This window comes from Paenibacillus sp. 01T431, from assembly GCF_056398625.1.
The window spans coordinates 230687-284876 of the sequence record NZ_JBFTPT010000014.1; the positions used below are offsets into that span (position 1 = coordinate 230687).

General features: G+C 44.4%; 44 protein-coding genes and 1 pseudogene (1 of these 45 only partly in view). 13 read left to right on the top strand and 32 right to left on the bottom strand.

The annotated features are described in order from the left end of the window. The 3 genes from AC1DM9_RS24760 to AC1DM9_RS24770 all read left to right on the top strand — a co-directional run. On the top strand, window positions 1-150 hold the final stretch of the coding sequence (locus tag AC1DM9_RS24760; protein ID WP_477582783.1) for an RNA polymerase sigma factor. It extends 426 nt beyond the left edge of the window; the window shows 150 of its 576 coding nt (coding positions 427-576); its start codon lies off the left edge, out of view; the stop codon is at window positions 148-150. Further along, window positions 111-1085, top strand: coding sequence for a hypothetical protein (locus AC1DM9_RS24765; protein WP_477582731.1), 975 nt, complete (start codon window positions 111-113; stop codon window positions 1083-1085). Before AC1DM9_RS24760 ends, AC1DM9_RS24765 begins: the two co-directional genes overlap by 40 nt. Before the next feature lie 353 nt (window positions 1086-1438). Then, window positions 1439-2551, top strand: a complete 1113-nt coding sequence (locus tag AC1DM9_RS24770) for a LysM peptidoglycan-binding domain-containing protein (RefSeq protein ID WP_441878801.1) — start codon at window positions 1439-1441, stop codon at window positions 2549-2551. Between the two features lie 52 nt (window positions 2552-2603). Here AC1DM9_RS24770 and AC1DM9_RS24775 read toward each other — a convergent pair whose 3' ends face one another. Beyond that, a complete protein-coding gene (locus AC1DM9_RS24775; protein WP_477582734.1) occupies window positions 2604-3359 on the bottom strand; it encodes a YheC/YheD family protein in 756 nt (251 codons plus the stop codon). Window positions 3360-3712: 353 nt separating this feature from the next. Here AC1DM9_RS24775 and AC1DM9_RS24780 point away from each other — a divergent pair, with 353 nt between their 5' ends. After that, complete coding sequence (locus AC1DM9_RS24780) at window positions 3713-3916, top strand: DUF378 domain-containing protein (protein WP_339206614.1); 204 nt, start codon at window positions 3713-3715, stop codon at window positions 3914-3916. A gap of 120 nt (window positions 3917-4036) precedes the next feature. Here AC1DM9_RS24780 and AC1DM9_RS24785 read toward each other — a convergent pair whose 3' ends face one another. The 3 genes from AC1DM9_RS24785 to AC1DM9_RS24795 all read right to left on the bottom strand — a co-directional run bounded on the left by AC1DM9_RS24785 (window position 4037) and on the right by AC1DM9_RS24795 (window position 6818). After that, window positions 4037-5644 carry a hypothetical protein gene (locus AC1DM9_RS24785; RefSeq protein ID WP_477582736.1) on the bottom strand — a complete coding sequence of 536 codons (1608 nt, stop codon included), beginning with the start codon at window positions 5642-5644 and terminating at the stop codon, window positions 4037-4039. Continuing rightward, the gene (locus AC1DM9_RS24790) at window positions 5628-6344 is read right to left on the bottom strand and encodes an ABC transporter ATP-binding protein (RefSeq protein ID WP_477582738.1); all 717 of its coding nucleotides are present in this window, start codon (window positions 6342-6344) and stop codon (window positions 5628-5630) included. The genes AC1DM9_RS24785 and AC1DM9_RS24790 overlap by 17 nt, the downstream gene beginning before the upstream one ends. A gap of 285 nt (window positions 6345-6629) precedes the next feature. Then, on the bottom strand, window positions 6630-6818 hold the full coding sequence (locus AC1DM9_RS24795) for a CsbD family protein (protein WP_339209488.1): 189 nt from the start codon (window positions 6816-6818) through the stop codon (window positions 6630-6632). A gap of 751 nt (window positions 6819-7569) precedes the next feature. Here AC1DM9_RS24795 and AC1DM9_RS24800 point away from each other — a divergent pair. Next, window positions 7570-11037, top strand: a complete 3468-nt coding sequence (locus AC1DM9_RS24800; protein ID WP_477582740.1) for a galactose-binding domain-containing protein — start codon at window positions 7570-7572, stop codon at window positions 11035-11037. A gap of 178 nt (window positions 11038-11215) precedes the next feature. Here the strand turns inward: AC1DM9_RS24800 and AC1DM9_RS24805 are convergent, their stop codons facing one another. Beyond that, the gene (locus tag AC1DM9_RS24805) at window positions 11216-11749 is read right to left on the bottom strand and encodes an SRPBCC domain-containing protein (protein WP_339206609.1); all 534 of its coding nucleotides are present in this window, start codon (window positions 11747-11749) and stop codon (window positions 11216-11218) included. A gap of 60 nt (window positions 11750-11809) precedes the next feature. Continuing rightward, on the bottom strand, window positions 11810-12136 hold the full coding sequence (locus tag AC1DM9_RS24810; RefSeq protein ID WP_477582742.1) for an ArsR/SmtB family transcription factor: 327 nt from the start codon (window positions 12134-12136) through the stop codon (window positions 11810-11812). Between the two features lie 410 nt (window positions 12137-12546). Between AC1DM9_RS24810 and AC1DM9_RS24815 the strand changes: the two genes are divergently transcribed. Then, window positions 12547-13752, top strand: coding sequence for an S-layer homology domain-containing protein (locus AC1DM9_RS24815; protein WP_441878815.1), 1206 nt, complete (start codon window positions 12547-12549; stop codon window positions 13750-13752). A 175-nt stretch (window positions 13753-13927) separates the two neighbouring features. On the opposite strand, the gene AC1DM9_RS24820 is transcribed toward AC1DM9_RS24815, so the two are convergent. From AC1DM9_RS24820 to AC1DM9_RS24835, 4 genes are all read right to left on the bottom strand, one after another. Next, the gene (locus tag AC1DM9_RS24820; RefSeq protein WP_441878817.1) at window positions 13928-14383 is read right to left on the bottom strand and encodes a hypothetical protein; all 456 of its coding nucleotides are present in this window, start codon (window positions 14381-14383) and stop codon (window positions 13928-13930) included. Between the two features lie 101 nt (window positions 14384-14484). After that, window positions 14485-16317: an ABC transporter substrate-binding protein gene (locus tag AC1DM9_RS24825; RefSeq protein WP_076268688.1), complete on the bottom strand. Its 1833-nt coding sequence runs from the start codon at window positions 16315-16317 to the stop codon at window positions 14485-14487. A gap of 222 nt (window positions 16318-16539) precedes the next feature. After that, window positions 16540-18048 carry an ABC transporter permease gene (locus AC1DM9_RS24830; RefSeq protein ID WP_441878819.1) on the bottom strand — a complete coding sequence of 503 codons (1509 nt, stop codon included), beginning with the start codon at window positions 18046-18048 and terminating at the stop codon, window positions 16540-16542. A 14-nt stretch (window positions 18049-18062) separates the two neighbouring features. Continuing rightward, on the bottom strand, window positions 18063-19505 hold the full coding sequence (locus tag AC1DM9_RS24835) for an ABC transporter permease (RefSeq protein WP_441878821.1): 1443 nt from the start codon (window positions 19503-19505) through the stop codon (window positions 18063-18065). A gap of 217 nt (window positions 19506-19722) precedes the next feature. Between AC1DM9_RS24835 and AC1DM9_RS24840 the strand changes: the two genes are divergently transcribed. Then, on the top strand, window positions 19723-21459 hold the full coding sequence (locus AC1DM9_RS24840) for an ABC transporter ATP-binding protein (protein ID WP_477582746.1): 1737 nt from the start codon (window positions 19723-19725) through the stop codon (window positions 21457-21459). A gap of 132 nt (window positions 21460-21591) precedes the next feature. Here AC1DM9_RS24840 and AC1DM9_RS24845 read toward each other — a convergent pair whose 3' ends face one another. Genes AC1DM9_RS24845 through AC1DM9_RS24855 form a run of 3 tightly spaced genes read right to left on the bottom strand, consistent with a single transcriptional unit; the run spans window position 21592 to window position 23766 of the window. Next, entirely contained in the window at window positions 21592-22566 is a 975-nt protein-coding gene (locus tag AC1DM9_RS24845) for a formylglycine-generating enzyme family protein (protein WP_441878825.1), read from the bottom strand. Between the two features lie 27 nt (window positions 22567-22593). Further along, a complete protein-coding gene (locus tag AC1DM9_RS24850; RefSeq protein WP_477549056.1) occupies window positions 22594-23124 on the bottom strand; it encodes a chromate transporter in 531 nt (176 codons plus the stop codon). A gap of 24 nt (window positions 23125-23148) precedes the next feature. Beyond that, the gene (locus tag AC1DM9_RS24855; RefSeq protein ID WP_441878829.1) at window positions 23149-23766 is read right to left on the bottom strand and encodes a chromate transporter; all 618 of its coding nucleotides are present in this window, start codon (window positions 23764-23766) and stop codon (window positions 23149-23151) included. 258 nt (window positions 23767-24024) lie between these two features. On the opposite strand from AC1DM9_RS24855, the gene AC1DM9_RS24860 reads away from it, so the two are divergent. Next, window positions 24025-25560, top strand: a complete 1536-nt coding sequence (locus AC1DM9_RS24860; protein ID WP_441878831.1) for a sulfatase family protein — start codon at window positions 24025-24027, stop codon at window positions 25558-25560. 177 nt (window positions 25561-25737) lie between these two features. Further along, a complete protein-coding gene (locus AC1DM9_RS24865) occupies window positions 25738-26583 on the top strand; it encodes an AraC family transcriptional regulator (protein WP_441878833.1) in 846 nt (281 codons plus the stop codon). Between the two features lie 147 nt (window positions 26584-26730). On the opposite strand, the gene AC1DM9_RS24870 is transcribed toward AC1DM9_RS24865, so the two are convergent. From AC1DM9_RS24870 to AC1DM9_RS24905, 8 genes are all read right to left on the bottom strand, one after another. Continuing rightward, window positions 26731-28497, bottom strand: coding sequence for a glycoside hydrolase family 2 protein (locus tag AC1DM9_RS24870; RefSeq protein ID WP_441878835.1), 1767 nt, complete (start codon window positions 28495-28497; stop codon window positions 26731-26733). 10 nt (window positions 28498-28507) lie between these two features. Further along, a complete protein-coding gene (locus AC1DM9_RS24875) occupies window positions 28508-30529 on the bottom strand; it encodes an alpha-L-arabinofuranosidase C-terminal domain-containing protein (protein ID WP_477582750.1) in 2022 nt (673 codons plus the stop codon). A gap of 38 nt (window positions 30530-30567) precedes the next feature. Continuing rightward, the gene (locus AC1DM9_RS24880; RefSeq protein WP_441878839.1) at window positions 30568-31464 is read right to left on the bottom strand and encodes a carbohydrate ABC transporter permease; all 897 of its coding nucleotides are present in this window, start codon (window positions 31462-31464) and stop codon (window positions 30568-30570) included. A gap of 16 nt (window positions 31465-31480) precedes the next feature. Beyond that, a complete protein-coding gene (locus tag AC1DM9_RS24885; RefSeq protein ID WP_441878841.1) occupies window positions 31481-32437 on the bottom strand; it encodes an ABC transporter permease in 957 nt (318 codons plus the stop codon). 33 nt (window positions 32438-32470) lie between these two features. Continuing rightward, window positions 32471-34057, bottom strand: coding sequence for an extracellular solute-binding protein (locus tag AC1DM9_RS24890; protein ID WP_441878843.1), 1587 nt, complete (start codon window positions 34055-34057; stop codon window positions 32471-32473). A gap of 124 nt (window positions 34058-34181) precedes the next feature. Further along, window positions 34182-35822: a response regulator gene (locus AC1DM9_RS24895; RefSeq protein ID WP_441878845.1), complete on the bottom strand. Its 1641-nt coding sequence runs from the start codon at window positions 35820-35822 to the stop codon at window positions 34182-34184. A gap of 3 nt (window positions 35823-35825) precedes the next feature. Beyond that, window positions 35826-37622 (bottom strand): sensor histidine kinase, encoded by a 1797-nt coding sequence (locus AC1DM9_RS24900; RefSeq protein ID WP_477582753.1) that lies wholly within the window; start codon window positions 37620-37622, stop codon window positions 35826-35828. Window positions 37623-37699: 77 nt separating this feature from the next. After that, window positions 37700-38626: an AraC family transcriptional regulator gene (locus tag AC1DM9_RS24905; protein ID WP_441878849.1), complete on the bottom strand. Its 927-nt coding sequence runs from the start codon at window positions 38624-38626 to the stop codon at window positions 37700-37702. A 367-nt stretch (window positions 38627-38993) separates the two neighbouring features. Here AC1DM9_RS24905 and AC1DM9_RS24910 point away from each other — a divergent pair, with 367 nt between their 5' ends. Beyond that, window positions 38994-39317: a 2Fe-2S iron-sulfur cluster-binding protein gene (locus tag AC1DM9_RS24910; RefSeq protein WP_076268675.1), complete on the top strand. Its 324-nt coding sequence runs from the start codon at window positions 38994-38996 to the stop codon at window positions 39315-39317. Between the two features lie 446 nt (window positions 39318-39763). On the opposite strand, the gene AC1DM9_RS24915 is transcribed toward AC1DM9_RS24910, so the two are convergent. Next, window positions 39764-39937: a hypothetical protein gene (locus AC1DM9_RS24915; protein WP_477582756.1), complete on the bottom strand. Its 174-nt coding sequence runs from the start codon at window positions 39935-39937 to the stop codon at window positions 39764-39766. Between the two features lie 306 nt (window positions 39938-40243). On the opposite strand from AC1DM9_RS24915, the pseudogene AC1DM9_RS24920 reads away from it, so the two are divergent. After that, a pseudogene (locus AC1DM9_RS24920) lies at window positions 40244-40453 on the top strand (LbetaH domain-containing protein); the annotation flags it as partial. A 94-nt stretch (window positions 40454-40547) separates the two neighbouring features. Here the strand turns inward: AC1DM9_RS24920 and AC1DM9_RS24925 are convergent. From AC1DM9_RS24925 to AC1DM9_RS24950, 6 genes are all read right to left on the bottom strand, one after another. After that, window positions 40548-41258 carry a lysoplasmalogenase gene (locus tag AC1DM9_RS24925; protein WP_441878853.1) on the bottom strand — a complete coding sequence of 237 codons (711 nt, stop codon included), beginning with the start codon at window positions 41256-41258 and terminating at the stop codon, window positions 40548-40550. A gap of 571 nt (window positions 41259-41829) precedes the next feature. Beyond that, complete coding sequence (locus AC1DM9_RS24930) at window positions 41830-43782, bottom strand: M56 family metallopeptidase (protein ID WP_477582758.1); 1953 nt, start codon at window positions 43780-43782, stop codon at window positions 41830-41832. Window positions 43783-43784: 2 nt separating this feature from the next. Next, window positions 43785-44147: a BlaI/MecI/CopY family transcriptional regulator gene (locus AC1DM9_RS24935; RefSeq protein WP_430055466.1), complete on the bottom strand. Its 363-nt coding sequence runs from the start codon at window positions 44145-44147 to the stop codon at window positions 43785-43787. Window positions 44148-44237: 90 nt separating this feature from the next. After that, window positions 44238-45164, bottom strand: coding sequence for a hypothetical protein (locus AC1DM9_RS24940; protein WP_477582760.1), 927 nt, complete (start codon window positions 45162-45164; stop codon window positions 44238-44240). 238 nt (window positions 45165-45402) lie between these two features. Further along, a complete protein-coding gene (locus AC1DM9_RS24945; protein WP_477582762.1) occupies window positions 45403-46074 on the bottom strand; it encodes a hypothetical protein in 672 nt (223 codons plus the stop codon). A 511-nt stretch (window positions 46075-46585) separates the two neighbouring features. Then, window positions 46586-47230, bottom strand: a complete 645-nt coding sequence (locus tag AC1DM9_RS24950) for a hypothetical protein (RefSeq protein ID WP_477582764.1) — start codon at window positions 47228-47230, stop codon at window positions 46586-46588. 979 nt (window positions 47231-48209) lie between these two features. Between AC1DM9_RS24950 and AC1DM9_RS24955 the strand changes: the two genes are divergently transcribed. After that, window positions 48210-49013, top strand: a complete 804-nt coding sequence (locus tag AC1DM9_RS24955; RefSeq protein ID WP_441878010.1) for an AAC(3) family N-acetyltransferase — start codon at window positions 48210-48212, stop codon at window positions 49011-49013. A gap of 167 nt (window positions 49014-49180) precedes the next feature. On the opposite strand, the gene AC1DM9_RS24960 is transcribed toward AC1DM9_RS24955, so the two are convergent. Both AC1DM9_RS24960 and AC1DM9_RS24965 read right to left on the bottom strand, forming a co-directional pair. After that, window positions 49181-50611 (bottom strand): VanZ family protein, encoded by a 1431-nt coding sequence (locus tag AC1DM9_RS24960; protein WP_477582766.1) that lies wholly within the window; start codon window positions 50609-50611, stop codon window positions 49181-49183. A 271-nt stretch (window positions 50612-50882) separates the two neighbouring features. Then, the gene (locus AC1DM9_RS24965; protein WP_477582768.1) at window positions 50883-51245 is read right to left on the bottom strand and encodes a MerR family transcriptional regulator; all 363 of its coding nucleotides are present in this window, start codon (window positions 51243-51245) and stop codon (window positions 50883-50885) included. A gap of 116 nt (window positions 51246-51361) precedes the next feature. Here AC1DM9_RS24965 and AC1DM9_RS24970 point away from each other — a divergent pair, with 116 nt between their 5' ends. Then, window positions 51362-52000: a nitroreductase family protein gene (locus tag AC1DM9_RS24970; protein WP_441878004.1), complete on the top strand. Its 639-nt coding sequence runs from the start codon at window positions 51362-51364 to the stop codon at window positions 51998-52000. Between the two features lie 301 nt (window positions 52001-52301). On the opposite strand, the gene AC1DM9_RS24975 is transcribed toward AC1DM9_RS24970, so the two are convergent. Both AC1DM9_RS24975 and AC1DM9_RS24980 read right to left on the bottom strand, forming a co-directional pair. After that, window positions 52302-52664 (bottom strand): cupin domain-containing protein, encoded by a 363-nt coding sequence (locus tag AC1DM9_RS24975; RefSeq protein ID WP_441878039.1) that lies wholly within the window; start codon window positions 52662-52664, stop codon window positions 52302-52304. 133 nt (window positions 52665-52797) lie between these two features. Next, on the bottom strand, window positions 52798-53625 hold the full coding sequence (locus AC1DM9_RS24980; protein WP_441878002.1) for a helix-turn-helix transcriptional regulator: 828 nt from the start codon (window positions 53623-53625) through the stop codon (window positions 52798-52800). Between the last annotated feature and the right edge of the window lie 565 nt (window positions 53626-54190).

Sequence of the window (54190 nt, forward strand, 5' to 3'; positions counted from 1 at the left end):
GAGGAGCTGGGTGAGATTATGGGATGCAAACCAGAGGCTGCCAAAAAAAGAGTAAGCAGAATGAAAGAAAAGGTTAGAAAAAAAATGGCGGAATGGCAGGAGGAGCTAAAATGGGACGAGAACAATCAGACGATCAATTTAAAGACTTAAGGCAGCACTCCATACTTGATCATCAGATCAATACTATTAATTTATCAGATGCTGTAATGAACCATATTTCTGCTTCGCAATCAGGCATAAAGGTCCGAAGCTACAACCCAGTAAAGCGATTTCCGATCTACGCCACGATTCTATTCATTGTGCTTCTAACATCTGCATCCGTATATGCTGCAAGTGAGCTGATTCAAATTCGTGATCGTGCGGGAGATGTCAAAATTAAATCCATTGTGCTAGAGTCAGAATCGAAAATCGTACCTTATACGCATCAAAATAATTCTCCGCTTCCAACTTATAGAGATCGCGTACTAGAATTAGTTAAGCCAGGACAAATGCTGGCCTACTTCGTTAGAAATGATCGTTCGTCTCTAGCTATACTGTACCTCCACAACACAAATACGAACACTTCTTACAACGATTTTAAGGAGCTTCTCGATCGCACTTCCGCTCCTGTCATTAAGGAGCCCGTTAACTTGCCAGATGGGTTCACATTCAAATACGGCAGCGTCATGCCGCTCACTCCGAATGAACATGACGCTTCCTTGGCTGAAGAATACGCTAGATTGCTTGCGTTGTTCAAACAAAGGGCTGCGGCGGAGCCGGATCAGGATTTATTCGTCGAAGAGGTAAACTGGACAAAAGCAAATATATCGGAGCTCGAATACATGAAAAACAACATGAGCATTCGAATCCAAGCCATGAAAAACATGATTGGCATGGAGGTTGCTCTTTCCGCGGAATATACACAAGAAACAGTCGCTATAAACGGCATAGAAACCATTTTTGCAAGCGGCAGTATACACGGCTTTCAAAGCTATCAAGCGATATGGTATGACGAAGCGCAAAAAACACATTATCAGGTGACAGCATCAGGCAATGTAGATCTGACAGAAGAGCAATTTAAGCTCGTCGTAAAAGGCTTGATCTAGGGCTAGAGACAGGGTCAAATAAAGCAAGTTTAATAGCTGTTCTCCCTCCAGTATTCACTGGATGGCGAGCGGCTTTTTTTTCTATTCATTCCACTGAATCGTATGTTTAGATCTTGTATAGAAGCATAGTGTAAAATAACCATTGTTGTATGTATATTGCCATTTAAACTGGTCTTTTTGAGCTAAGTTCTATTAAATACTTCATTTTTTGGCGCTATGCACAAATTGGTAGTATATGCGAGCTGCATCCGGAGCATTTTGCATACTGTTGAAATGGCTGTTTAGTCCCATTCCACATGTTGGAACATGTCGGATAAAATAGAATCAAGTTGAGAATAAAGGGGAAAACGTGCTTGAATCAGAAAATTACACGCAGCAATAACCGTCAAAAAGGCAGCTTTGTATCTTTGAAAAAAACGACTCTCATCATCTACTTGGCAATCATCATTATTCTCATTGGAGTCTGCGGAGTTCTGTACGGCAAATATTTGAGTGTGGTTGATTTCAACCTGCAATCCGCTGTTGCTAATAAGCTAGAGCAATCAAATGAGCAAGCGCTCAATAATGAAACCGCTAACTCGAATTCAAGCAAAAATGAAAATGGCGGGCTTGAAACGATTGTAGACGAGCTAATCCCCGCAGGATCTGTAGACGATGAAGAAAAACAAGAACCAACTGAAGAAAAGCAGGATACCAATACGGGTTCCAAACCTGTTGAGACTAATAATCCAAATCCACCGGTCAAAGAGACCGTTAAAACACCTGACACTTCTAAGCCCGCTGTGACAGAAAAGCCTGACAAGGTGGAAAAACCTGTACAAGAACCGAAGGACAGCGACAAGACAACAGGCTCCTCCAATGAGACGATAAAGCTTCCAACTACCTATATCGTTCAAAAAGGCGACACCTTAAGCTCAATATCCGAGAAATTTTATCAATCGAAAGACCACTATGCACTGCTTGCAGAGCATAACCATATTTTGTTTATTAATGATATGAAAGCTGGAGATAAGCTAACTATTCCGGCATTATCCTCTGGCACTGGATCAACAGGCGGCAGCTCGCAAGGGTCAAAGGATTATTCCAAAATCACCCTGCCAGCAACCTATTTGGTACAGGCTGGCGATACCCTCTCCAGCATATCCAAAATGTTTTATAAATCCGCGGAATATGTAAGTTACATTGCGCAGGAAAACAAAATTGACAAAAACGCCGGATTGAAAGCAGGCAGCAATCTCATCATTCCTTCTCTTAAAAATTATAAGAAAGAGGAAGATGATAACTCATGGGGCGTATCTCCAGGTTTTGAGACAGTAGATCATACCGTTAAAAACGGTGAGACGCTTTACAGCATTTCCAAAACCTATTATGGCTCTAACAAATACGCGATGTTTATTGCCGACTTCAATCAAATCGTAGATATTGATAATGTAAAAGCCGGCACGGTATTGAAAATCCCTAAATGATTAGCTAAAAGAAAAACGACGCCCTCTTTTGCGAGAGGCGTCGTTTTTTTGTCTATTTCTTCCTTCCATATTGCTTGGCATAAGATGTAATGCGTCGATACATGCTTTTGTCCTTTAAATGCTTCAGCGGATAAAACTGCGGTCTCGTATTTACCTCTAGAATCCAGGCATTTCCGGTTTTGTCCAAGGCGACATCGAGGCCCAGCTCGCGAAATCTACTTCCATGTCTATCAAATATACGTCCAACTGATCTGCCAAGCCTCTTCAGTTCTGCTTCCTTTCTTTTTACTCTAGCATAACTGAACCCTGCTTGAGAAAGTGTATTCTTGAAATATCCGATCTGGCCGCCTTGGTGATAGTTTGTTGTAACTTTCCCCCGCTTGCCTATTTTCGTGAAGAGCGCACTGCTCTTCCATATGCCGTTGTTTGTCTTTTGTACCATGACCCGTATGTCGAAAGAGTTGCCATTCACAGTGGCAAGATGAATGCCTTTTTGCAGCAAATAAGAACGTTTCCTGGCATGCTTTTTCAATTTTCCATAAAGGGCCTCGAGCGTGGAGCAGTGATTTTTTTCGGAGTTGTGTTGGATCTGATAACCATTTCCCTGCTTCTTTATCCGTATAATATTAAAGCCGCCTGAACCAGTGGTCGGCTTGAAATAGACAGTTGGATATTGAGAAAGGATCATACTAAGATTCCTTCGGTTAAAGCGCAGCGTCTTAGGAACGTACGCTCTTACATCTGCATTTTTAAGCAGCCATTTCGTTTTTGTCCACTTGCTCTTAATCGTGGTACTCTTGTAGTTCATAATGTACATTCCCTCCTTATCCTTAACATATGAGGAGGTATGATTGTCTGATCGTGCTCTTGTCTAGTCGGTGATAGATATCTATGCAGCTCACTTTAATGGGAGCATGATTCCATAATTTAATATGATCGTTCAGCTTCATCGCAGTGCGAAGAAATGCGAAGAAAATCTATCCGTTCTCACTTGGTCAAGCACTGTAAAAAATGCGATACATGTGTTTAAAGGATGAGGCTTGTATGGCATATCATGCGGCTGATACTCATAATCCTATAGTAAACAACTAAGAATCAGCGCACATCCATCAGGCTTTTCAGCAAAAAAGTTAGGAAACCCCATTAAGGAGGTTATTTCTGATGAAGGCACTTAACGTAATTAGTCTTATTCTGATCATCCTAGGCGGCTTAAATTGGTTATCCGTGGGCTTGTTCAATTATGACGTCGTCAGTGAGGTTTTTGGGGGAACAGAAGAGGTTGGATCACGAATTGTATATATCGTCGTCGGTGTCGCTGCGCTTTACGCTCTATCCCTTTTTGGAAAGGTAACAAGCGAGGACTAACAAACAACGGCAGTAACTACAGGCCACGCCTGGCTAAGCCAGGCATGGCCTGTAGTTGTTTACTAGGAGATACTTGCACTTTTTTAAAAATTCGTTCTGCAAGCAAGAACATTATCATTCTTATCTCACTCGAAACGTTCTCGGCCCGTACCTGCGGACAAGCACTGGCGCAGCAGCGAAGTAAATCAACGTCAAAGCAGCTATACTCACCGTAAATGGCACTATCGGAATTCGCAAAAAGATACATGCCCCGCTAGCTGCTGATATCCCCATATTCACTATATAATATAGCGGGTTTTTCACATTCAGCTCTGTAGAATACGGTTGAAAAATATAATACATAAACAAATGATGTATGGTGAAAAACACGGCCAACGAAATAACACAGATCCAAAGCATAAGCAGTTCGCTGTTTAGCCACTCCCCGCCCGCTGCTGCGATAATCGCTGATAGTGACACCCCAAAAGCAGCGGCAATACTCAGGTTCAAACCCATCATTTTTTTTAGCCGAATGAGGAAATGACCAAAAGCTGAGCCGCGATAGAAGCTATAACGCATTAGGCTAAGATCACAGTTGTAGAACATGGCCTTGCAAATGTTCTCTCCAACGGACATGTAATACATAATCAGAACTAAGAACGGAAATACCATTCCCGCATTCCATTTTAGACTCTGCAGCTGCTCTCGGAATAGGAAGGTAAGTAGAACACCCACGACGCCAAAAGCACCAACGATAACTAATCGTTTGTTAACCGGGCTGCTGATCAGGCTGCGATGCCGGAGAAAAAATATAGCGTTCAAATACGCATAACCTTTTTTGCCGTCTAACTTGCCTTGCTCATTTACGTCTATGATATAATCGCTATCCTTTGATTTGACGCTCTTCTTCTGTGACTCTGTCACCATACGACCCAGATCGAGCAGAGGGTCATCCCTTTTAGTTGCCGCATCAACCACTCCACTATAACCGGTATAACGGGCCAACTGAAAGACAGCAATCAAGCCTACAGCTATAATGACAATACAAACCGGCAGACTCAGAAGAAACGTACCTGTAAACGGAACCTTGCCGAGCAGCAATGGCAAATACGCGCCGGCATAACCAATTAAAATAATCATCCATACGAGAGCTGTTTGTTTAATCAGTACAATGCCCGTTTTCTCAAAAAGCTTGAGATGTGCATACTCCGCAAGAACTCGCCACATTGTGACCATAATGGTTAGCAAAACCGCTTGCAATATGGAGACTCCCGCGAGTGATCCGAACAAAAGCATGGCTGGCAGCAGATATAACAAAAAGGTTGTATAACGATAGGCAAGTGACGCCTGCATATATCTTTTTCCAGACAACCTCATCAGCTTCACCGCTACGTACTTCTCTCGCTTTGGTTCGAGCACAGTCGCGCTGCTGATCGCTGCCACAACAAAACTGATGATTGCAAAAATATGTACAAACTGCTGGTGCTTTTCTTCCTCAGATAATCCCACAACGAATTCGGCTATAGGCAAGTAGATTAGTATCCCCAAATACGCGAATCGAAGCATGAATCCCCACAGCTGGGTAATGATGAGCGCTATTATAGAAACGGCCTTCTTGAGCCCCAAATTGGCGTAGAAGCTATTGTGCACCAGCTTGCCGAGCAGCGGCAGCTTCTGAATATAATAAATGAGCATGTTTGCCGTAATGGAGGTTCGAATGGCGAGCAGCGTATTAAGCGTTCTCAGCATGGGCCTCATCCTTCAGTAGGTTAATGACGGATTGCTCAAATTCCGCGCTATGCAGCAGCTCTGACGGTACGGCAGACAACTTCCCTTTGTTCAAAACAACCAGCTCATCGCATAGATCTGAAGCTAATTGCAATATATGCGTAGAGAAAATCAGAATGTGATCATTCTTCATCTCCCTCAGCATGTTCTTCATCTCCAGAGCAACAATAACATCGAAGGAGGTAAGCGGCTCATCGAGCAGTATAATTGGCGGTTTCGTTATGAGAAATAGCAGCATTTGCAGCTTGTTCTTCATGCCGTGTGAGTAACCTTTGATCAGCAGATGGCGATCCTCCATTGTCATGCTCATCATGTCAAAATAATAATCAATGCTCTTATCCATTTGCAGCTTGCCTTTGTTAATATCCATAAAAAACTTCACGAACTCATAGCCCGTAAGAAACTCGGGAAGAATCGGCAGCGAGTACACATATCCGACATCCTGCTCGCTTAGCTTCCTCGTGTGGCCATCCGCTTCCAACAGCACTTGCCCGCCATCCATGTCCTTCTCTCCGCTCAGACAGTCGAATAGCGTCGTCTTGCCTGCACCGTTTCGGCCAAGCAGACCATATATTTTTCCTTTCTCAAAAGTAAATCCGGCTCCTTGGAGCACTTGTTTATCCTCAAATCGCTTGACGATATCATCAATAATCAGACGCAATTACAGCTCCTCCCTTCATCCCACATTTTTCATCTCCTATTTTGTACGATAATGAGAACGAAAGGTCTCGAATTGTAAGGCTTCTGAAGGAAAATGATATGTAAATACATAGAATTACTTGCAGGGAGTAAGCACAAAAAGAGCAGCCAGCCTCCCTTCGACGGGAGAGCCGACTGCTCCTCATTGCAAAATATATAAGCAGCTGATAATGATTGGTACCTGATCACCGCTAGGCAGCCCTTCCGCAAACCTATTGGCTCAGATGCATACATTATCGTCCATTCGCTACTTGCTGATTTTTTCCTTCAGTTCGCCAAGCTTCTCCTGTGCAGTACCTTTCAGCTTATCCAACTTGCCTTCCGCCTGCAGCTTCTTATTATCTGTCGCTTTGCCGTAGCTATCCTTCATTTCGCCTTTGCTTTGGTTCGCAATACCCTTCACTTTATCTTTCAGTCCGTTTGTATTCATCTTCATCATCTCCTCGATAATTGTATGCTTCTTCTTACCTCCAAGGGGTGATTTTGAAACAGGGCTATATTGGAAGTCGGTAGTTTTACGGGTGAATTACCCTTTATTTAGTCTATTAAATACTCAAAATAAAGCTCGTTTACAATGTCATTTTTGATATCGATATAGAGATTAGTGGTGTGCGTGAACCAATAGTAGAGTGTAAATAAGCGCAGAAATGCACCTGTTTTTAACAAACGAGATGAAAATGATTCGAATAGGTGTATAAATGCATCTATTTGAGCAAAATTGAAAATTATTTAGTTAAATAAGTGCATTTATGCTCTTAGATTCAGCTATTGCTGACTGATGTGCACATTTAGCTAACCTGCTTTGCAGTGTTACATTCATTAGACAGTGTCTTGGCAAGCTTTTTCATAAAGCGTAGTTGCTTATTTTCAACTGAAAACCTTTAATATATAGACCCCGTTTATCTAAACAATAATATTACACACGATAATCGTAGGAATGCATATTCAGCAAGCTGTGTAACTGATTTATGCTAGTACTATAAGTTTGTTTGCAATATCGTTTGATCGTGCAACATTATCCGCCTATTTTGTAAACCAATATTAAATAAATATTGGTTTTATTGCATTGCGGTCTAGAATCGCGATGACTTCACACATTTAAGGAGGTGATTAAGAAAGAATGTAATGATGTGCAAAATTGAAAGCGCATTAATTCGAGGTTAAAACATTTGACTAGGAGGTTTTTTATGTTATCAATGAACGAATTGGTAAAAAGAAATCCATTCGTCATCATGTCTTTGGCATTTGTTTTATTGCTGTCGCAGCTTACGCTGTACCCCTCCGTATCTTCAGCCGCCGGAGGCCCTAATCTTGCTCTGGGCAAAGTTGTATCAGCCAGCGGCTATGCCGATGTGTATGTAGCGAGCAACGTTAATGACAACAATCAGGGTACCTATTGGGAGAGTGTAAACAATGCATTTCCACAATGGCTCCAAATCGATCTTGGTGCGAATACGAGCATCGATCAAGTTAAACTAAAGCTGCCTGCGGGCTGGGAAACACGTTCACAAACCTTAGCTGTACAAGGCAGCACAAACGGCACAACGTTCTCTAATATTGTTGGTTCTGCATCCTACACATTCAATCCAGCAGTGAGCAGCAACACCGTGACAATCAACTTTACAGCCACCAGCACCCGTTATGTTCGCTTAAACTTTACGGCTAACACGGGTTGGCAAGCTGGACAAATTTCTGAATTCGAAATTTACGGTTCCACAGTAACGCCAACACCTACTCCTACTCCTACTCCTATACCAACAGCTACTCCAACCCCTACACCTGTGCCTACACAAACGCCAACTCCTACACCGACGATTACACCTACACCTACAATTACACCGACGCCTACAATTACACCAACGCCACCTGCTGGCGGCAACTTAGCTCTAGGTAAATCAATCACTTCCAGTTCTACCGTCCACACATTCGTAGCAACGAACGGCAACGACGGCAATACGGCTACATACTGGGAAGGCGGCAGCAATCCTAGCCAATTAACCGTCGATCTCGGTTCCAATCACAACATCACATCGGTTGTTGTGAAGCTAAACCCGTCTAGCGAATGGGGTACGCGAACCCAAACGATTCAAGTGTTAGGCAACACCCAGAACTCTTCCTCATTCAGCAGCTTGGTTTCCGCGGCATCTTACACGTTTAACCCCGCTAACGGCAACTCGGTAACGATTCCGGTAACCGCTACGGTCAAACATGTCCAATTGAACATAACGAACAACTCCGGCGCTCCTGCTGGCCAAGTAGCCGAATTTGAAATCTATGGCGCTCCAGCTCCAAATCCGGATCTTACGATTACAGGAATAACTTGGACGCCTACAGCTCCGGTAGAGACGATTGCGATTACCCTTAACGCAACCGTTAAAAATATCGGCACTGCAAACGCCCCTGCGACTACAGTCAATTTTTATCTCGGCAACGAGCTAGCAGGATCTGCTCCAGTAGCCGCATTGACGGCTGGCGCTTCAGCTACCGTATCGCTGAATGCCGGAGCAAAAAATGCTGGAACCTACGCCGTTAGCGCCAAGGTCGACGAGAGCAATGCGATTATTGAGCAGAACGAGACTAACAACAGCTATAGCAGCCCGGCTGCATTAACCGTAGCTGCCGTGTCCAGCTCTGATCTAATCGCAACCGCCTCTTGGAATCCAAGCAATCCAAGTGCAGGCAATACAGTAACCTTTACCGTAAATCTTAAAAACCAAGGAAACATTGCTTCCGCCGGTGGTGCTCATGCCATAACACTAGTTCTTAAAAATGCTGCTGGTGCAACCATTCAAACCTTAAATAGTTCCTATAATGGCTCATTAGCTGTAGACCAATCCGTCAATGTCAGCCTGGGGACTTGGACCGCTGTCAATGGCAGCTACACAGTAACTTCCACTGTTGCAGCTGACACAAACGAAGTACTCATTAAGCAAGCAAACAACTCAAATACAACAAGCCTTTATTCCGGCCGCGGCGCTAATATGCCGTTTACCATTATTGAAGCAGAGTCCTCTTCCAATACAACGAACGGAACAAAATTAGCTCCGAACTTCAAGCCAGGCGATTATGCGGGTGAAGCTTCTGGACGCTCCGCCGTGCATCTTGATGCAACAGGCGAATATGTAGAGTTTACGCTGACTTCTTCGGCCAACGCTTTTGTCCTTCGCAACGCAGTTGCAGAAAATACGACCGGAACGATTAGTATTTATGCTAACGGTGTGAGTAAAGGCAAATTCACGGTAACCTCCAAGTTCTCTTATGTCTATGCAACACCAAGTACGCTTGGCCGCCTGGGTTACGACAATGCGCCTGGGGCAGGATTAACTGCTTACTGGCTGTATGAAGATTCCCAGTTGCTGCTTGACCAAGTGTATCCAGCAGGAACGAAGATCAAAATTCAAAAGGATGCTGGTGACGTTTCAGCAATCTATGTTGACATGATTGAAACCGAAAATGTCGCTCCTCCAGCAGCTAACCCCGACACGACTAAATATATTTCGGTTTCCTCTTCCAAATCCATAGAGCAGGCGCTTAATGAATTTAGACAGGATTCCACGAAAAAGGGGATTTACATCCCTGCAGGCGAATGGGTGATCAACAGTAAAATATTCCTTTATGGACGTGCAACCGAAATCATTGGTGCTGGACCATGGCATACCAAATTGGTTGCGCCACAGAACCAATCCAATACGGATGTAGGTTTTAATATTGGTTCTACCGCTAACGGTTCAACGATTAAAGACCTGTCTGCATGGGGCAACTATGTATACAGAACTGACGGTCCTGGTAAATTCATCGATGGCAACGGCATGCAGAATGTAACGGTTCAGAACGTCTGGGTTGAGCACTTCATCTGCTTGTATTGGGGCGTGAATTCCTCCAACAACACGTTCAAAGACAATCGTATCAAAAACACATTCGCGGATGGAATTAATATGACCAACGGCTCATCCTATAACGTGATTGACAACAACTACTCAAGAGGCGCCGGTGACGATGCCTTCGCCTTATTCAGCGCAGTTGATGCAGGCGGTTCCTACAATGTAGGCAACAAATACACGAATCTTACGGCAACCTGTGTAAGACGTGCAGCAGCTTTTGCCGTATACGGCGGCTCGGATAACCTATATCAAAACCTCTATGGTGCAGACACGTTGACTTATCCAGGCATTACCATCAGCAGCTTAAGCTTTGGTTACAACACATTAGGATTTGGCGATAAGGATACTATAATTGATGGCGTAACATTAGACCGTACGGGTGGAGATTTTTGGACCAGCGTCGGCGCTGATGACAAAATCAATGAATATCAAAACTTTGGCGCTATCTGGTTCTTCGGAGGAGACAGAACCTTCAAAAACATTCTCGTAAAAAATGTGGACATTAATAATCCCGTGTACTTTGGTCTAATGTTCCAGACAAAATCGCCAGAGAATCTTGCTATGCAAAACGTTCGCGTAGAGAACGTTAACATCAACAACCCTTCCCGCTACGGCATCAAGCTCGTGGTCAGAGGAGAACAAGGCCAAGGGCCAGCTGTCGGCGGAGCAAGCTTTACGAATGTGAAAGTGAATAATCCAGGTGTCGCAGCCATTTATGGTGAAAGCGGCAGCCCGAACTTTACAGTGACAAGAGTATCCGGAAACAACTGGTAATCTAGCGCAATGCAGAAGAAAACAGCGTACTCGGGTAACTGAGTACGCTGTTTTTTTCTAGCTCGAAACAATTTATAGGTAATAGTATCAGTTTAAAATCCCAAGTTAAGGCGACGTATCATACGGTCTCTTTTCTATTCTTATTAATTCTTCTTGTGAAAGTACACGCCTTTATTCCTTAATTGCTTTGTTGCAGCTTTTCCAGATGAACATCCAAGTTTTCAAACGTTTGCGTTATACCTGGAATCATTCCCATATCGATTACCGTTTGCAAAGCTTCTGGCGATGCATATTTCGCGGTGTTAACTAGCTTCGTCTTGCCATCTTGCTCAATAAAATCGAGTGTAACCATCATTTGCGGCATATTTTCCGCAACATTGCCTTCCGCATCCGAGAAACAATCTCTATAGACGATCTGCTCCGGTGCTGTAATCTCCTGATAGAATGCTTTACCCCACGATTCCATACCGTAGAAATCGCCTTGGTTCTTATCTTCACACTTCATGCAATAATGCCAAGTTCCACCTGGACGGAAGTCGACGTTGCATACAGGTATAGTCCAGCCTTTTGGTCCCCACCAATGTTTTAAATGCTCTGCCTCCGAAAAAGCTTTAAATACAAGCTCGCGCGGTGCTTGAAACACACGCTCCAATATAAGTGTGCTGCCTTCTACTTTCGAAACCAATTGATTAGTTAGGTTAGGGTTAGTCATAATAAACATCCTCCTCAAATTTGTTTATATCATTAATCCGTTTATGTCTTATTGCTAATCTTATTTATCTGTTTCCTTGTTGTGCAGCTCCAGTAAATAATCGTCTAGCCGATCGTAGCGTTCCTCCCACATACGTCGGTATGATTCAAGCCAAGCGTCTAATTCCTTAAACGGATCAGGACGCAGCTTGTAAATACGACGGTTAGCAATCGCCTGCACCTCAACAATACCGGCCTCGCTAAGGACGCGCAAATGCTTGGAAGCTTGGGGCTGGCGTAGGCCAAGCCTTTCAGCAATCTCCCCAACCGTTAGAGGACTCGCTCGCAATAGGTCAACAATCTGCAGGCGGTTAGGCTCAGCCAAGGCACTCATAACGTTAGCATTCATAAGAAAAACATCCATTCACTTGATTTAATTAATTCATCCTTCTTCTAAAGCAAACATTTAAAGCAAACATTGCTTTATCGAATCCTTTAAGCCCTCCCTCCTTGTATTTCCTTTTGTTGAATTAAATATACCACAACGGGAATATTCCTGTAAAGGAATATTCAAAATATTTTTAAAGCTTGCTTATGTTCCATGAAATCAACCGAGCAGCGGATTTAAGAACCATCGATATCATCGATGTTCTTATTCATCCTACATCGCCTCATCTAATTCTGTTTAAAGAAGAATAAATCAATTCGCTGTTTTCACTCGCAGCTATCAGTTAAAATACTATACTTTCCGATATAACATTAGGAAGTTTTTAACAATATAAAAAACGGTATTTAATTGGATTCGGAAGGATGAATTTTATGTTTAAGGTTAAGCGTCTAGTCACATGTCTGATCATTGTATCTTCATTATTTTGGGTAACAACAACAGCAAATTTGCATGCTCAGGATCAAAAAGATGACGGAAAATACGATTATCTCATTATCAAGCCCTATGGAATGAAAGGACACTGGGCTGAGCGTCTGTTTCAATGGGCTATGGCACAAAATATTATAAATGGATACCCTGACAGCAGCTTAAAGCCTGACGAGCCAATAAGTGAAGCAGAGTTTTTAAAAGCTCTTTATAGAGCCTTGGGTATGGCTTTGCCATCCGCAAGTTCCCCTGAGGGTAATAATGATTGGACAGATGGTCCCTATCGCCTGGCAGAGAACTTTAATCATCCTACATCCGGCGCTTCGAACCATAAGCTGAGAATGGAGCCACTCACAAAGTCACGAGCTTCAGAAATCATTTGTGCCGTGCAAGGGGTTCATTATGAAGGCGAAGACGCCGTTGTTTACCTCATTGGAAACGGTATGGCTAACAGTGATGCTATAACGCCAGAGCAATTCAATGGACAGGACTCTTTTACACGAGCAGAAGCCATTCAGTGGATTAGGCAGCTCACCTTTAAAGGAGTAATGGATCTATTAACAAGGCCAACCGCTCCATCGGATCGCACACTTCTACCGTCTTTACCATCTGCAGCCGTCCAGCGTATTCCAGATTTCAGCGCTGAACCTGTCACGGGAAATGACTTCAATTTATTTGGAAATAGTCCTTTTACTGAGGTGAAGATAGGAGATTCAAAAGAAACGATAGAGGATCTATACGAGGTTTCGGATGAAAAGGATGTCTTTAATAATAACATTTACCCTTTATTCTCAGCACACTACAACAAAGATGGGCTGATTGATTCTTGGAAAATAGATGAAGACACTATTGAACCTGCCAATACAAATCCGTCATTACGTACATATAAGGGGATTGTCCTTGGAGAAAGCACCATGTTCGATGTCCTTCGCCTATATGGAACTTTTGGTTTTAATGCAGACCAAACAGCTACCTATTTCTACGAGAAGACCAACGACGGAAATTTCCGTGACATTTCCATTCATGATAAGCTTAACAACCCTGATAATGTGTATTCAATATCGTTCATATTCGATAAGGAGAGCCATGCTGTTGTCTATGTCTCGACTTCTTGGTTCCCCTATTCTTATTTTGGATGGGAAGATGTTTAATGTTATACAAGAAACCCAGTACCGATGCGGTACTGGGTTTCTTGTATAGGTATAACATTCGTTCCAGAACCCTACATGAAAAGCACTTTTAAAAAAAGCATCCTTCTTATAGGTCACAATTTAGTTCACCAAACCATAAATCATAAATTATTCCTTTTTCAATCCCAGCTATCCCTTATGCTCTAACAGGTGCCACCTTATACGCGGCTCTATCCTCTGAATCTTGCTCCCCATCATGAGGGGATACGCCCCAGCCGAATGAAAGGACGGAAGCGAGATGCTGTGCTTCAGCTTCTGACAAGCGGGCGATGACCGCTTCGTTCTCCGGCTCCAGAATAAGCTCTGCTTCTTGCTTCAGTGCGACAAGTATCCAGCTATGAATGCCGCGAATCGTGTTGTACTTGATTTGATAGCCGTTCGTTACAGCTTGTACGAAAGTATCTTGCTCCTCATTCGCCAAAGCGGTTAAAGCGGTGTATTCGAAATGGAACTTGCTTTCATCTGTCGGCAAATTGCCAGCCTGCACTTTGCTAATCAGTTCATCATTTGGCCAGCCGTAAGCCTTCAGTGATTCCAGCATCAAGGCATCCCATTGTGAAAGCTTCGTTTCGGGCTTTAGTGTGTCAGCCATTCGTAATCTCTCCTTTATGCTCGCATTGAGCAGTCCTATGTGAAAGAGACTGCCCCGGTCATCATGGATAACCGGAGGCAGTCTCTTGCCAATATTAAAAGTTACTTGCTTGCTTTGTAGGCGTTTAGGAATTCTTTCGCTTTCGCCGGATCAGCTTTCAGCTCCATGCCTGTATTCACAAGCGGGCTAAGCGTGGAAACGGCTTTGAACTTGTTGCCATTGTAGAATGCCAAGATCTCATCCTGGTTGATGGAGTATAGAACTGCTTTCCGCAGGTCTGCGCTTTCTGCAACTGGACGATTTTTTGTATTGAACAGCAAGTAAGAAACAGCGTTGCTTTGTACAGTTTGAAGCGCCAGCTTGCTGTCGCCCTTCACAACGTCAAATTTCGTCTCGGATACGCCGTAGTAGATATGAATCTCACCACTGCGAAGCGCGGACAAGCTGCTGTCTGCATCTTTGATAAAGCGGATTTTAATATTAGCGATATTCGGCTCATTTTCTGTACCCTTCATATACGCAGGGTTTTTGTAGAAAATCGCTTCATAATCATTTTTGGAGGACAGGATGTAAGGACCGCTTGTAAACAACGTGTTGTTATACGCGCTGCCTTCTGTTACCGTATTTTGGTCGCCGTAAGGAATATCTTTGTTCACATCGAATTTAGCTACATCGTACGTGTTGATGCTCTCTACTTGTTTCTTGGACACGATACCTGCCGATTGGTGAGCCAAGTAGTTCAGTACTTGTGGGAAAGGCTCAGTCGTCGTAAGCTTAACGACTTGGTATTTACCCTCTTTGTTGTTCGCTTGCTTCTTATCAGATACAAGAGCGGAAATTTTTGAACCAAGACCTTTTTCAAGAGCTGCTTTTACTGTGTCGCTGCCACCGGAAACCTTAACAGCATCTAGTGCTGCAGCATCCGTTACAAGCTCCACGTTATTGATATGCTCGTGAAGAGTAAACGTACGGTGGTCAGGTACAGAGTTTTTGTCTTTCGCACGGTTCAACGAGAAGATTACATCGTCAGCACCAACGCGTTCGCCAGTATCTACTGCGAGCTTGTTTTTGATTTGAGCAAAATTGATATCGTCTCTTAGGATAAAGTAGTAATCGGAATTGCCATCAGCAATCGCATGATTCAACGATAGGGAACCTTCGGAAGTGATTTTATCATCATCTGTTAGATTCACTAGACGCACATACATATTCGTATTAATGATGTTGATGGAGCCGTCGTTGCCTTTGATTGGATCAAGCGACGTCAGCGTCGGCATAGTCGATTGAAGCACTAGCGCATCTTTTGCACGCTTTGAAGTGTCTTTAAAATCAACATCTTCCCAAGGTAGGGAACGTGACTTCGAGATGCGTACGGAATCCTTGTTCAGTACGTCTTGATTCAAGGCCTGTGCTTTCAATGAGTTGTATAGCGGCGCGATATAAGCCTTGTCAAAGACAAGCTGCTGCTCGAATTGCTTGTACGTTTCTGTGTACTCTTCTGGCGTTTGAGCACCAGCCGCATCAATCAATTTATCGATTTCTGGATCAGCAAGGATGCTGTAGTCTCCGCCTGTTTTGAAGAGCGAGCGTACTGCATAGTCGGGGTTACCTGTAACGGTAGTCCAGCTGGACAATGCGATGTCATAGTTGCCAGCGTCCTGCTGTGATTTGAAACTGCCGTAATCAGCTTGTAGATTCAATTTCACTTTAAAGCCGTTTTTGGTAAGCTGATCGCGAACAATGTTAAGGTCTGCCTCGTTTGAGCTCATGCCAAGCAATTCTATATCTACTGGGTTACTGTCAACGACTGCCTCTGTTCCTTGCGTTGGTGCTGGTGATTCCTTCACGTCGTTCTTTGTTGTTAATTTGCATCCGCTGAGCATAATCGAAAGACTGATTAGCAACAGTGCGGCGAATTTGCCTTTGTTCTTCATGATAGTAGTCTCCTCCTGTTTTATCTTTATCTTGTATGTTAACTCACATTCAGTTATCGCCCATTCCTGTCTCGTAACGTAGAAGTCGATGGAATATGAATGAGGTTAAGAAGAAACGACTTCGTCGTCCTTGTTTAAGGACAAGAAGTTTCTCGCAAAATATAGGCGGAGTATAAATGTGAAGCTTATACTTTCCTATATTTTAAAAAAGGGATGAAATCTTTAATCCAGCTTCGGATCCAGCGCATCGCGCAAGCCGTCGCCAAGAAAGTTGAATGAGAGTACAAGCGCGATAATCGCAAGTCCCGGATAAACAGCCGTATAGGCATGCGTTTCCAGATAGGCGCTTCCGAGCTTTAATATATTTCCCCACTCCGGAATATGCGGTTCGACGCCAAGCCCCAAATAACTCAAGCTGCTGGTCGAGATGACCGCAGTACCAATCGTCAGCGTAGATTTTACAATCATCGGCGCGATGGAGTTAGGTACGATATGCTTGAACAAAATAGTTCGGTCACTGGAGCCGAAAGCTCTAGCAGCCTGTACATATTCCAGCGTAGATACGAGCATGACATTGGCTCTCATTGTCCGAGCATAAGTTGGAATCGCACCTACACTTAATGCCAAAATTAGATTGACCGTGCTTGCGCCAAATGCCGCAATAATCGCAATGGCAAGCAGAATGCCAGGAATCGCATAGAGGATATCTAATATCCTCATAATAATATTGTCCGTATGCCGCCCATAATAGCCAGAGACTGCACCTAGAACGCCCCCAATCAAGACGGGGATGAGCGTTGACAACAAGCCAACTGCCAAAGAGATTCGTGCGCCGAAGACGATACGCGAGAACAGGTCTCTTCCGAAGTTATCCGTTCCTAGCGGGTAAGCCAGCTCAGGCGATTGAAGAATTAAGCTGTAGTTGTTCTCAACCGCAAGGCCGTAATCAAAGGTCAGGTAACTGGTTATGGCCAGCGTGAGCAGGAACAGGATAAAGAGCAGTCCCAGCATGGAAGTAGAGCTTCTCGACAGACGCTCCACAACTTCTCCAAGCTTAGAGCCGGATGAATACCCCTTGTCCCGCAGCTTCGCAATCAGCAATAACCCAAGAAATAATGCGAACAAGTTGCCGGATACCGAAGTTAAAATAAGGATCCCAGCAACGATTCCCATCCAGCGCGGCATCGCTGCTTGATCTGCATATTTAGCGACCAGCAGCAATGCTGCGAGCTGCAGGAGCGCGGCAACGATCAATAGAAACATACCGATCATAAACCCGTTAGCCACATAAGGCTTAAACAAGTTAAGGGCTGATACTGCGAATACGAGCAGAGTCGTAAGGAGCGAATAAACAGCTAACGTATACGCCGCGCTTTTTTTCTGCTTGATGAGCTGGAACGCCGTGGTTGCCACGAATACATTCGCGGTTAGAAGGCTTAACAGCAGTACATAACCAAGCATCCTTGTGGAACGTCTGATTGCGCCAAAACGGATAAGATCGCTTCGAATGAGCGCCCATACCGCCAGCTCGAGCAGAGCGAAGGCAAAATATGCAATGCTTGCAATGAGTACTGCAGGCTTAAATGACCCGTCACCGGGAACATAACTGTTTAGCAGAAGAACAAGACCAAGCGCCAGGGATACGATGCCAGCGAAGCTTGCCTGACTGTATTCTTGGCTCGATTTCAGCCTGAACTTGACTTCTTGCTTGCTGATAGTAGGATTCGTCAAGAGTAGCACCTGCTTTAGTATTGTTTCATTTTCGAGCGGATTCTAGGATCAAAAAACGCATACATCAAATCGACGATAACATTCACGATCGAGATGGTAATGGCTGTATAGACGACCCCGCCCATCACGCTAGGAATGTCGGGAATGAACTGCTTATCAACGATATAACTGCCGATACCGCTAATATTGAATACCTTCTCTGTAACCGCCGCTCCCCCGAGCATACCGCCGAACTGCAAGCCAATGACAGTAATAATGGGGATAAGCGCGTTGCCAACGGCATGCTTCCAAATAACACTTTTGCGGGCAAGCCCTTTGGCCCTTGCGGTCGTAATGTAATCCTCATGAATAACTTCAAGCGTCGATGAGCGGGTCATTCGGGCTACGGCAGCCGTTAGCCCTGTTCCTAAAACGACAATCGGCATAATCGCAGACAGCCAGTTCTCAGGGTTATACGTTGCAGGCAGCCATGGAAGCTTAATTGAGAAATTCAAAATAAAAATAAGCGCCTGCCAGAAGTTCGGAATCGACAATCCGAGCAAAGCAATGAACATAAAGGTATAATCAAAAAAGGAATTCGGTCTCGTAGCCGAAATAATGCCGATTGGCAAAGCAATCAATACTGCGATCAGCGTCGAGATAACCGTTAACGTGAGCGTCACCGGAAATTTATTCGCGATAGCTGCCGTAACATTCTCGTTGCCTGCAAATGACTTGCCGAGATCGAATGTAAATATACCTCTAATTGTGTCCCATAACTGGACAAGATAAGGTTGATCCAATCCGTACAGATGGTTGAAGGCTGCGATCTGCTCGGCAGTCGCTGTCTCTCCTAATAAGTTAGCCGCTGGATTCATCGGCGATATATACAGGATTGTAAAAACAAGAAAAGCGACGCCCAAAATAACGAATACTGACATCACGATTCGTTCCGCAACGTATTTCAAGTAAGGCATCGAGTAAATGGCCATCAACACATACATTGGAAAACCGATAATGAGTGATAAGATGAAGAAAGCCGGATTTAAGGCTAACGCATGATACGTATCGCCAAATGAAAACTTCAGCCCGTTCTCGCTGGCAAGCCGTTTGTCCAGCTCATGGTTGAACGATTCATTAAATTTGATCTCAGCCAACCGGTTCGCTTCCAGCTCGGTTTGCTCTGCGCTGACGGTTTGCCCGAAGAAACGATGCTTGCGGACAAGCTGTTCCTTAGCCTCGATAAGCAGCTTATCCCGGCGCCCAGTTGCAAGCAGCTTGCTCCTTGTCTCCTCGGCGATTGCTTTGTAGCCGTACTTCGTTTTACGATATTGATGAACGCCATACACGATGGCAGATACAGGAGCTCCTAACAGCAATATAAGCAGACTGTAGGCTGGATGTAATAACATTTTGCGGTAGATGGCGGCGATATGATCAACAAAGCCATTACCCGTAGCAGTTGCGTGCCCTTTCAAGCTAGTCCGCTTCCTTTCCATCTAGTAATTTTAAATTGCATTATTCCGATCAATATAGTAGATTTTATTTTATGGACTGGAATATGTCAATAACTTATAACTTTGTTACTTACTTTTTTTCATTATACATGATATAAGGAATATCAGGTATAAATAAGAATCTCTCTTTAAATTACCCTAATCTCAATTGGAAAACCACAGAATTGCAGGTGCATATATGGATACATTATTACAAGTTAACGATTTATCGGTTTCTTTTTTCGCCCGTAACAAAGAAATAGAAGCGGTACGTCACGTCAGCTTTGAGGTCCGTAAAGGCGAAACGCTCGGCATTGTAGGCGAATCCGGCAGCGGAAAGAGCGTTACCGCGCGTACAATTATGAGGCTGCTGCCCTCTCCCCCTTCCATGGTGAAGAACGGTGAGGTGCTTTTTCAAGGTCAAAATTTAGCCTTTAAAACCGATAAAGAAATGGAAGCCATACGCGGAAGAGATATTGGGATGATCTTCCAAGATCCCATGTCATCGCTCAATCCGACCATGCGGATCGGCAACCAAATTGAAGAAAGCTTGATCAAGCATCAAAAGCTGGACAAGAAGCAAGCCCGTACTGAAGCGATCGAGATGCTGAAGCTCGTAGGCATTCCGAACAGCGAAGCCCGCTATCATCAGTACCCTCATGAATTCTCTGGCGGGATGCGTCAGCGGGTCATGATCGCCATTGCGCTGGCATGCCGTCCTTCGCTGCTAATCGCAGATGAGCCGACAACCTCGCTTGACGTTACCATACAGGCACAGATCCTTAACCAGATGAAGGATATACAGAAGCAGCTGGGAACCTCCATTATTTTAATTACGCATGACCTAGGTGTCGTAGCCGGCATGTGTGATCGCGTCGTCGTCATGAAGGACGGAGAAATCGTCGAGACAGGAACAACGGAGCAAATCTTTGCCAATCCGCAGCATCCTTACACTGTTAAGCTTCTCCATGCATTGCCTCGTTTAGACGAGAAGAAAAAACCGAAGCCCATCCCTGCGATTATTCAGCGGGAAGAAGGCGTGCCTTTGCTGCAGGTCCGTTCATTGAAGCAATATTTTGATATGGGCAAAGGGCAGATTGTTAAGGCCGTTAATGATATCAGCTTCGATATACAGGCAGGTGAAACTCTCGGAGTTGTCGGTGAATCGGGCAGCGGAAAGTCAACGACCGGCCGCACAATTCTTCGCTTAAATGAGGCGACGGGCGGCGAAGTGCTCTTCAAAGGAATACCGCTTCAGCAATTAAATCGCTCGGAGATGAAGACGATGAGACGTCATATGGGCATGATCTTCCAGGACCCGTACGCGTCACTAAATCCAAGGCTTCGCATCATTGATATTATTGGCGAAGCGCTTGACGTACACGAAATAACGACCTCCAAACGGGATCGTCAGAAACGTGTCGAGGAGCTGCTTGAGATGGTTGGGCTAGATCCTTCTCATGCTATGCGCTACCCGCATGAGTTTTCCGGCGGCCAACGGCAGCGGATCGGCATTGCGCGGACGCTCGCTGTAGAGCCTGAATTTATCGTCTGCGACGAGCCATTGTCCGCACTTGACGTTTCCATTCAAGCACAGATTGTGAAGCTGCTCGAGGAGCTTCAGCAAAGGCTTGGTCTGACCTACCTGTTCATCGCCCATGATTTATCGATGGTGAAGCATATTAGCGACCGCGTCGCGGTCATGTATAAAGGGAAGATCGTTGAGCTTGCTGAAAGCGAGGAGCTTTACGCGAATCCGATCCATGCTTATACGAAGTCACTTTTGGCGGCAATCCCAGTACCCGATCCCAAGGTTGAATCGCAGAAGAAGCTGGTAGTGCATGAGGAAGCTGCCAAAGCTGATCCCTACGAGCTAGAACACTCCGAATTCGTTGAAGTGAAAAAAGGCCACTGGGTGGCCGTTGCAACCAGCTAAGCTGGCAATATTAAAGAACCGAAACCCGTTAGATGAGCGGGTTTCGGTTCTTTTTATTTGGACTATTGATACGTTGGACTTCCTTCAAGTGCAACCTAACGACGGATATACATCCCTATCGTTTACCCTTGTTTATCCGTCCATAATGTCCGCCGCCACACGGAAACCACAGTTGCCGGTAGAGCTGTCCGGTGTGTTTCCGCTTCTAGCTGCGACGCGGTAACGGTTGCAGTAGGAACGGTGGCATAGATAAGAGCCGCCGCGCATGGCACGTATTCCGGTCGGTTCCATGAACCTCGGGTTTCTCTCGGATGTCACTTGGTGGTATTCGGGGCTGAACCAGTCAGAGCACCACTCCCATACATTACCGGACAAATTGAACAATCCATACCCATTAGGCTCATAAGCATCAACGGGCGCGGTGCTTACATAACCGTCGCTGGCATTGTTCTTCACGGGGAATTTGCCTTGCCAAATGTTGCACATGTGCTTTCCTTCTGGTTTCAGCAAATCCCCCCAAGGGTAGGTTCTGCCTGTGAGCCCGCCTCTAGCGGCGTATTCCCATTCGGATTCCGTCGGCAAACGAGTCCCAGCCCAGGCGCAATATGCCATCGCATCGTGCCAAGTGATATGAACAACCGGGTGGTCAAGCCTCTCGTCAATAGTTGAATCCGGCCCCTCCGGCTTCGCCCAAAAGGCACCATCCACAGCAAGCCACCATGGCGCTTGCTGCGGGACCTGTCTGACCCGCTCTCGTGTCAGCTCGGAGGCCAGCAAATGGAACACAAATGACCAACCGAACCGTTCGGCTTCTGTAACGTAGCCGCTCTCTTCAACAAAGGAGCGAAATTCACCGTTTGTTACGGCATACGGAGAGATAAGGAAGGAATCGACATGCACATCACGAGCCGGTCCCTCTCCATCCGACGCGACCCCGCCCGCTTCACTCGTCCCCATCCTGAAAGTGCCCCCATCAATTCTTACCAACTGACTGATTCCTCGTGCGTGAGTGGATCTTGTGGGAAGCAATGGATCGTCTATTCGTTTTATTTTGGCGGCTGCTACCTGTTCTCTGCCTGCCGTACAACAAGATTTTCCTGGTATCATATCATTATTTGCCCCTCTCCCAGCCTATTAAGCATAGAATGCTGCCCCGCTAATCCCCGAGAATAAGAGAATCGTAAATGGATGCAATCGTAAACGAAATAACATGTATAAGCATGCAGCTACAATAAGGAAGGCCGGTAGGAGCTCGTTGATAGACAAGCTAGCAGATAAATGGACCACACAGAGTTGATAAGCGGCAAAAAGTATAAGAGCTGTAACAACAGGCTGCACGCCATACATGCAGCGCTTGAGATAATTTTTATGGTCACGGGTAATGAAGTAAATCATTCCTGCAGTCATCAGCATGGAAGGCAGCAGTAAGCCTAGCACACCAGCAATGGCGCCAATCACCCCGTAGGCTTGATAGCCGACAAGCAAACCCAAATTAACGGCGATGGGACCAGGAGACATTCCTGCAACTGCGATAACGTCTACAAGCATATCGCTGCTCATCCAGGCTTGGCGTTCCGTCTCCCTCTCAATTAATGGGATCAAAGCATACCCTCCGCCAAACGACACGAATCCCATTTGCAGAAAAAACCAAAATAACTGCGCCATGACTTCAGCTCCCAGATGAATGACTTAAATAAAATACATATATGAATTGTCGGCACTATCCTTGAATTGGCGTGTCTGCGAGCTTTTTGCACTCCGACCGCCATGTGTTGCAACGACACTGGCAGCAGCACCTCCGGTTATAAGCCAAATCGGATGTGTCTCCAAAAAAAGAAGTACAAGGCTTATAATCGCAATTGCTAACGAAAGTGTATCCTTAATTGATATCCTCCCCAGCCTAAAAACGGTATAGAGGATCATTGCAACAATCCCCCAGCCGATTCCTCTTAACGCTCCAATTACCTTCAAGCTGTCACTGAACTTGTTATAGAGTAGAAAAAGGCCGATAACGATGAGACAGGTCGGTAAGATGGCACCCATTGCTGCTGCGACCGCCCCCTTCACCCCGTCTAGACGATACCCGATCAATAAAGAAGCATTGATTGCCACGCCTCCTGGGGCCGCTGCCGCAAGCGAAAGCGTTTCTTGTAATTCCTCTTCATTCATCCATTTCCTGCTCGCAACAATCTCCCGTTCCAACGCAGGAAAAGTGGCGTATCCACCGCCAAAAGAAATAGGCGCAAGTTTTAGAAAGCTCCAAAATAGGGATGTTAATCGAGGAGAACTCGATTCAGAACGATTCACTTCGCAACACTACCTTCCTAATAATTAACCTTCTATTCGCAGCTTTGTTTATTCCAATCTGAAATAAGCATAGCTAAATCCGAAATGAGGGAGTGATTTCAAAGCATCTCTCACGCTTTAATCTTACACCTTAATCCCAATATGATAAAAACAATCCTTTCGATCCACCTCACAAAATAACAAATAGTAAGGACACATTAGAGCATCCTTCTCATTACCATTATTGTCTATAATGAAAAGCAGAAAGGAGATGAATCTATGAAAAAGACAAATATTCTATTGATTACGAGCGACCAGCAGCATTGGAATACGATAGGCGCATTTAACAATGAAGTCCATACTCCCAATCTGGACCGGCTAGTTCGTGAAGGTACAACCTTCAGCCGAGCTTATTGTCCCAATCCTACTTGTACACCTAGCCGTGCATCCATTATTACCGGCATGTATCCAAGCCAACACGGAGCTTGGACGCTTGGCACGAAGCTGCTCGAAGATCGACATACGATTGGCGAGGACTTCCAACAGGCTGGTTATAAAACTGCGCTGGTTGGTAAGGCACATTTTCAACCTTTGCGTTCAACAGAACAATATCCATCACTCGAATCGTATCCCATACTGCAGGATTTGGATTACTGGAGAACGAACAAGGACTCTTTTTACGGCTTCTCTCATGTTGAGCTAGCACGAAACCATACCAATGAAGCGCATGTTGGGCAGCACTATGCAGCATGGCTGGAGGATAAAGGATGCACCAATTGGCGAGATTATTTTTTGCCGCCGACAGGCACCATGGATCCTAACCAGACTTACACCTGGCCAATTCCTGAGAAGTACCACTATAATACCTGGATCGCCGAACGAACGAATCTGTTATTGGAACAATATAAACAAAATGATGACAGCTTTTTCTTGTGGTCCAGCTTTTTTGACCCGCACCCTGAATACTTGGTTCCTGAGCCATGGGACAGAATGTATGATCCCGATAAGCTAACCATTCCTGCCATGGTACCAGGTGAACACGATAATAATCCGCCGCATTTTCGAATGACTCAAGAAGAGGCGCCAGACTTCTCGTTCTTGCGAGAGAGCGAATTCGACATTCACGGTTATCGCTCCCATCATTACTATGAGTACGGCAGCAAATTCAGGCTGACGGAAAAAGACAAGAAAAAGCTGGTCGCTGTGTATTATGGCATGGTCAGCATGATGGATAAATATATTGGCACTATTCTTGATAAATTAGACCAACTCGGATTAGCTGATAATACGCTAGTCGTATTCACAAGCGACCATGGCCATTTCTTTGGACAGCACGGCTTGCAAGCTAAGGGCGGCTTCCATTATGAGGATTTGATAAAGCTGCCGTTCATCGTGAGGTACCCAGGGCACGTTGCGGCTGGCAAAACCTCTACTGCATTTCAATCACTTGTTGATCTAGCTCCTACCTTCCTTTCGTTCTCAAATCTGCCTATCCCTCATGCAATGACAGGAGTAGACCAGAAGGAAGTGTGGCTTAGCAGGTCTGATCAAGCAAGAGACCATGCCATTTGTGAATTCCGGCACGAGGCAACTACCATCCATCAGAAAACGTTCGTAAATGAACGATATAAAATCACGGTTTATTATAACCAGATATACGGTGAAATTTTTGACCTGCAAGAGGATCCTAACGAACTTCACAACTTGTGGGATAACCCTAATTACTCCAGCTTAAAAACAGAGCTCCTGCTGAAATATGTATGGGCTGAGCTTGGTAAAGAACCTATGCCGATGCCTAGAATTTGTCACGCTTAGCCTGTCCATCACGAAGCCTCAAGTCTGTAACCAAGCAGGTACTATTTGCATCATCGTACTAGGCCGCAGGCAGACTTGAGGCCCTTCTCATGAATGACGGTTACTATTCACCTATGTCGGGCGATGTTAAAATGATAGTGACTTTCATCAACTTTAACTTCGGAAGAGGTCGTCTGCATGATAGAGTTCACCCATGAATATGCGGAACATTTGTACCACACCCCCAATGCCTTGGAGAAGCATAACGGAGTTATACCCATCCGTATTGGCTATAACGAGGCAAAGCCAAATTATCATATAGGACCGCGCTTTATTGCTTACTATAGCTTGCATTTCGTTCTTGCAGGCCAGGTTACACTGTGCATGAATCAGGAAGAGACAACACTTACGCGAGGCGATCTTTTTGTTCTATTCCCTAACAGCATTCATGAATATTACATTACTTCCTGTGAAGAACCCGCTCTAAAGATGTTTTGGGTTGCTGCCGAAGGTAAACAAATGCCGCTGGTCACCCGCCGCCTTGGGCTTACGCTCAAACACCCCTATATTAAAAATTTTTTCAACCAGGATCTTGAGCGATCCTTTTTTCGATTCGCCTCCGAATGGAAGCATCTCGTGAGACAGGATGACTTCTCGTTAACGCAAGGGTTCTACTCTTTATTGAATCAGATCATTCAATTATCCAAACCGATGAAAGCAGCCTCACCCACCGATGACTGGGTAGCAACAAGCATCGACTACATTCATTTGTATTATAAGGAAGGGATAACCGTTGCAGACATTGCTGAACATGTCGGGATCCATCGTTCGCATTTTTCGAATGTCTTTCACCAGAAAGTCGGCACCCGGCCGCATCGGTACCTGACGAATCTAATCATGACGGAAGCTATGAAAATAGTGCAAACGACGGCACTGCCGATTTCTCATATCGCCCTATCCCTCGGGTATTCAGACGTGTACTCCTTTACACATGCTTTTAAAAGATACCATGGACACTCGCCAAGCTCTTACCGGAAATCATAATAACCTAACTTACAGCCTAAAAAGAGAAACCCGATGTCCTCCATAAGACTCGGGTTTCTCGACAATCTAACTGACTGCATCAAATATTCATTGATTTATATATTAATGAAAGAAATATTTGATAATGACTGAGCTTTATAAGTTCATTCAGGCTAAATTAATAGCTTTAATTGTATCCAAAGGTATTTTCGGCTTTCGATCCTCAGTCAGAAGCCCGTTAATCTCCTGCTGAACGTCGGCAAGCTGCGTATAGCAGTAACCACTAATATACTTAACGTCCTTAATAGCTTGGGTAATGCCGCGGAAACGCTTAATGAATTCCTCCTCCGACGCCACTTGATCGCCATAGCCCCAGCCTTTGTCCGACTGGAACGCGATACCTCCGAATTCGCTGATGATAATCGGCTGACCTTGATATTCGTATCCTTCGGCTAACGCATACTTCCATTGATTGCAAGTCGTTTCATTGGCCAAAATCGCATCCTTGTCCGCATAACGCTTCAGGAAACCATCACCTGTAGCTACATAGTCATGCAGCGTTAAAATGTCGGATACCGTATGCTCCCAGCCGTCGTTCGTGATGACTGGACGATAAGGATCAATGGATTTAGTCAAATGATAGATGCCCTCGGTAAACTTCTGCTGCCGTTTATCACGCAGAATAGCGGGGATGCCCCACGATTCATTAAATGGCACCCAAGTAATAATACTTGGATGGTTATATTGCTGCCTCACAATCTCCAGCCATTCCTTTGTAAACGCATCGACCGCGCGGTCATGAAACTCGAAGGTAGCCGCCATCTCCGACCACACAAGCAAACCTTTCACATCGCACCAATAGAGAAAGCGGGCATCCTCGATCTTCATATGCTTGCGCACGCCGTTGTAGCCCATTGCTAGAATGTGATCGATATCTTCAATTAAGGCTTCCTCGCTTGGTGGAGTCAGATGGCTTTCTGTCCAATAGCCCTGATCCAGAATCATTCTCTGGTAGATGGGAACATTGTTTAGCAGCACCTTGCCGTTCTTAATAGAAACTTTTCGCATGCCAAAATAGGAGAACACCTTGTCTACAGCCTGATCCTTCGCATACAGCACAAATTCCACGTCGTATAAGTTCGGATGCTGCGGAGACCAGAAGCTTCTTTTCCAAGGCCCGTTTGCCTCATGCAGCAGATCAACCTCAACGGTTAGGCAAGGGCGATCGATCGCTAGACTAACCCGTTTCACAAGCTTGCCTTTGAAGGTAACGATAGCTTCCAGCCTTAAATCACCGGCTCCCGCTTCCTCCACCCCATGCACCTCAAAATCGAAACGGACGATGGAACGGTCGAAATCCGGCGTGATTTTGACGGCGTCAAGTCTCTGTTCCTCCACGTATTCCATCCATACCGTCTGCCATATCCCGGTCGTCTGGACATAGAAGCATTCGAAATTGTCTTTGGTCCAGCGCTGTTTGCCTCGAGGCTGATAGCAGCTATTGCTGTCTACCACCTTCACCGTAATTAGATTATCAGCTCCGAATGCGAGATAATCAGTAATGTCGAACGAGAAAGCCGCGTAGCCTCCTATATGCTGTCCTGCTAACGTTCCATTCACCCACACCTTAGCTTCGTAATCCACTGCTTGGAAATGAAGGATAACCCGTTTCCCTTCAGCTTCCATCGGGATGTGAACAGCTTTGTTGTACCATACTTGCGGATGGAATTCTTCGACTCCAATCCCGCTCGCTTTGGTTTCGTACGTGAAGGGCACGTTTATTTTGTGGGTCTCTTCGAATTTCTCGTACCACTTTTCTTTCTCTCCCAAACCGCGGTCATCGAAGCGGAAGTTCCATTCGCCATTTAAGCTTAGCCAATTGTCGCGTACAAATTGTGGTCTGGGGTAGTCTTTGATATATGCCTTTGTTGTCATGCCGTACCTCCTAATTCTTGTGCTTCGCCAAAACTTCCAGTACATAAACAGATGTAGGGCGCAGCGGATAGCCTAGCTTCCATTCTTCGGCAGGGACGACTTTTTTCTTACTTATAATGCGTTCCGGCTCAAACACGGAATTGATATCGTCGTAGGAATCTCCCGTAATTTCATATAAAATCGTTTCTTCCGAAGCCTCGAAGTTTTGCAGGTCAAGCGTCGCTTTCACCTCATTTAAGCTGCGGTTTACGATAAACACGGTGATGGAGGTGCGACCGCTGTTCGTGCCTGCCACAACATCGAGATCAGGCAGCGCCTCCAGAGAGATAGGAGTCTCCCTGAGTGACGGAACAGCAAAATTTCCGCAGTCGGCTGTGGCGTGAACAAGATGCCGAACATCACAATTTGCGTACAGCTTCATCACTTCATACGTTGGCGTTCCGAATACGGTAAGGGGTAAGCCGCTCCAACCGGGCTCCTTGCCGCAATATTGATCGGCATAATAATCGCCAACGCGAATACATCCGCCGAGCCAGCCGTTTACCAGATCGGAGAAGCTGCCGATATGAACCATATCGCTGCAGCGTATCATTTCGTTCAGGTTAGCAGCATTGGCTACTGCCGCACCTAAGGTATGCTCATTCGGCAGCCCTTTCCGAATCGTGTTCGGATAATACATCGTGTTGTATTCAGTAATCGCCAGCTTCACATGGCTATGCTTCGCATTCGCAAGAATATGCTCTGTCGTCTTTGTGATGTGGTGACGGGTAAACTCGGGATAAGCAGCAATCGCTTTATATCGATCCTCCGACGGCGTATTCTGGTTCATGCCGAATGGTCCATAGCCGTGGTACAAATGTAAGGTAAGATAATCAAAATGTTCACCAGCTAGATCAAGGACGGTCTTGTTCCACTCCTGCTCGAAGTGTCCGCAAGCCAGCAGGACGATGGAGGGATCTGTCGCCTTCATAGCTTCGGCGAAGGAAACCGTACGCCTTGCAAACTGATCTGCAGAACACGTACCTACCTGCCACTGTCCCCATACCTCGTTGCCAATCTCCCAATAGCGGACATTGTAAGGCTCGGGGTTTCCGTTCGCCGCACGCCTCGCACCCATTGGCGTATCGACGCCGCCATTACAGTATTCAATCCACTGAGCGGCTTCCTCGGGCGTACCCGATCCGTCATTTACGCAGATGAGCGGCTCCACTTGAAGTTCCCGGCAAAACCGAATAAATTCGTCCGTGCCAAAATATTTACTGGTCCAGCCACCCCATGCTTCGTTGTACATGACTGGTCTTTCGAGAACAGGACCTATACCGTGCTCCCAATGGTAGGCACTGATGTAGTTGCCGGCAAGCCTCATCATCCCCGCGTTCAAATCACGCGTCATGTCGATGACTTCACGCTTCACCATGGCGATGCAATCTATCGGCAATACAGATACATGGTCAATCCAAAGCATACCGGTGGACACGTGATCGCACCATCTCTGGTGGTCATCCGGAATGTATACCCTGAGTTCGGCGTCGACGCATTCGCGAGCAATAGACAGCTGCGCTTCGTACTCACGCCAATTGTGACTGTCGAGCTCGATCCGGACTTGTCCAAGGAGCTCTTCCGAGCGCCGATCGACAGCTGCAATGATAATAGTCTTCAACTCGACGGAGGCACGGGCCACAAGCTTGACCGCGTAATCGGCTGGCCCCTTGAGCGCTGTCTTTTGCGCGATTCCCGCATAGGCCTCATCATCGCTCAGAAGGCGAATGCGCTGGGCGCGCCCCGAATGCTTCGGTGCAGGCGCCTCCAACGCGTACTTGGTGTTCCGCCCATTCGTATAGGCGTACCAGCTACCGGAAATCTCTTTCTTCGACACGGCCTCGCTCTCGAAGTCCATATCCTTAAGCGGAAACGCAAGCATCGCTTCCATATGATCCCGAATATCTTCAACGAAATGACCGAACAGGTAAGGGTTAACCGCATGCTCGCTCGCATGGCTGCAATCAATCGTAATCTTTGCGTTAGTTTTCAAAATAAACCTCCAACTGATTTGTCATAATGGTTACGATGTTAACCTTTAAGCGATCCGATCATAACGCCCTTGACGAAATGCCGCTGCACGAATGGATACATGATCAATACCGGCAAAGTAGAGACGATAATGACCGCGAACTTAATGCTCTCGGCAAGCAGAATTTGATCCTCCAGCCCGACACTTCCGCCCTCGATGCCTGCGGATTGGCTGATCATGAGAATTTCACGCAGCACAAGCTGGAGCGGATGCAGCGCCTCGTCGCGGATATAGATCAGCGCGGCGAAGTACGAATTCCAATGACCCACCGCATAGAATAGAACCATAACAGCCAATATCGGTTTGGATAGAGGCAATATAATGCTAAACAGCAATCGCCAGTTGGAGCAGCCGTCCATGTGAGCTGCCTCCTGCAGCTCCCATGGAATGCTTGATTGAAAGTAAGTCCGCATAACGATTAAATTGTACGTGGCGATCGCCCCCGGAACGATCAGCGCCCACATGGTATTCACCATCCCCAGTTCCTTAACCAGCATATAGGTTGGAATCAATCCGCCGCCGAAAAACATAGTGAGCGTGATCAAGACCATAATTTTGCCGCGCCCGGGAAGATCTGGCCTGGACAATGGATACGCCGCCAGTATCGTCATGATGATATTGATGAGCGTGCCGACCACGGTATAAACGATCGTATTGCGGTACCCTGTCCAAATTTTATCGTTGTGCAAAATGCTCTTGTACGCTTCCAAGGTCACGCCCTTCGGAAGCAGCCATACTTCTCCATTCAGTACCTTGGACGGATCGCTGAACGAAGCGCTGACAATAAAGAGCAGCGGATACAGCACAATAATAATGATGATTGCGGCGATCACGTATATAACGAAGTCGAACGCCCGTTCATCCGACGGTTTTCTTATGGCTTGTTGCTTCGACATGACTGGGTTCTCTCCTTTACCATAAGCTCGTCTCTGACGTCTTGCGTGCGAACCGGTTGACCATCAGCAGCAGGATGAGATTGATGACCGAGTTGAACAGTCCGATAGCCGCCGTGTAGCTGTATTCTCCCTTCAATATGCCTGTCGTATAGACAAACGTGGAGATGACGTCGCTTGATTCCAAATTCAAGTTGTTTTGCATGAGCAAAATTTTCTCAAAGCCTACGTTCATGAAATGGCCGATATCCAGAATGAGCAGGATCACGATGACCGGAGCTATGCCTGGAAGCGAGACATGCCATATGCGCCTCAGCCTCGATGCCCCGTCCATCTTGGCCGCTTCGTATAGCTGCGGATTCACTCCGCTGAGCGCCGCAATGTAGATAATCGATTGCCACCCCATGTTTTGCCATATGTTTGAGCTGATGAAGATCGTCTTGAACCAGCCGGCTGCCTCCATGAATCGGACTGAAGTGCCGCCGAATGCCTCGATCATCATATTGATCGGTCCTGTCGGTGATAGGAATACGTTCAATATGCCTACGATAACGACAACCGAAATGAAATGAGGGATATACGTAATATTTTGCAGCCATTTGCTAAAGGTTTTGCTTCGGATTTCGTTAACAATTAGAGCGAGCATAATCGGAACCGGGAATGCGATGAGCAGAGAGAACAAGTTGATGGACACCGTGTTCCATAACAGCCTCCAGAAATAATACGAGTCGAAAAACCGTTCGAAATGCCCAAAGCCTTCCCAAGGGCTTCCGAAAATGCCCTTTGCCGGATTGAAATTTTTGAATGCGATTTGCAGGCCGTACAGTGGACCGTAGTTAAAGATTAAGTACCAGGCTATCGGCAGAAGCAGCATAAGATACAGATCATACCGTTTGGCTATATTCCTGATCAGGCTGGATCCGCGCCTCGGCTGGATATGGGACAGAGCGGCTGCACCTTCTTGCGCGCTCTTCATGAGCATTCACTCCTTATTCATACGGTCTCGGTCTTATTTCTCCATCTTGTCGTAAGCTTCTTGATAGAGCTGTTCCAGCTCGTCGATCTTCATTTTTTTCAAAGTAGCCTGGAATTCCTCCCACTTATCGAAGCTGATCGCGCCAACGATAAACTTCGTGCTTTGCTCGTCGATATATTTGTCGATGTCGTTGCGCAGAATGTTAACTTTCTGAGCGTTCTCTTCATTGAACATCGGAGCAGCATAACGAATCTTCGGCATGTACGGCTCCAGCTTCGCGTATGCCTCTTGAACTTGCGGTGGATTGATGAAAGACGCTACCTTGTCGCTGATCAAGTGAGGCGCGCCGCCGCCTGCGTACGGTGTCATTTTTCCCTGCGCACCTGTTATTGCCAGAAAATCCTCTTTGTAATACGGCATGCCATCCTTCAGCTCGTAATGCTCGCCCTCTCTGCCAAAGCGCAGCAGGGTGGAGCCCTCGTCACTGTAGAAATAGTCGATCCAGCGTATAGTCGCTTCCGGATATTTGTTCACAGATGTAATAGCGAACGCTCCGAAGTCGCGTGGCACCGGCGCTACCGGGCTTTGCATCTGGTCGCCATGCGGACCAACTGGAGGAGCGGTGCCGACATATTGATTCTGGATCGGCAAGAAGTTGTTGTTCGTCTGGTCAAAGAAAAGACCCGTATTGCCTGAGCCTTGCTTAGCAAGATATTGTGCTTCCGTATGCGTGAAGATTTCCTGGTCCAGAAGCTTCTCCTTATACAGCTTGTTCAAGTACATAAGCAGCTCTTTGTGCTTCTCGTCGCTGCTCCAAATATTGATCTTGCCGTCTTTGATGTTGATGTTATAGCCGAGCTGCAAATCCAAGCCAAACGATCCGGCCATCATATTTACGATAGGTATCCCCGCTGCCGCCTTACGCGCAGTCATAGGAATTTCGTCCGATTTGCCGTCGCCGTTCGGATCTCCATCCCGGAAAGCAAGGAGCACTTTATATAGATCATCCGTCGTTTTGGGCTCTTCCAAGTTCAGCTTCTCGAGCCACGCTTTATTGATCCAGCGTTTGTCCGTACGCGCCGAGCCGGTCGTTACGATGCCGGGGATCGAGTAAATGTGTCCTTCCGGAGTCGTAATGCCCGAGCGGATCTCTGGATATTGCTCCATTAGGCTTTTCAAATTTGGTGCATACTGCTCAATTAAATTCTCAAGCGGAATAAGCTGTCCGGCCGTCCCGTAGCGAATAGTCTCAAGCGGATTGAGTTCCGAACGGTACAATACATCGGGAAGCTCGTTGGAAGCGAACAATAGATTTTTTTTCTCCGCGAATCCGTCTGTAGGAGCTTCGGTAAATGCTACCTGAATGTTGCTTAATTTCTCATAGTCTTGGAACACCGGCATATCTTTGAACGGCCCGTTAGCAGGCGCGATTCGCGTGAACATCTTGAGCTTGATCGGTTGCTCCACGATCGGGAATCCTTCCGCTTTAACAGCGCTTTCAGAAGCAGGCGAAGGCTGATTCTCTGTCTTTGAGCCTCCGTTGTTGTTGCTGCAGCCGGTCAGGATCAGACCGGAAACGATCATCGTAGTTAGTGCGTTTCTTCCCCAGTGTCTACGCATAAATCTGTGACCTCCAATGTTCTATTCACCGAATGGTGTAACCGTTTGCCAGCGGTGTCCACTCATTATAATTCACCCGTTTCGCCACAAAGTTATAATAATATGACTATTTACTCCACATATTTTACAACTTCGCTTCAGCTCCCCCGCCACCTAAACCGTTCAAATACGTTTGGGGCGTCACGCCGGTCATTTCCTTAAACACTCTAAAAAAATAGTTGTAGGAAGAAAAGCCCGCTTGACTGCTGATTTGCTTGAGCGAGTATTGACCGTTCTCTAGCAGCTTGCGCGCTGCATCGATTCGGATCCGGTTTAAATATTCTGAGAACGTCGACTTCGTCTCTTCTTTGAATAGTCTGCTTAAATACGATGGATTCAGGCTGATGGCGTCCGCTGCCAGCTCCAGAGTGACGCTGCCTGAATATCTTTCCAGAATGAATCCTATCGCTTGCGATACATGCCGTGAATACGGTCCCACTGCATGTGTCTCCTTGAGCAGGCTCAACAGGCTGGCATAGAAGGCTTGCAGCCATTGCTCCATCTCTCCGACGCTGTCTAATCTGCCCAATTCGCTCCTTGCAGGAAGCTTATCCATCGCAGAGCCATGCTGAGGCAGCCATTTCTTCAACACTTTATCCGCGATATGCAGAAGCTCGCTGATGATCATTTGCACGGAATGAGAGTGAATGGGCTGCCCCTTAATCGAATCGAATACGGATAAAATCAGCCGCTGCATGCCGTCCTTATCGAGCATCTCGATTGAGAGCAGCAGCTGTTTCTGCTCCTCGATGGTTAAAGAGACCCGCTGACCGTATATTCCATTTCCCCCTCCATTCACTTGGCCAGTCAGTTCCTCATTGGGTGAAAAATCAAGCAGTCGCTCTGCGGAACCGTAACTCGTTCTAAGAAGTGACAGGCTGCTGCATAAATGTCCGATGGCATAGACGCACTTTAAATTCAGGAATAGCTCCAGCGCGTGGCGAAGCTTGCTCATCATTCGGTCAGCCTCGCTTGCAGCTGCATGCTCGCTTCGTTCCTTGAACGAAAAAACGACAACCATACGTCCGTTCTCAAGGTAGGCGGCTGTACGTTCTTGTATATCACCTAGACTCTGCTGCATGATCTCAACAGCCTGCTGGACGAGCCGATTGGTCTGTACGTCGCTGCAGGATTGCGTCAGCAGCAGGAAAGGGACAATTTGTAGAGACGCTGCAGCGTAGCTCACCGTTTGAGGATATAGCCCATTCTTCCGTGCAAAGGCTTCAAGCTCCTGGGCGGACTGCGGTTTCCTTCTTACCAAATCGGCAATATAACCACGGATGAGCACCGGATTCATTCGTTCTGCCATCGCTTTCTGATCATTGCGGTTCTCCAACAGCCGATCCTCCTGCTGCAGTGCAAGAACCGCTTTGTTCAACAGGTCAATCAGCGTTGCTCCGTCGAGACGATGCTTCAGCAAATAATCAATGGAGCCATTTTTCAGGCATTCACGCACATAATCGTAGTCGTCAAAGCTGCTAAGCATAATCGTCTTAATGGCAGGATATCTTTCTTTGATCGTTCGATTTAGCTCCACACCATTCATTTCGGGCATATTTACGTCTATAATGGCGATATGCGGCGGAGACTGCTCGATCAATGCCAAGGCCATGACTCCGTTGTGCGCTTCACCACATATTTCAAAGCCGTATTTCCGGAAATTGATTAGCGTCGATAAGTTGTTGCGGACCAGCGGCTCGTCATCAACCAACAGCACTTGAAACATAACCTATATCACCTCATAATCTAATTTTTCCGTGTCCCGTAGAACGGGAAGTGTAATTACGACCTTCGTATATAGTCCCAGCTCGCTGTACAGCTTGACACCATAAGGTTCTCCATTTATGCGAACAATTCGTTCATGCACATTGCGCACTCCCATGCCACTGAAACGTGATGGAGCCTCTCCTTTGCTATGCTCGCCCAGCAGCAAATCCATCTGCTCCAGAGTCATACCTTTGCCGTTGTCCGTCACTTCGATTTTTAGGTTGTGATTCTCTTCGCAAACGCGAATCATGACCGCTCCCCCTTCCTCCAGCGAGCCGATCCCATGAATGATGGCGTTCTCCACGATAGGCTGCAGCATAAGCTTGGGCACCCGGCATTCCAGCAGGGCTTCATCCTCAATCTCCTCATACACCGGAATTGGCTGCATGTATTTATATTTCACGATGGAGATATAACTTCTTACATAGTCCAGTTCCTCTCGAACCGTAAGATATTCATTGGAATTACCTAAAACCCCGCGCATCAGCTCGATTAAAGAGCCGGATACCTCCTCGATATTGGGCACACCGTTCAGCTTGGCCAAGTATTTGATTGTATTTAGGGAATTGTATAGGAAATGTGGACGTATCTGCGCCTGAAGAGCCGTCAACTCCGCTTCGCGCTTCTCCTTCTCACTGATTCGAATTCCTTCCAGCAGCCGTTTCAATTCCTCCACCATACCGATAAAGACGTGGTACAGCTGGCCTACCTCGTCTTTCGTTTTGATTTCCTTCATTGGAAATTCCAAATTCCCGTCCTTCACCCGCATCATCATGGACTTCAGACGCCGAATATTTATGGTGATCCGGGAGGACACCTGCAGTGAGCAGATTAACACGATGGCCAAAACAAATACCGATACTTCAGCCATCAGCTTGCGAAGATTCGCAGATTCACTAAGCAGTGAATCCATCGGTATTAGCGCCAGTGTAGTCCAGCCCGTATATTCCGATGAACGTCTAACAACGGTGTAGGTTCTTCCATCTATGATCATTTCCGCCGCATCGCCAGGGCCTTTGAATTCCTGCTTAATGCTTACAATCTTCTCAATAGGAGGAGCAAAAGACGGCGCTGATTCGGACTGATACACGAATCCGCCTTCTTTATCGAGCACATACAGCATGCTATCGGCGGTCGGCTTCACTCCATACGTTTTTTTGATGAAATCATAGTTTAAATCCACCATGACTACGCCGATTGTTTCGCGGTTATAACGGATTTCTCTGCCTACGGTAATGGCATCCGACACGCCGGTCTGCTTCAAATAGGCATGGCGCGATCCGTTTCCAAGCGTATAATCCATCATCTGTGACCCAAGGACCGTCCGGTCCAGCCATGGACCACCGGAGAAAAAAACCTTTCCGTTCAACCCAACAACGGCAATCCTAGAAATGTAGGGCTTATAATCGATCAGCACCGATAGAAATTCTTCAATCCGCTTCTGTTCTAAAAACCATTCGTAGCTGATCTCTTCCGATGGACTGAGCAGTGTATCGATCACCGTGTTTTTGTTAGTCACTACTACCGTGTTCAGCCGGTCGATCTCTTCCAGCATAATATTAAGGGATTCATCCGCCTGGCGAATACTATCCGATACCGAAGTAACTGCGTTATCCTTTATCGTCTCGCGCATATTCAAATAGACAATGCCAGATACGGATAATATGGAAAGCAGGGCGACTAGACTAAATGCGATGAATATCTTCCCTTGGATGCTTAAACGGGGTGATATCCATCGTTGAAGGGTGGATAACTTCATGTCGCGAAATCTCCTTTTTGAACATAAGGAAGTGTTTGTCGTGTAATCGTTTTCAAATATATTGTACCTACTTGAGATTATCCAATTGTCTTTCTTAGAGTTAAGGGGGATTCCTTAAAATAAGTCTTGAATGCTCTGGTGAACGTATACAAATTCGGATACCCAAGGGACAGAGCGATCTCCGTTATCGTTGCGTCTGTATCCATTAGCAGCTGCCTCGCCTTGTCCATGCGGATCTTCTGCATGTACTTCATTGGCGGCATGCCGGCTTGGCTTGTAAACACTTGGGTAAAGTAGGAACGATGAACACCCGCGAAATCCGCTACCTGTTGGACGGATATTCCCTCTGAGGCGTGCAGCTCTATGTATTTCATGCATTCATGAATCCAACCAGCAAGTTCAGCCTCTTGAGCAGGTACCGACTCCGGAATCAACCCGGCGAATAAGGCACAAATATGACTTTGCAGCTCAAGTGCACCTGCCGGATTCCACCGCTGAGCGCCTTCAAGCGTATGAATGACTTGGTCTGCCGATGCTCTGACTCGTGAGGTCAGCGCCTTCTTGCGAAACGGATGCTCATGCGTTAAACCCGCAAGCTCTAGCAACGCCATTGCCCTATCGCCATCCACCGCCAACCAGCTCATTTGAAGCGGCCGATCAGAGGGAATCATGTCGTAGAAATATTTACGATAAGGAAATAAACAAAACACGTCGCCCTTCTCCAGCTCCACCTGCTTGCCTTCGTACTGCAGCCGAATCATTCCCTCCTGCACGAAGTGAAGACTGTAGCACTCGATCCTCTTGGGTCCCACTTTATAGTTAGGCTTGGCCAAACTGCGACCCGCTCGAACCGGCCATATACGACATTCCTTTTCCAGTTGCCCAGGCGTATAGTAAATGAAATCAGCAAACTCATACTCGTATTCCTGCATCGCAGCCATCACTCCCATCCCATAATCATTTCCACATGCATATAACATAATGACAACTATATCATTTCTCACAATTCAAAATAAATCGTATGATTATAATAATTATAATAATAGTAGTAGATTGCTCTTGTCTAGTTCACCTAACATAATGCTAATTTCATTAGAAGTGAAAAAAAGCCACTGGGTGGCCGCTGCATCCAGCTAAGCTGGCGATATTAAAGAACCGAAACCCGTTGGATGAATGATCTTAATGGTTATGATTCTTTTTATTTCAGCTATTTTACTTTTAAGAAGGATACTCTGAAAATCGCCCCCCTCTTGTGGGTTTTCGTACTATAAAAAGAGTTTGGCTATAGAATTGGACTTATTCTATAAGATAATGGTTTAATATAAGCTGGTTAGGTAATATGAGGATGAACAATTCGAGGAGGAATGGCAAATGCCAACGGTTCAAGTAGAAGGAAGAAACGCCATTCAGGCAGTTGAAGGCACAAAGCTTGTGCTAATGTTAGAGGATAATGGAGTCGACGTCCTGCACCGATGCGGCGGGAACGTTAAGTGTACGACATGCGCTGTAGAAGTGCTCTCTGGAGATGCAGGCGAGATGAGCGAGGCAGAAGCGACAGTTCTTCGCAACAAAGGAATCGAGGATGCAGCTATTCGGCTATCCTGCCAAATTCGGCTGCATAGCGACCTATCGGTCCGGCTTATTAAGACAGCGACTTCTACTGGCCTGGAGCCCGGCACTCGTCCCCAAGATTAATCATTTCCCCCCGTTATAAGATGGTGGCAAAGCAAACTTCGATCATAACAATAAGTGAACTAACTCCATCTGGGTCATATCTACGGCAATAAGGGCTTCTAGCCCTTTTTTTGTTTGTATTGGTAGGAATACTGAAAAAGCCATGACATTCAAACCAGGAAATGAACACGGCCTTCTTGCTAACAGTACGGTTGTTATATCCAGTGAGTACACACATTTAGCTTATGTTTTTCTGCATTTCCACGACTGTTTTCTCTTACACTTTCTATTGACTTTAACACCTAACTCTACAGCCGTTATAGAAGTTATTTTAATATATGCTACGACACCTCTTACATTAAGAATGACGCTGCCATCTGAAATGCCCAAATAAACGCCTACATGCGATGTTCCATCAAAATGAATCCGAACATTGGGTGTTCCTACACCAATTCGCAAAAGAATTTTTAAAGTATTGCTGTTGCTTCCACTGCTTTTACCGCAGCAGCATTTATGGCCTTCGCTCTTGTGACCTTCATTTTTGTGACCTTCATTTTTGTGACCTTCATTTTTGTGGCCTTCGCTTTTATGTCCTTCGTTTTTGTGGCCTCCACTCTTGTGGCCTTCACTTTTATCGCCATGGCTCCTGTTCTTTGAGCATGTGCAACCTGAACTTCGGTCTCCTCCGCTCTTGCTTCCCCCTGTTCTCATCATTCCTATCATCTCCTTAATATTAGTAGAATTACTACTATCATATGGAGATTAATAGATTTTGGTGTGTATACGGCAGTTCAATGGGTTGGGAAGGCATACTCCTGATAGATAACCTGAAAATCTTGTGACATTCACAGACATGCTGAATAGTTTAATTGGAAGGCATATAAACTGCTCATGAGGAGAATAAGACATGGGGAATAATGTTAAGCTTTGGAAACCATCAGCGTCTAATTGCCCCCAATCGGTTCGTTCCTCCCGGAGCACATATCGATACCCAAGCAAAGGCCAACAAGCTGCGTAGAGTTCCAAGAGATAGCAGAGAGTTCTCGTGCGAGGTTCGCCGTGTAAATCGCGAGTTTCCTCCATCCTATAACTCGCTTTTCGGTACTCATCGCTGTTCTTGTGGGATCTCCTACGATCGCAAGCGCTTGTTGAAATGATCTAGTTTGAACAATGCTCCAAGTTCGATCAGGTGTCAGGCGACACCTGTTCTCGATCCAATTTGATTCACAATCATCAAGTTCGTATTCTTAATCACAGAGGGATGTTCTTAGGCTTAGCGGCCGCCGCTTCAACTTTCTTGACCTTCTGTACACTTGAAGCAATCAACATTTGGGCTGCGAAGTAAGTAGACATAATAAGGAGACCTGAATAAGGCACATCTGCGACAAACTTATTCCAAGCCAGTATCGAGTCCGATGCAACGAATAGGATCGCACCAACAATGGCAAACGCATTGCGGCTCATAATGGCCGTAAAGCACATCGCTCCAATAACGGTAATGTAGACAACGACGGGAATCCATAACCCGCTTAAGCTTTCATCCCCCGAAATACGCTCATAAAAGCGACTGCCCAGCAGCACCGAGTAAATGACGATAATCAAGCCCGCAAGCACACCGTACCAGCTCATAAGCGATTGCTGCTTAAACCAACGAGCAACCATTGCAGCCACATAAAACAAATGCCCCGTTAGAAACGCACCCAACCCGAACACAAACCACGGATCATCAGGAAGCAGTAGAAACGCATCTCCCAATAGGCTAAACAGCAGCCCTGTCAGAATCAGCTTCCTATAAACCGCTTGGCCGCGTCCATCTGGTACACTGCAAACAACGAGCGTAATAATGAGCGCAATTGGCAGAAGCTTGAATATCCAATGCAGCACCGTACTGTCCACTGATAACGTCGCAAGATGAATTACACCTGTACACACAATAAGTCCCAGCAGCCAACTCTTACGCATATGCGATCCCCCTTATTCCATCACTTTACCCGAACCTAGATACGATGTAAACGCTGACATAAACATGAATATTTTTGCTTATTCAAAGTAGAACAAAGGAATGAAATAAACAAAAATAGAGAAAGAGCAGCCTTTTTTCGTAACTTATCGCCATACCTTAATTTAAAAAAGGGCTGTCCCAAAAGTAGGATTACCTACGCTTGAAACAGACCCAGCTTTGTTTTTTGATGGAGCTTACGCAGAAGGTGCCCTTCTCTTACCATTCCTATAGCTTACGAACCTTATAGGTCCTATTTAAGCCATAGGTAGTCGATTAAAATTGTAACGAACTCCAGAATCGTTAATTCGAGAAAAGCAGCTCATAACACCTAATAAAGCATGATATAACGTTATCCAGATTCGTTAAAATAAAATAGTTGTACTTTTCTACATAATAAGGGCAATACGGTTCGTTAGAAAAATGATTTTGGGATGGAAATTGGATCTTAGCAGTGAAAGCTGCATCCTCAATTACCGTGATCTGAGCTTCTACCTTCTATGCATATGAGGCTTTTATAATATCTATCAGTCTTTACTCATTAGCTGCTGCACTTAATAAGATCTGCCCTTTCTCATATACAATATCCGATATAAAATCAGTTTTCTTCCTATCAAAATGAGCAAAATCCATTAGATTTGATATGTCTGCCCCATATAGAGATAGACTGCCGTCGCCATGATCCACGAGGGTCATGTCCTTATTTATATTTGTGTAGGGTAAGGTAACAATTTCTTTGGCAGATGGGCTAAAATAAGCTGCATGAGAGCGATGAAGGCCAGAACCCCATGAATATGTAAAATACAATTCCGAATCCCCATCGTTGTCTATATCGGCCAGAGCCATACTTGTTACGCCAAACCCGCCAAACCACTCGCCAAGCGGATAGACCACTCCTTTATATAACAAAAATGATGCGGCAGATTTATCATATTTGAAAATACTATACTCAGAGTTTTCACTAATAAATTGTGGTGTGATGTTATAACACTTATCTGTGTCGTAGCCTGAATTAAAATCCTTTTGCAAAGCTAAAAAAGCATCAACACCGTCCTGAGTTCCCACTATAGATTCTGATTCTACTATTTCCTCGTCTAGCTTCGAAATTTTGTAGATGCTCCAAATGTATTCGCTCTTTAGAGTATTGACGTTATCCTTATGTGTTTTTGCCAGCCACACCTCATCATCTAGTAGAAAAAGACGATATTCAGGATCAGCGGCCGAATCGGTTAGTACATACTCATATCTTTCTTTATAACCTAAAATATTAGGAACATTAATGCTAGGCATAAAGCTTTCATTAAACTTTTGCACATCTAAAGCTTTCCGTTCATAAACAGCCTTCATTTTCTGTTGATTGCCGGCTCCGTCGGTTATAATAAGCGAGTTTTCGGTAAATGTATAGTACTCCTTAAACCCATCGACAGCTACAAACGAGCTCAGTAAATTCATATACACCTGTTCCTCAAAGCGATAGCTGCCATACGGTTCTCCAGTCTCTTGCAGCGCCCCATTCACGATTGGATTTGTTGCACAGACGGCAACAGCAATAATACAAGCAGCGGCTGAGAATACGATCACCCGTTTTTTTGGCGTCTTAAAGCGTAGTATATTTTTGACGCGCTCACGGATGCCTGTCTCTCCAAAGGCTAGCGGACTAGCAGACGGTAAGCGGCGGTTTGCCGCAAAGGAGAGCAATGACGTGCAATAATCCTTCGCGATTCCCGAACCCGTCTCCGATAGCACCTTTTCATCGCAGCTCATCTCCATGTCTTTGGCCATTAATATAAAGGCAAGCCAAACAAGCGGATTAAACCAGTGAAAAGCAAGAACCACAAAGGCGAGCGGCTTGATTAAGTGATCTTTCCTCTTTAAATGGTAGGCTTCATGCTTCAGAATATAGACTCGTTCTTGCTCCTGAAGCCCAAAGGGAATATAAATTCGCGGTTTAATAAAGCCGAGAATAAATGGCGACCGGATGTTGTCGGACTCGAATATATGTTTATCCAGTAGGACCGCTGTAGCCATGCGGCGTTTCAATCGGAAATAGGTCACCAAGCTGTAAACAAGCAGCGCAAGAACACCTAAACACCAAAGAACTGTACCGATCTGTATCCATATTTGCAATGGATTTACGCTAGTAGTCGGGTCCGCTGGAGGCAGCGTGTCGCTTATCATGACATTTACGGTCGGTATGCCTACCGTCATCCCCGGCTTCTCCATATAGCCGATGTCCGCTGGGACGTAGCTCAGTGCCGCTTCGCCGCTCTTTTGCGCTGCGGTCATATCAAAGGGGGGAGCATTAAAGAGGCTGAGCTCAGAGGAAATAGACACCGGACAAACTAAGCGGAACAGTACAATCGCCCATAGCAAATAGGAATATTTCTTTGGTGCCCGTTTCAACAGCAGACGGATGAGAAGCAAGGCGATAATGACATAAGACGCAGTCAGGGACATATTGAGTATTTTTAGAAACAACGTTTCCATACTCAACCCTCCTTATGCTCATCAATTAGACGCTTTAGCTCATCAGCTTCCTTATTGGAGAGAGCTTTATTGCCGAAAAAAGAAACGAGAAACTGGGGCAGCGAGCCCTCAAAAGTCCGTTCAATAAAATGCTCGCTTTCGTACGCCTGGATCTGCTCTTTTGGAATAATGGAGCTTACAATTGTATCCTCATTTTTAAGAAGTCCTTTTTCACACATTTTCCGAAGCACAGTATAGGTGGTTGGCTTCTTCCATCCGAGCTTCTCTGAACACAAAGTTACCAGCCTCCCGGATGCCACCGGCTCACTCTCCCACACAACAAGCATAAATCGATAATCACTTTCACACAGCTTCAAGTTACTCATAATAACCTCCTATCCGGTTTATAATCATAAACCCATGTAACGAGTTTATAACTATAAACCAGAATAGTCAATGAAAATAGGAGAGTAAGGCTAAACCACTTCTTCAACCGACACCAGGTACAATAAGCTTCCTTCACTGAAAAGCACTCGATTCTCTCGAAAATCCTGTGTTAACGGGACAAGCGGCTCGGCTTTTTCATTCAGAAAATGGATCCGGCACCCTGCGGATAAACTCCCCGGTTTTTCATTTTTCTTAAGAATATAAGTTCCGTGTTTTCCGTAACCGCCATCGAACAGAAAGTGATAACCATCCGTACAAAACCCCGAAGAGCCGGAAATCTCAGGATTTATAAAGGTGACCTTGGGCTGCTCGATTCCGCCGGAAATACAGCCCATCAAAAAGTCCGTATAATAATAAAACCAAACTTCCTCATCGCTAGCTGCATTCAACGCATAACAATCGGCGATATCCGACACTTGGTCCTCATACAATTTGTTGCCGTTCTCATCCCAAGCCAGAAGACCTTGCGCACCTATAGGTTTATCCCACCCGTTGTTTCCAAACACGCCTTCGTCGAAATAACTGGTCCAAATGATCCCTTTCTCCGTCACCTGAACACTTTGAATGCCGTCTCCAAGCAAAAACTCTCGAATTGTATTTCCTTTAAAATCACACACTTTAGCGTTCAGATCATACTTACCTGTGCCATAATAAGAACAGCGCGCTCCGACTAACAGTAGACGATTATGAAGCGGCTGAACATAATGGTAATTGAAATGTTGATCCGCAAACACCACTTCATCAACATAATCTTTTTCTACGAGCAGCACCTTGTAGGTATATGGTTTCTTTAGAGTCGTTGGGACGAACATGCCTCGTTCCCGAACAGGAATCTGGTTAATGAGCAAAACATACATGCAGCCATCGGAGCCAATCTGTGCCGAGACGATCTCGAAACCCTCCATATACGCAGAAATATCAGCAAAAGGTTGAAGCGCCACCGTTTTATTAAACATGCCCATTCCTCCTTTAAGACAGCTATAAAACAAACTAACTTCTGTACTTATTAACTGAATTATGTCTGAGCAGAACGCTCCTGAACATGGCGAAAGTATGGCAAAGGAAAATGTGTTAAATGAGGTCATGTAAACCTGACCTTAGCAAGGTTTGTTTTTTAGGCATCAAAAAATACAGCGCATATGAATCAAAGATCCGTTATGCACTGTATTTTCAGTGTCTAACTTATGAAGTTTCTCAGCTCTTACTCTCATCGTGAAATTGAACAATCATTTTTCGGCATAGAAACGATGCTTCAAACCCAGACACGGCATCCAATTCGACGCGAGTCTGATCGCCTTCATAGGCGAGACTCAGCTGCAAACAGATATTGCACTCCTCGGTTGGGCTCATTTTCTCATGCTGAATGTCTTCGAAATACAAAGCAATAGTTTGCTCCAGCCCGCCTGCGGATGTATGCCTGATCGTTACAGACAAGTTTTTCTGATTGCCATGCAGTCCTGCATCTTCCATACGGACCTTCGTTATTTCATCGTAATGAAACGGGGGGAAGAAACCGAACTTATCAATAACATTTTGGGCTCCCTCTATAAAAGTGAGCGGTGAGAATAGGCGTTCAAACTTCCTTGTGTTCATTAGATTTGACTCATATTGGGGACTCGTATAAAGCAGGATGGAATCAGTACTGCAATCCACTACCGTTCCGATAAAAGCAGCCCAGTCAGGTTTACCTAAATCACCAACAGTCATTCGAACCTGATCCTGCGCACGTAGCTCTGCTGACAGATCCTTATTAACATATAGCCGATAGCCTTGCACCTGCACCTGCCAAGCAGTATTTGAGGCAAAGCAGATTTCTTCCCGTTCTACAGAGCGAACATTAACATTCCATTCCCATTCCTTCTTCATACGTCCACCTCCAAATGAGTGAAGTATCTACGACGATCTGATTCTTCTTGCTCCAAGATCATCACCAGCAGTTGATGCACCATTCCCACTCAAATACACCCTCTCATCATACAACCGTTGTACCAGGTGTCAACGCTATTTCCATTGAATGATTAAATGGACAACCGCTAGCGAAGGTCTTAGACACTTCGGTTGTTATAAACATTCAATCTAGTGTGGACATACAAAACAAAAAGCCGGGAAGCAACTCGCATGAGTTGACTACCGACTTTTTGTTGTCATATAAGCACTAGTATTTAGATACTGAATAATTGGTTAGAAATATAATAATAACTACAACGATTATAGTTCCGAAAGCAAGCTTCCATTTCAAGTTCTTCTTAAATTTCGGATTTGAAGAATCCTTAAACTCTTTTCTTAGCCTTATAAGCGATAGAATTACTGTTATAATACCMAAAGCCATCATTGAATATGGTACTATTAACTCTTTCATCTTATCACCGCATTCCTCTTATTGAGGTTCAATATTAAATACATAGACCCAAGTCATTCCAAAATAAATACCTGTGCTGTGGCTATTATTCGCATAAATCCGAGCAGATACTAATCCCCAGTATGCAGCGGCAATTCCAGGAGGTACTGCTGCAACTCCACCAAAAATGCCTGCTATAACCGCTGCACCTGCACTTATTGATGCTGCTCCTGCTAAGTCAGCAGCCAGTCCGTTTGCATTACAACTATCTAATAATCTACTGTATCCCCACCAATGATATTCTGTTGGCTTTGTTACTCCATCACATGAAAATTTATTAAGTTGGATATTTAAGTCTAGCTGATCTTTTATGTTGCTCTTAATAGTAAGGTCAGGAAAAGCAATAAGTTTATTTTCAGCTATTAGTTTATTCAACTCATTGAAATAATTTTGTTGGCCTTCTAATAACTCTTTTTGAATATTATCCCTCACAGCTAGAAGATAATCAAGTTCAAAAAATCCTTTTTTATTAACTGAGATATATTTTTCCAAACCCATAATGTCAGAAGTTGTGAATCCAATTTCCCGTTCAATAGAGATGCTTTCAACATCTTGGCCAAACACTGTTGGAACAGCAGAAAATAATAACATTAATGTAAGAATTATTATTGATATCTTTTTCACAAATATTACCCTCCATTTTTGGTTAATATTTACTATAAAAAACATACAAATCAATGAAATAAACCAAAAGAAAATAACCCTTTCTACAGCTAATTAAATTAAAAAACTATTGTCTTAACAAAAAGCTATATAGAATTTATGTTTATCCCCCCTTATAAACTTTCAATATCCTTTCCTTCATTTGAAATCTTCATCCCTTTCTCCCAATACAATCATTACACGTTTTTACATATTTTTCACCGAAAATATATTTAGTATATTCCGAAAAGCCGCATGCGGGACGCAAAAATGAGATTATCATTTACCATTTTTAACTCATATAACTAAAATTTTATTTATATAAAATTAAATATAGGAAAATAAATAAACATTTATTATGTAAGTTGACTCCAATTAAATATTTTAAAAGTGGTTTATTATATTAAGTATTATCTCGGATCATAAAAAATACATCGCCCAAGGTATACAGCCTACATTGTAATGTAAATCCAATTCACATACTGTTATGCGACTACTTTCGGCACTTGCTTCACACCTATAGCAACCTGATTGCTATGTTCTGAACTCAAATCACTCCAGCTACTTATCCCCCCACCAACTGGACTGACTCCGAGGATATACAAACGCCCTTATGAAACGACCTCCCTTGACTACTTTTGGGGGCCAATCATGAGCAATAAGCCCGTAGACGAGGGGCTTATGGAATAATACGTTCAGACTAGCGACGATCTTAGGCACATCGAGTCGTATACAGACCATAATCGAGAGTTAAGAGCTTGCTTTCAACACGTTGTCCGTGCTGTCTTCATCAGCATTTTTTTCTGCTGACCATTGTAGACTGTCATTTTTGTTGGTATACTATTGAAAAATAATTCCATTTTGAGTAATTCAAGGGCTATGCTTTTCTGGCAATGCTAGAGACAACCCCGCTACCTGTAGCGGGGTTATTTTGTTTTCCAAATGAAATGGAGGATGCACAATGACTGGAAACGAAGAAACGAGAATGATTTTAACGAAAGAGGATTTAATTACACAATTCAAAAACTGCGGAGTAACCGAAGGGCAAACCATATTCGTACATACTTCATTAAAAAGTATGGGCTTTGTTGTAGGCGGAGCTGAAACGTTAATAAGGTCACTTCTTGAAATCGTAGGAGAAGAAGGAACATTGATGATGCCATCTCAGACATGGAAAAATCTTGATCCCTCTACTGGAGTTCATTGGAATGAACCAATGGAATGGTGGCCTATTATTCGTGAAAACTGGCCTGCATATGACAAAGAAATAACACCTGCCATTGGCATGGGTGTCGTGGCTGAAATGTTTAGACAGTGGCCAGGGGCAAAAAGGTCCGATCACCCGGCAAGGTCGATAGCAGCAGTAGGGAAACACGCGGAATATATTACAGAAAAACATGATTTAAGTAATATTTTTGGCAGCGACTCCCCTGTAGATAAACTGTATAAATTAGATGGACATGTACTATTACTTGGTGTTGGCTATGAAAAAAATACATCCCTGCATTTAGCGGAAACGAGAGCAAATTTTTCTTCCAAAAGATTTGCAGATGAGAGCAGTGCAGTCATGATTGATGGCAAGAGAACGTGGGTTACTTATTCTACTCAAGCAGTCGACGACGAAGATTTTAGTAGATTAGGAAACGAATATGATCAACAAAAAAATATCAAAATTCATAAAGTAGGAAATGCTGATGTACGATTTATGGAATTAAGACCCCTGATCGACTGGACCGTTCCTTGGATGGAGAAGAATAGAGAGTGACGGCTCGCCCTCGCTATTCGCGCTAGCCTACAAAAAGGTACCCCTACGCTAAACATTCTTTTAAAAATGTCCACTGTATGGGTACCCTTTTTTAAATGCCAGCTGAGCTTCCCGAGATAAGCTTTCAGGGATATGGATCAAAATAAGATAAGCCCAAATCAGCTTTTTTAATTCTTTGCATCAATCAAGGTAAACCAGTTGGGATCACCATTATATGTTCCATTAACCTGATATACAGGCCGATAAAAGTCTTTTGAATCATACATATAGATTAGTTCTATTCCTTTTATTTCTAGATGGTCACCCTTTTTTATTTCAAGCTGATCCTTTGTTAATAAAGCATTTCTTTGCAGCTGCTGAAATTCCCCATCCTCTATGCGTTTATATACTTCGGCTGGAGATAATAGATCCATCGTCCGCACAAACTGATTGTGCTTAATTCCGCTATTGATCGCGTAGATGCTGCCATCCTCTTTTAGGCCAATGGAGAAATCGCCTGTCCAATAATCCTCGTTCATTCCGGGGATCTGCGAGAGTGACCATGCATACTCACCGTCATCTACTCCTCGTAATTCAGCCTTCTCGCTAGGCAAGCCCAAATCATCCGCAATCGTTTTCGCCTTCTCTAACATAGAATCCGGATCAATTAGCGAGGCTTGCGCTGGGATGTAATCATTTTCGGTTAACGACCAGTTACCCTCTTCGGATTGAAATAACGTGAAGTGTGCGCCGCTATTACTAGTTAACACAATTTCACGATCACTTCCCCACTTCTTGACGCTTAACTCGGTCAATGATAGTTTTTGCCGCAGCAGCGCTGCGATTTCATCATTATTCACGACTCTTTTGTATACCGCAGCAGCATTTGGTTCTGGGCTTAACGTGAGTGAAGCGCTAAGCTCAACGCCTTTCATATTCCATTTGTGATACGAATTAATGGCTAGTTGACCAAACTCCTGCTGATTGTAGACGATACTCATTGCACAAAACATCAAACCGATTGCTATGGGGATGGACAGATTGCCCAGCAGGCTCTTGATCTTAACTTTTTTGTGCTCAATGACAGAAGCAGCAAGTCTATACAACTGGTAGCCCATAATGCCGCCAAGTGTATTGTTAATAAGATCATCAACCTCAAATAGACCTGCGCCAGTAAGCGTCTGATACGTTTCGATAGCTAATGTTGCACATATAACAACAAGAAGAAGCCGTTTGAACGCTCTAAACTTGTAACTCAAACAAGGCAGCAAAATCCCCAATGGCACAAACATTAAAATGTTAAAAATACCGTTTTGAAATTCTCTTAGCGAGTATTTTTGCCATGCTTCGATATAACCACCGAAAGGATACAGGTTCATTTCCAAGAAATGTGACGTACCTCGGCCGATAACGGTCAACTGGAGAACAAAAACAATATAACCGATGAAAAGCGCACCTAGGATAAGCTTACTCATAGGCAGCCAGGGCTCTTCCTCTCGCCTTCTTTTGCGATAATAAAATGTATAATAACCTGCGATTAGCAGCAGCTCGATTCCAACTACAATGACCACTGGCAATCCCAGAAAGCGTAAGTAATTGAACATATCTGTAATGCTCACAATATTCCTCCTCATACCGAACACAAAATTGTACTGTCTTATTCTCATGTGGTTTTTCATTATAACACGGCACTATAAATCATCTTTTGCTAATTCCTTAAAAAACCTTTAATAATATTTAAGGTTTATAATTTAGAGGATCTGTCCTCGACAGGGCTTTATTGAAAAATATAGCGATGGGCTTTCGAACGCAAAAATACATCACCCAAGGCACGCGGCCTACATGGTGATGTATTCAAATCATTCATACTATTTTAGACTCTCAACAGCATTAACACTTCGTTTGAAAATTCGCTTTTCCTTCCAAGGTTGCTTGCAAAAATTTTTTCGACTTTTTTAATCGCTTCTGAATATCTTCAATTTCTTTAATTTTTTGTTCAACAATTTTTTTCTTTACCTCGTATGATAAATTGAGTTCTTGATTTACTAGTAAACTCAACTCTTCTACCGAAAATCCTACGGATAAAAGTGCCTTCACATCTTCTAGAAATTCAACAATTTCCTCAGTATAAATACGATAATTATTTGCATCTCTTTTAACAAATGTGTCCGGAATTAGGTTTTTACGTTCATAGAATCTCAAGGTTGATATAGGCAGATCCGTTAATTTTGAAACATCATTTATTTTCATCATATGGCCTCGCTTTATTTATTTGCTATAAACCTTGGTTTATAGTTCATAATGCAATTATGATAACGAACGACATACACAATGTCAAAAAGTCTTATGTTATCAAAAGGAGAGATTCTATGTTTAACCACATTCAAAATAACAATTTCACCAGTATAGTTACAGGAAGACGTTCTGTGCGTAATTATGATGAGAACATTAAAATATCAAAAGAAGAGATAAGTGAAATGATTTCGGAAGCCAGTCTGGCTCCGTCCTCTGCTAATATGCAGCCTTGGCGTGTAATTGTGGTTGATACTCCGGAAGGAAAAGAGAAACTAAGACCCCTTGTACGTTTCAATACATTACAAAACGATACTTCATCTGCCATGTTATTAATTTTTGGTGATACCCAAAGCTATTTATATGTTGAAGAAATTTATAATACTGCCGTGGAACAAGGTAAAATGCCAGCTGAAGTACGGGATAGTCAACTCGCAACCATTCTATCGATGTATCCAACTCTACCAAAGGAAATGAAAGTAGAAGTTGCAAAGGTCGATAGCAGCCTCTTTGCCATGCAGTTAATGTTAGTAGCTCGTGCACATGGGTATGATACGAATCCAATGGCAGGATTTGAAGTTGACCAAGTAGCTAGAGCATTTGATTTAGATGAAGAGCGCTTTGTTCCGGTCATGATTATTTCAATAGGAAAAGCAAAGGAAGCAGGACATGAATCCGTTCGATTAAGTTCTGACAAGATTACATTTTGGAGATAATCATTATTCAAAATAAAACTTAAAATAAGCAAAATCGCTTATAAACAGGAAACAATAGTTAAGGGTTCACCTTAACATCTATAAAGCAAAATGAAGGACACCCTGATTGGGTATCCTTCATTGTAGCGACAAAAACTAAACACGACATTTCTATTAAGCAAATCTCCCAATCAGGCTGTCTTAATACAGCAAACCCCACTGGAAATTAAGCCATCCCGAATACGGTTTACCACTTCATCACTCCCATGAATTGGCACAAGAAAACATATTCTCATAGACTAGTTCGTACTAGTAAAAAGCACTAGATCCATGTATCGGCTGCTATTAAGTCGGGCTCCATATCGCCAGTGTTTATAACGCTTTTAGGCTCCACCAGCATGATATGGCATTCCTTTTCGGCGGAAGGCTTCATCTCTATTCCCCTAGGGACAATAAACATTTCACCCTTGGAAATTATCACTTGACCATCACGAAAATCAAGGATCATCTCCCCTTCAAGTGCGATAAATACCTTATCGGTATCTTCATGAACGTGCCATTCATAATCCCCAGCAATCTTAATAAGCTTAAATTGATAGTCATTCATTTCACCAATGACTTTCAGAGACCAATAGTCATTGAATTTAGTTAGCTTATCATTCAGATTAATAGCTTGATAATGGATATTAACCCCTCCCTTTTTCAAATTTCCAATATACCCTTATAGTGAACAGACACTCGGATGTAATAAAGCGCTTATTTCCGTTTCCATTATTATAGTAAAGTCATATTTTGATTTGAATGGATGCTTATTGAAACTAGAATGGATTATTAATGAACTTTTCTCGATATTCAGTAGGAGCAATACCAAATTGCTTTTTGAACACTCTACTAAAATAAAAGGGGTCAGCAAATCCAACAGTTTCTGCAATTTGTTGTACAGGTGCATCACTTTTAAATAACATTTCTTGCGCCATGTTTATACGATATTTTAATAAATATTGTGCAGGCCCCATACCTGCATGCCTTCTAAACACGTAAGAAAGTCGATTGCGATTAACGTTATTTTGTTCTGCAAGCGATGCTATTGTAAGGCTTTGATAATAGTATTCTTGAATATAATTAGATACCCGTTCGAATAAAGTATGTGATTCACAGCTATTTTGCCTATTATCAACACATAATAAGGCTTCATTCAGCACATCGCGAAACAGCATCTCGGTCTGAAACTTTGAAATGCCTCCACGCTGATTATAAACACGCCAAAGACGCATAATTAATTCAATTAGACGAGGGGACTGCCCTGTTAATAATTCAAAATGCTGATGCGAAAAGCTTGACTCTTCTAGTTCCGAGTTACATATCCGGTATAAAACTAAGATATATTCCCAGTCCGTTTCACCAAACACTTTTTGGTCTAGTCTCATTTTTGCAGCCCCATGTACAACTTTTCCTGGCGAAAAGATATAAGGCGTGTCATTAAATTGAAATTGTATTTTTCCTGTAAGAGGAAACACAAATCCAGGAAAAGAATCTGTATAGTCAGCGTGAGGCACGCCTGGGTTTCTCGCATATCGATATACTCCTTGTACTTGAAAAGGAGTGTGTGCCAGATGTTCTGCTAACCGATCAACGTCGATTTTCACTATGCTTACCTCATTTCAATGGTAATTGACCGTTAATCTTGACCGATCGTTGTATATCCAGTGTCCGTTGGAATATAGAAAGGTGAGCATGAGGGCTCTCATCTATTTTCACGTTATTGATAACAATTATCATCACCAATCTGCCGTTAGTCAAATTACTGCTGACAGCCTAAGTAACAAGACATCATATTCTCTACTAAGAGTTTATAGTTTATGAGCATGTACTCTGTTAAGAGCATTTCATGAGCATATTCCAATTTTTTCGTCGGCTTTGTATTGATTCCAAGCACAAAAAAATACATAGCCGGAGCATTAAGCCCACATGGCCATGTATTTAAATCATTCATACTGTTATGCCTCTCAGCAATTACTCGTCGCTGGCTAGGCGCGCATATGTCAAAAAAGACACCCCCAACGGTCAATGTCATTAAGTTAAGGTGCAGGATCAAAAACCATAAATAAAGAGTAGGTTATCAAAAAGATAGCCTGCTCTTTTTTTTTGAAAAAGTGAAATAGGACTTGACACGTAGATGGAAATGTGTGGCGAAGCCCCTTGAAAAAACGA

Coding starts and splice junctions, on each gene's coding strand:
- AC1DM9_RS24945 (WP_477582762.1), bottom strand. CDS start 46,074: ATGAAGAAGGAATGGGAATGGAATGTTAATGTTCGCTCTGTAGAACGG.
- AC1DM9_RS24910 (WP_076268675.1), top strand. CDS start 38,994: ATGCCAACGGTTCAAGTAGAAGGAAGAAACGCCATTCAGGCAGTTGAA.
- AC1DM9_RS24915 (WP_477582756.1), bottom strand. CDS start 39,937: ATGGCGATAAAAGTGAAGGCCACAAGAGTGGAGGCCACAAAAACGAAG.
- AC1DM9_RS24795 (WP_339209488.1), bottom strand. CDS start 6,818: ATGAAGATGAATACAAACGGACTGAAAGATAAAGTGAAGGGTATTGCG.
- AC1DM9_RS24965 (WP_477582768.1), bottom strand. CDS start 51,245: ATGATGAAAATAAATGATGTTTCAAAATTAACGGATCTGCCTATATCA.
- AC1DM9_RS24840 (WP_477582746.1), top strand. CDS start 19,723: ATGGATACATTATTACAAGTTAACGATTTATCGGTTTCTTTTTTCGCC.
- AC1DM9_RS24940 (WP_477582760.1), bottom strand. CDS start 45,164: ATGTTTAATAAAACGGTGGCGCTTCAACCTTTTGCTGATATTTCTGCG.
- AC1DM9_RS24780 (WP_339206614.1), top strand. CDS start 3,713: ATGAAGGCACTTAACGTAATTAGTCTTATTCTGATCATCCTAGGCGGC.
- AC1DM9_RS24785 (WP_477582736.1), bottom strand. CDS start 5,644: ATGCTGAGAACGCTTAATACGCTGCTCGCCATTCGAACCTCCATTACG.
- AC1DM9_RS24930 (WP_477582758.1), bottom strand. CDS start 43,782: ATGGAAACGTTGTTTCTAAAAATACTCAATATGTCCCTGACTGCGTCT.
- AC1DM9_RS24810 (WP_477582742.1), bottom strand. CDS start 12,136: ATGAATGCTAACGTTATGAGTGCCTTGGCTGAGCCTAACCGCCTGCAG.
- AC1DM9_RS24955 (WP_441878010.1), top strand. CDS start 48,210: ATGACTGGAAACGAAGAAACGAGAATGATTTTAACGAAAGAGGATTTA.
- AC1DM9_RS24775 (WP_477582734.1), bottom strand. CDS start 3,359: ATGAACTACAAGAGTACCACGATTAAGAGCAAGTGGACAAAAACGAAA.
- AC1DM9_RS24885 (WP_441878841.1), bottom strand. CDS start 32,437: ATGAAGAGCGCGCAAGAAGGTGCAGCCGCTCTGTCCCATATCCAGCCG.
- AC1DM9_RS24870 (WP_441878835.1), bottom strand. CDS start 28,497: ATGACAACAAAGGCATATATCAAAGACTACCCCAGACCACAATTTGTA.
- AC1DM9_RS24820 (WP_441878817.1), bottom strand. CDS start 14,383: ATGGCTGACACACTAAAGCCCGAAACGAAGCTTTCACAATGGGATGCC.
- AC1DM9_RS24805 (WP_339206609.1), bottom strand. CDS start 11,749: ATGACTAACCCTAACCTAACTAATCAATTGGTTTCGAAAGTAGAAGGC.
- AC1DM9_RS24845 (WP_441878825.1), bottom strand. CDS start 22,566: ATGATACCAGGAAAATCTTGTTGTACGGCAGGCAGAGAACAGGTAGCA.
- AC1DM9_RS24880 (WP_441878839.1), bottom strand. CDS start 31,464: ATGTCGAAGCAACAAGCCATAAGAAAACCGTCGGATGAACGGGCGTTC.
- AC1DM9_RS24900 (WP_477582753.1), bottom strand. CDS start 37,622: ATGAAGTTATCCACCCTTCAACGATGGATATCACCCCGTTTAAGCATC.
- AC1DM9_RS24925 (WP_441878853.1), bottom strand. CDS start 41,258: ATGCGTAAGAGTTGGCTGCTGGGACTTATTGTGTGTACAGGTGTAATT.
- AC1DM9_RS24970 (WP_441878004.1), top strand. CDS start 51,362: ATGTTTAACCACATTCAAAATAACAATTTCACCAGTATAGTTACAGGA.
- AC1DM9_RS24765 (WP_477582731.1), top strand. CDS start 111: ATGGGACGAGAACAATCAGACGATCAATTTAAAGACTTAAGGCAGCAC.
- AC1DM9_RS24865 (WP_441878833.1), top strand. CDS start 25,738: ATGATAGAGTTCACCCATGAATATGCGGAACATTTGTACCACACCCCC.
- AC1DM9_RS24850 (WP_477549056.1), bottom strand. CDS start 23,124: ATGGCGCAGTTATTTTGGTTTTTTCTGCAAATGGGATTCGTGTCGTTT.
- AC1DM9_RS24825 (WP_076268688.1), bottom strand. CDS start 16,317: ATGAAGAACAAAGGCAAATTCGCCGCACTGTTGCTAATCAGTCTTTCG.
- AC1DM9_RS24800 (WP_477582740.1), top strand. CDS start 7,570: ATGTTATCAATGAACGAATTGGTAAAAAGAAATCCATTCGTCATCATG.
- AC1DM9_RS24935 (WP_430055466.1), bottom strand. CDS start 44,147: ATGAGTAACTTGAAGCTGTGTGAAAGTGATTATCGATTTATGCTTGTT.
- AC1DM9_RS24860 (WP_441878831.1), top strand. CDS start 24,025: ATGAAAAAGACAAATATTCTATTGATTACGAGCGACCAGCAGCATTGG.
- AC1DM9_RS24815 (WP_441878815.1), top strand. CDS start 12,547: ATGTTTAAGGTTAAGCGTCTAGTCACATGTCTGATCATTGTATCTTCA.
- AC1DM9_RS24890 (WP_441878843.1), bottom strand. CDS start 34,057: ATGCGTAGACACTGGGGAAGAAACGCACTAACTACGATGATCGTTTCC.
- AC1DM9_RS24895 (WP_441878845.1), bottom strand. CDS start 35,822: ATGTTTCAAGTGCTGTTGGTTGATGACGAGCCGCTGGTCCGCAACAAC.